At 45.1% G+C, this 57,671-nt stretch carries 54 protein-coding genes and 1 other RNA gene (1 of these 55 cut by a window edge); 44 read left to right on the top strand and 11 right to left on the bottom strand.

The genetic code is table 11. The features are described 5' to 3' along the window. The first annotated feature begins 82 nt into the window (after positions 1-82). Positions 83-382, top strand: a complete 300-nt coding sequence (locus IGJ12_RS15160; protein WP_008382014.1) for a DUF5960 family protein — start codon at positions 83-85, stop codon at positions 380-382. 72 nt (positions 383-454) lie between these two features. Here the strand turns inward: IGJ12_RS15160 and murE are convergent, their stop codons facing one another. Beyond that, positions 455-1,975: a UDP-N-acetylmuramyl-tripeptide synthetase gene (murE, locus tag IGJ12_RS15155; RefSeq protein ID WP_144331055.1), complete on the bottom strand. Its 1,521-nt coding sequence runs from the start codon at positions 1,973-1,975 to the stop codon at positions 455-457. 199 nt (positions 1,976-2,174) lie between these two features. Here murE and IGJ12_RS15150 point away from each other — a divergent pair, with 199 nt between their 5' ends. The 3 genes from IGJ12_RS15150 to IGJ12_RS15140 all read left to right on the top strand — a co-directional run bounded on the left by IGJ12_RS15150 (position 2,175) and on the right by IGJ12_RS15140 (position 5,828). Continuing rightward, positions 2,175-3,821: a putative polysaccharide biosynthesis protein gene (locus IGJ12_RS15150; protein WP_008382016.1), complete on the top strand. Its 1,647-nt coding sequence runs from the start codon at positions 2,175-2,177 to the stop codon at positions 3,819-3,821. Between the two features lie 69 nt (positions 3,822-3,890). Then, complete coding sequence (locus tag IGJ12_RS15145) at positions 3,891-4,610, top strand: pseudouridine synthase (protein WP_101699435.1); 720 nt, start codon at positions 3,891-3,893, stop codon at positions 4,608-4,610. 141 nt (positions 4,611-4,751) lie between these two features. After that, a complete protein-coding gene (locus IGJ12_RS15140) occupies positions 4,752-5,828 on the top strand; it encodes a M23 family metallopeptidase (protein WP_016620004.1) in 1,077 nt (358 codons plus the stop codon). A gap of 96 nt (positions 5,829-5,924) precedes the next feature. Here the strand turns inward: IGJ12_RS15140 and IGJ12_RS15135 are convergent, their stop codons facing one another. Continuing rightward, entirely contained in the window at positions 5,925-6,779 is an 855-nt protein-coding gene (locus IGJ12_RS15135) for an RluA family pseudouridine synthase (protein WP_016620005.1), read from the bottom strand. Positions 6,780-6,970: 191 nt separating this feature from the next. Between IGJ12_RS15135 and IGJ12_RS15130 the strand changes: the two genes are divergently transcribed. The 5 genes from IGJ12_RS15130 to IGJ12_RS15110 all read left to right on the top strand — a co-directional run bounded on the left by IGJ12_RS15130 (position 6,971) and on the right by IGJ12_RS15110 (position 14,562). After that, a complete protein-coding gene (locus IGJ12_RS15130) occupies positions 6,971-9,133 on the top strand; it encodes a PBP1A family penicillin-binding protein (RefSeq protein ID WP_008382020.1) in 2,163 nt (720 codons plus the stop codon). A 70-nt stretch (positions 9,134-9,203) separates the two neighbouring features. After that, positions 9,204-9,545, top strand: a complete 342-nt coding sequence (locus IGJ12_RS15125) for a YlbF family regulator (protein ID WP_005227708.1) — start codon at positions 9,204-9,206, stop codon at positions 9,543-9,545. Between the two features lie 193 nt (positions 9,546-9,738). Further along, positions 9,739-10,929 (top strand): metallophosphoesterase family protein, encoded by a 1,191-nt coding sequence (locus tag IGJ12_RS15120; protein ID WP_034878261.1) that lies wholly within the window; start codon positions 9,739-9,741, stop codon positions 10,927-10,929. After that, positions 10,926-13,601 carry an AAA family ATPase gene (locus IGJ12_RS15115; protein ID WP_176257010.1) on the top strand — a complete coding sequence of 892 codons (2,676 nt, stop codon included), beginning with the start codon at positions 10,926-10,928 and terminating at the stop codon, positions 13,599-13,601. The genes IGJ12_RS15120 and IGJ12_RS15115 overlap by 4 nt, the downstream gene beginning before the upstream one ends. A 16-nt stretch (positions 13,602-13,617) precedes the next feature. Further along, the gene (locus tag IGJ12_RS15110; RefSeq protein WP_034872173.1) at positions 13,618-14,562 is read left to right on the top strand and encodes a 3'-5' exoribonuclease YhaM family protein; all 945 of its coding nucleotides are present in this window, start codon (positions 13,618-13,620) and stop codon (positions 14,560-14,562) included. Between the two features lie 169 nt (positions 14,563-14,731). Here IGJ12_RS15110 and IGJ12_RS15105 read toward each other — a convergent pair whose 3' ends face one another. The 3 genes from IGJ12_RS15105 to IGJ12_RS15095 form a co-directional block, all read right to left on the bottom strand. After that, the gene (locus IGJ12_RS15105; RefSeq protein ID WP_430619166.1) at positions 14,732-15,766 is read right to left on the bottom strand and encodes a peptidylprolyl isomerase; all 1,035 of its coding nucleotides are present in this window, start codon (positions 15,764-15,766) and stop codon (positions 14,732-14,734) included. A gap of 115 nt (positions 15,767-15,881) precedes the next feature. Further along, positions 15,882-16,256, bottom strand: coding sequence for a YtxH domain-containing protein (locus IGJ12_RS15100; RefSeq protein ID WP_005227717.1), 375 nt, complete (start codon positions 16,254-16,256; stop codon positions 15,882-15,884). Further along, positions 16,257-16,682: an HIT family protein gene (locus IGJ12_RS15095; protein ID WP_430619165.1), complete on the bottom strand. Its 426-nt coding sequence runs from the start codon at positions 16,680-16,682 to the stop codon at positions 16,257-16,259. Between the two features lie 211 nt (positions 16,683-16,893). On the opposite strand from IGJ12_RS15095, the gene IGJ12_RS15090 reads away from it, so the two are divergent. The 15 genes from IGJ12_RS15090 (at position 16,894) to IGJ12_RS15020 (ending at position 29,024) form a co-directional block, all read left to right on the top strand. After that, positions 16,894-17,373: a hypothetical protein gene (locus IGJ12_RS15090; protein ID WP_005233404.1), complete on the top strand. Its 480-nt coding sequence runs from the start codon at positions 16,894-16,896 to the stop codon at positions 17,371-17,373. An 84-nt stretch (positions 17,374-17,457) separates the two neighbouring features. Continuing rightward, positions 17,458-18,192 (top strand): ABC transporter ATP-binding protein, encoded by a 735-nt coding sequence (locus IGJ12_RS15085; protein ID WP_005233406.1) that lies wholly within the window; start codon positions 17,458-17,460, stop codon positions 18,190-18,192. Beyond that, positions 18,189-19,400 carry an ABC transporter permease gene (locus tag IGJ12_RS15080; protein ID WP_087664548.1) on the top strand — a complete coding sequence of 404 codons (1,212 nt, stop codon included), beginning with the start codon at positions 18,189-18,191 and terminating at the stop codon, positions 19,398-19,400. The genes IGJ12_RS15085 and IGJ12_RS15080 overlap by 4 nt, the downstream gene beginning before the upstream one ends. Positions 19,401-19,504: 104 nt before the next feature. After that, positions 19,505-20,284: a phosphotransferase family protein gene (locus IGJ12_RS15075; protein ID WP_005233409.1), complete on the top strand. Its 780-nt coding sequence runs from the start codon at positions 19,505-19,507 to the stop codon at positions 20,282-20,284. A gap of 57 nt (positions 20,285-20,341) precedes the next feature. Then, positions 20,342-20,998, top strand: a complete 657-nt coding sequence (gene trmB / locus IGJ12_RS15070) for a tRNA (guanosine(46)-N7)-methyltransferase TrmB (RefSeq protein ID WP_005233410.1) — start codon at positions 20,342-20,344, stop codon at positions 20,996-20,998. An 88-nt stretch (positions 20,999-21,086) separates the two neighbouring features. Then, positions 21,087-22,049, top strand: a complete 963-nt coding sequence (gene comGA, locus IGJ12_RS15065) for a competence type IV pilus ATPase ComGA (protein ID WP_101699432.1) — start codon at positions 21,087-21,089, stop codon at positions 22,047-22,049. Continuing rightward, positions 22,003-23,031: a competence type IV pilus assembly protein ComGB gene (comGB, locus tag IGJ12_RS15060; RefSeq protein ID WP_016620014.1), complete on the top strand. Its 1,029-nt coding sequence runs from the start codon at positions 22,003-22,005 to the stop codon at positions 23,029-23,031. The genes comGA and comGB overlap by 47 nt, the downstream gene beginning before the upstream one ends. Beyond that, the gene (gene comGC / locus IGJ12_RS15055; RefSeq protein ID WP_005233413.1) at positions 23,028-23,333 is read left to right on the top strand and encodes a competence type IV pilus major pilin ComGC; all 306 of its coding nucleotides are present in this window, start codon (positions 23,028-23,030) and stop codon (positions 23,331-23,333) included. Before comGB ends, comGC begins: the two co-directional genes overlap by 4 nt. Continuing rightward, positions 23,317-23,781, top strand: a complete 465-nt coding sequence (gene comGD, locus IGJ12_RS15050) for a competence type IV pilus minor pilin ComGD (RefSeq protein WP_005233414.1) — start codon at positions 23,317-23,319, stop codon at positions 23,779-23,781. The genes comGC and comGD overlap by 17 nt, the downstream gene beginning before the upstream one ends. Then, positions 23,762-24,076 (top strand): hypothetical protein, encoded by a 315-nt coding sequence (locus IGJ12_RS15045; RefSeq protein ID WP_005233415.1) that lies wholly within the window; start codon positions 23,762-23,764, stop codon positions 24,074-24,076. The genes comGD and IGJ12_RS15045 overlap by 20 nt, the downstream gene beginning before the upstream one ends. Continuing rightward, positions 24,066-24,491: a competence type IV pilus minor pilin ComGF gene (comGF, locus tag IGJ12_RS15040; RefSeq protein WP_005233416.1), complete on the top strand. Its 426-nt coding sequence runs from the start codon at positions 24,066-24,068 to the stop codon at positions 24,489-24,491. The genes IGJ12_RS15045 and comGF overlap by 11 nt, the downstream gene beginning before the upstream one ends. Beyond that, the gene (gene comGG, locus IGJ12_RS15035) at positions 24,454-24,825 is read left to right on the top strand and encodes a competence type IV pilus minor pilin ComGG (protein WP_008382038.1); all 372 of its coding nucleotides are present in this window, start codon (positions 24,454-24,456) and stop codon (positions 24,823-24,825) included. The genes comGF and comGG overlap by 38 nt, the downstream gene beginning before the upstream one ends. A gap of 167 nt (positions 24,826-24,992) precedes the next feature. Further along, positions 24,993-25,997: a class I SAM-dependent methyltransferase gene (locus tag IGJ12_RS15030; protein ID WP_005233418.1), complete on the top strand. Its 1,005-nt coding sequence runs from the start codon at positions 24,993-24,995 to the stop codon at positions 25,995-25,997. Positions 25,998-26,021: 24 nt separating this feature from the next. Further along, entirely contained in the window at positions 26,022-27,206 is a 1,185-nt protein-coding gene (locus tag IGJ12_RS15025) for an acetate/propionate family kinase (protein ID WP_430619164.1), read from the top strand. Positions 27,207-27,563: 357 nt separating this feature from the next. Beyond that, positions 27,564-29,024, top strand: a complete 1,461-nt coding sequence (locus tag IGJ12_RS15020) for a peptide MFS transporter (RefSeq protein WP_005227746.1) — start codon at positions 27,564-27,566, stop codon at positions 29,022-29,024. Positions 29,025-29,120: 96 nt separating this feature from the next. Here IGJ12_RS15020 and abc-f read toward each other — a convergent pair whose 3' ends face one another. Both abc-f and IGJ12_RS15010 read right to left on the bottom strand, forming a co-directional pair. Then, positions 29,121-30,704, bottom strand: a complete 1,584-nt coding sequence (gene abc-f / locus IGJ12_RS15015; RefSeq protein ID WP_101699431.1) for a ribosomal protection-like ABC-F family protein — start codon at positions 30,702-30,704, stop codon at positions 29,121-29,123. Between the two features lie 313 nt (positions 30,705-31,017). Further along, positions 31,018-33,018: a KUP/HAK/KT family potassium transporter gene (locus IGJ12_RS15010; protein WP_008382045.1), complete on the bottom strand. Its 2,001-nt coding sequence runs from the start codon at positions 33,016-33,018 to the stop codon at positions 31,018-31,020. 270 nt (positions 33,019-33,288) lie between these two features. Between IGJ12_RS15010 and IGJ12_RS15005 the strand changes: the two genes are divergently transcribed. Together IGJ12_RS15005 and IGJ12_RS15000 are read left to right on the top strand one after the other, a co-directional pair. Further along, positions 33,289-34,044 (top strand): ABC transporter ATP-binding protein, encoded by a 756-nt coding sequence (locus IGJ12_RS15005; protein ID WP_008382046.1) that lies wholly within the window; start codon positions 33,289-33,291, stop codon positions 34,042-34,044. Then, positions 34,045-35,625 carry an ABC transporter gene (locus IGJ12_RS15000; RefSeq protein ID WP_086298415.1) on the top strand — a complete coding sequence of 527 codons (1,581 nt, stop codon included), beginning with the start codon at positions 34,045-34,047 and terminating at the stop codon, positions 35,623-35,625. A gap of 284 nt (positions 35,626-35,909) precedes the next feature. Here IGJ12_RS15000 and IGJ12_RS14995 read toward each other — a convergent pair whose 3' ends face one another. The 4 genes from IGJ12_RS14995 to IGJ12_RS14980 all read right to left on the bottom strand — a co-directional run bounded on the left by IGJ12_RS14995 (position 35,910) and on the right by IGJ12_RS14980 (position 38,470). Next, positions 35,910-36,389 (bottom strand): universal stress protein, encoded by a 480-nt coding sequence (locus IGJ12_RS14995; protein ID WP_005233432.1) that lies wholly within the window; start codon positions 36,387-36,389, stop codon positions 35,910-35,912. Between the two features lie 64 nt (positions 36,390-36,453). Then, positions 36,454-36,744 carry a hypothetical protein gene (locus IGJ12_RS14990; RefSeq protein WP_005233435.1) on the bottom strand — a complete coding sequence of 97 codons (291 nt, stop codon included), beginning with the start codon at positions 36,742-36,744 and terminating at the stop codon, positions 36,454-36,456. Between the two features lie 168 nt (positions 36,745-36,912). Next, positions 36,913-37,107: non-coding RNA, 6S RNA (gene ssrS / locus IGJ12_RS14985), on the bottom strand. Between the two features lie 85 nt (positions 37,108-37,192). Then, positions 37,193-38,470, bottom strand: a complete 1,278-nt coding sequence (locus IGJ12_RS14980; RefSeq protein ID WP_008382049.1) for a replication-associated recombination protein A — start codon at positions 38,468-38,470, stop codon at positions 37,193-37,195. 216 nt (positions 38,471-38,686) lie between these two features. On the opposite strand from IGJ12_RS14980, the gene IGJ12_RS14975 reads away from it, so the two are divergent. From IGJ12_RS14975 to IGJ12_RS14890, 18 genes are all read left to right on the top strand, one after another. Then, positions 38,687-39,385 (top strand): DNA-3-methyladenine glycosylase, encoded by a 699-nt coding sequence (locus IGJ12_RS14975; RefSeq protein WP_042890686.1) that lies wholly within the window; start codon positions 38,687-38,689, stop codon positions 39,383-39,385. Beyond that, the gene (locus IGJ12_RS14970; RefSeq protein ID WP_034872159.1) at positions 39,321-39,809 is read left to right on the top strand and encodes a DUF3013 family protein; all 489 of its coding nucleotides are present in this window, start codon (positions 39,321-39,323) and stop codon (positions 39,807-39,809) included. The genes IGJ12_RS14975 and IGJ12_RS14970 overlap by 65 nt, the downstream gene beginning before the upstream one ends. A gap of 11 nt (positions 39,810-39,820) precedes the next feature. Continuing rightward, a complete protein-coding gene (prmA, locus tag IGJ12_RS14965; protein WP_005233456.1) occupies positions 39,821-40,768 on the top strand; it encodes a 50S ribosomal protein L11 methyltransferase in 948 nt (315 codons plus the stop codon). A 1-nt stretch (position 40,769) separates the two neighbouring features. Next, entirely contained in the window at positions 40,770-41,525 is a 756-nt protein-coding gene (locus IGJ12_RS14960) for a 16S rRNA (uracil(1498)-N(3))-methyltransferase (protein WP_008382053.1), read from the top strand. 4 nt (positions 41,526-41,529) lie between these two features. Further along, complete coding sequence (locus IGJ12_RS14955; protein WP_016621954.1) at positions 41,530-42,195, top strand: deoxyribose-phosphate aldolase; 666 nt, start codon at positions 41,530-41,532, stop codon at positions 42,193-42,195. A gap of 187 nt (positions 42,196-42,382) precedes the next feature. Further along, positions 42,383-44,593 carry a RelA/SpoT family protein gene (locus tag IGJ12_RS14950; protein WP_005233463.1) on the top strand — a complete coding sequence of 737 codons (2,211 nt, stop codon included), beginning with the start codon at positions 42,383-42,385 and terminating at the stop codon, positions 44,591-44,593. A 6-nt stretch (positions 44,594-44,599) separates the two neighbouring features. Then, a complete protein-coding gene (dtd, locus tag IGJ12_RS14945; protein ID WP_008382058.1) occupies positions 44,600-45,046 on the top strand; it encodes a D-aminoacyl-tRNA deacylase in 447 nt (148 codons plus the stop codon). Positions 45,047-45,359: 313 nt separating this feature from the next. Beyond that, positions 45,360-46,910 carry an ABC transporter permease gene (locus IGJ12_RS14940; RefSeq protein WP_016621953.1) on the top strand — a complete coding sequence of 517 codons (1,551 nt, stop codon included), beginning with the start codon at positions 45,360-45,362 and terminating at the stop codon, positions 46,908-46,910. A gap of 12 nt (positions 46,911-46,922) precedes the next feature. After that, positions 46,923-47,597, top strand: a complete 675-nt coding sequence (locus IGJ12_RS14935; RefSeq protein ID WP_005227776.1) for an ABC transporter ATP-binding protein — start codon at positions 46,923-46,925, stop codon at positions 47,595-47,597. After that, on the top strand, positions 47,590-49,137 hold the full coding sequence (locus IGJ12_RS14930; RefSeq protein ID WP_005233477.1) for a PASTA domain-containing protein: 1,548 nt from the start codon (positions 47,590-47,592) through the stop codon (positions 49,135-49,137). The genes IGJ12_RS14935 and IGJ12_RS14930 overlap by 8 nt, the downstream gene beginning before the upstream one ends. Positions 49,138-49,323: 186 nt before the next feature. Further along, positions 49,324-51,063, top strand: a complete 1,740-nt coding sequence (locus IGJ12_RS14925) for an ABC transporter ATP-binding protein (RefSeq protein WP_008382065.1) — start codon at positions 49,324-49,326, stop codon at positions 51,061-51,063. Next, a complete protein-coding gene (locus IGJ12_RS14920; protein WP_228085046.1) occupies positions 51,002-52,924 on the top strand; it encodes an ABC transporter ATP-binding protein in 1,923 nt (640 codons plus the stop codon). Before IGJ12_RS14925 ends, IGJ12_RS14920 begins: the two co-directional genes overlap by 62 nt. Before the next feature lie 201 nt (positions 52,925-53,125). After that, positions 53,126-53,620: a methylated-DNA--[protein]-cysteine S-methyltransferase gene (locus tag IGJ12_RS14915; RefSeq protein WP_005233483.1), complete on the top strand. Its 495-nt coding sequence runs from the start codon at positions 53,126-53,128 to the stop codon at positions 53,618-53,620. 103 nt (positions 53,621-53,723) lie between these two features. Beyond that, the gene (locus IGJ12_RS14910) at positions 53,724-55,229 is read left to right on the top strand and encodes a phosphoglucomutase (RefSeq protein WP_005233485.1); all 1,506 of its coding nucleotides are present in this window, start codon (positions 53,724-53,726) and stop codon (positions 55,227-55,229) included. A 19-nt stretch (positions 55,230-55,248) separates the two neighbouring features. Beyond that, a complete protein-coding gene (locus IGJ12_RS14905) occupies positions 55,249-55,452 on the top strand; it encodes a hypothetical protein (RefSeq protein ID WP_005227790.1) in 204 nt (67 codons plus the stop codon). 159 nt (positions 55,453-55,611) lie between these two features. Further along, the gene (gene sapR, locus IGJ12_RS14900) at positions 55,612-56,286 is read left to right on the top strand and encodes a two-component system response regulator SapR (protein WP_005227794.1); all 675 of its coding nucleotides are present in this window, start codon (positions 55,612-55,614) and stop codon (positions 56,284-56,286) included. Then, positions 56,283-57,320: a two-component system sensor histidine kinase SapS gene (sapS, locus tag IGJ12_RS14895; RefSeq protein ID WP_016621950.1), complete on the top strand. Its 1,038-nt coding sequence runs from the start codon at positions 56,283-56,285 to the stop codon at positions 57,318-57,320. The genes sapR and sapS overlap by 4 nt, the downstream gene beginning before the upstream one ends. 115 nt (positions 57,321-57,435) lie before the next feature. Next, a protein-coding gene (locus tag IGJ12_RS14890) for a GRP family sugar transporter (RefSeq protein ID WP_430619163.1) crosses the window boundary here: on the top strand, positions 57,436-57,671 show its 5' portion. Its footprint extends 631 nt past the window's final position; 236 of the gene's 867 nt are visible here — the first part of the coding sequence; its start codon is at positions 57,436-57,438; its stop codon lies off the right edge, out of view.

The following is a 57,671-nucleotide window of genomic DNA, read 5'->3' as shown; positions in this document are numbered from 1 at the left end:
CCGCTTGTTAGCGATCATATTATTCGCTGATCCTCACAGACTCTCGTATAATAAAGAAAGAGAAAAGAAAGAGGGGACTTACATGGAGTATCAATCATTTGAAGGCCAAACGGCTTTTTTTGAAGATTATGCACGGATTGCCAAACCTGGCTATGAAGAAGAGGCAGTCACTGCCGATGTCTTGGAACAGTTGAATCAACAATTAACAGAAGAAGAGCTGTTTTACCGTTTAGCAGCCGAAGATGCCAAAGAAGGGCAAGTCTTTTTGTTTCCTTTCAGCAAGCGAATGTTTACCGAAGACCTTGACGCTGCCATTTCAACAGAATTCCGTTATGATGGCGCACCCTATGTCTATGAGACTTACGAAGATGAACAACCTTAATCACACAGGAAAAAAGCTTTCAGATGATTTAATGGATCATCTGAAAGCTTTTTTTGTTGAGACAACTTGTTGCTATTGGTGCTTGGCTTGCTGCTGCGCTAAGGTCAAGTCACCGATGTAAGGGACTTTTTTTCCAGCGACTTTCAAGTATTGTTCGGCGCCTTTGCCCGCAATAATCACGATATCACGACCGTCTGCTTCAGCGATCGCCAATTTGACGGCTTGAGCCCGATCCATCTCATGAATGATGGCAACTTCAGGATTGGTGATAGCATCTGCAATTTCTTTTGCGATCGCAGCTGCTTCTTCAAAATCAGGATCATCGCTGGTCAGGTAGACTTTGTCCGCATATTCTCCTAGCGCTCGTCCCATATCTGCTCGGCGAGATTGGGCTTTTCCGCCAGCACTGCCAGTGACAAAAAGCAGGCGGCCATCTGGGCGTAATTGACGGGCAAGTTCACTTAATGATTGGAAGCTCAGGTAATTGTGGGCATAGTCAACGATCATGACGGCGCCATTTTCTTTTTCTAAAACGATCATTCGTCCAGGGATGATCACTGTCGGCAGGACTTTCTGAGCGTCCTTACGAGAGGCACCCGCTAAGCAGGCAGCCAAAATCGCCGCTGCGGCATTCTCATGGTTGAAAGAACCTAAGATCCCCAGTTGATATTCACCAGAGACCTGCAAGACATCAGAAGCAGCTGTCAGGGCAAAACTCTTTAGGTCCATTCCTTCTTGGACGACATAATCGGCGTCTGAACGTCCGTAGGTGATATAAGGAACTTGATGGACTTCACAAGTTTCTCGCAGCAAGTGGTAGTGATCGCTTTGACGATTTAAAATCATTTGTTTGCTGTTGCGGATCAGTTCCCGTTTGCAGTAAAGGTAATCATCATAAGTCGGGTGTTCCACCGGTCCAATGTGATCAGGCGAAATATTCAAGAACGCGCCAATATCAAAGGTAATGCCGGCGACCCGTTTGGTTTTATACGCTTGAGAAGAAACTTCCATTACAAGATGGGTCATGCCGTTTGCAACAGCCTCAGCCATCATTTTATAAAGATCCAGTGTTTCGGGAGTCGTCAACACTGCTTCATTAAAGGTTTTTCCATCGACTGAGTTTTCCTCCGATGAAAAGAATGCTACTTTTTGACCCGTCGATTCTGCTAAAATCGCCCGAGCAAAATAGGCGCAGCTGGTTTTGCCTTTTGTGCCAGTGATGCCGATGGTCACTAGCTGTTCTTGCGGGTTACCATAAAACGCTTGAGCGATCACTGCCATCGTTTCTCGAATGTCCGTAACAATGATCCCGTAGGTTGCGAAGTTGTCATAAGGTGTTTCTGAAATGTAGCACTGAATGCCTTGATCAATGGCGGCGGCCAGGTAGCTTTCTTTAAAAGAAGCCCCTTTACAGAAAAAAAGCGTTGCCGCATTGGCCGTTCGCGAGTCGTAACTTAAGGAGGTAAAGGCAATATCAGTCATTTCTTGCGGCACGGTATAAACCCAATCAGTGGGGGTGATGATTTCTTTTAGTAGGTTTTCCTGCAATAAGAGTTTGCGGATCTGTGGCACGGTAATAAGTTCCTTTTGCATCGTTGTTCTCCTTCATTCCTCTAAAGATTTCTCTTATTATAGCATAACTCCTAAAAACCGCCGTTTAGGAGGGAAAAGTTTTCTTTTTTTTCTTCTTATTTTGAAGAAACTTTAAGATGTTGCAAAAATAGATTGCGACCAACTCTTTTTCGAATTAAAATGGAAGGGATATGTTTGTAGAAAGTTGGAGATAATGGCGATGGATAATCACATGCGTTCAGTGTCAAAAGAATTAACTACACAAGAAAAAATGGCTCAAGGATCTGCTTGGATGACAATGGGCAATATCGGTTCACGTTTGCTTGGCGCCATTTACATTTTACCTTGGTATTATTGGATGGGGGCAAATGCCGATAAAGCAAATGCGTTATTTGGGATGGGCTATAATGTTTACGCCTTATTTTTAATGATCTCAACTGCTGGGATCCCATCGGCAATTGCCAAGCAGATTTCTTTTTATAATTCTCGCCAAGAATACCGCACCAGCCAGAAGCTCTTTTTAAGGGCCTTCCAATTGATGGCAGGCTTTGGCGTGGTGACCGCCGGAATCATGTATTTGGCAGCCCCATGGTTGGCAACGGCTTCAGGTGGCGGGGAAGAATTGATTCCTGCAATGCGCTCATTGAGCATTGCACTATTGGTCTTTCCTTGTATGAGTGTTATGCGAGGATACTTCCAAGGAAACCAAGACATGAAACCTTTTGCGATCTCGCAAGTTGTCGAACAAATCGCCCGCGTCTGCTATATGCTTTTGGCGACCTTCATCATTATGCGGGTTATCGAAGGCGAATACACGGCGGCTGTGACGCAATCGACCTTTGCCGCCTTTATCGGTGTCTTAGCCAGTATTTTGGTTTTAGGCTATTACTTCCAAAAGCAACGGGTGCGGATGGACGTCTTAGTCGATATGAGCAAAGAAGAAACCGTGTTGCAAACCAAAGAATTGGTTTTAGCGACCATCAAAGAAGCGATCCCTTTTATTATCGTTGGTTCTGGGATCACGATTTTAAAATTGGTGGATCAATACACCTTTGTGCGGATCATGAGTAGTTTTACTGAATTTTCAAATGATCAGCTCTTAGAATTAATGGCGATTTTCGGTAGCAACCCTGATAAGTTGACGATGGTGGTTATCGGATTAGCTACTTCCATGGCTTCAACAGGCTTGCCTTTGATCAGTGAAGCAGTCGCCAAAAAAGACAAAAAGAACTTAGCTAAATTGATCAGCAACAACTTACAATTGTATTCCTTTGTAATGTTCCCAGCGACCTTCGGGATGATCGTGCTGTCTTATCCCTTATACACCTTGTTTTATCGTCCAGATGCGTTAGGAGCGAGCGTTTTAGTCGCTGCCTGTCTGTCTGGTCTGGTCTTGGGCTTGTTTATGCTTAGTTCTAGTATGCTGCAAGGAATGTACCACAACAAAGAAGCCGTTGTTTTCTTCTTTGTAGGATTGCTGGTGAAGTTGATCCTGCAGTATCCAGCGATTCGGTTGTTCCAAGTTTATGGCCCATTAGTTTCCACGACGATTGCTTTAGGGATCGTCTGCTGGCTGAACATTCGCAAGATGATTCGCAAAGGCCATTTCAATGTAAACTTAACGTTGCGACGGACGTTATTGATTGGCGCGATGACGATCATTATGGTGATCGCAGCGTTGATCGCCCGCCAACTCTTTGGTCTCATCTTTAGCTCGGAAAGAAAAGTCCAAGCCTTTATCTTGAGCTTGCTAGTAGCAGGAGTCGGTGGCAGTGTGTACATCTACATTGCGCTGAAATTGCGTTTAGCTGAAAAACTACTCGGCTCATCAATGGTTCGTTTACGCCAGAAATTACACATCAAATAAAACTAGAAGCAGCCGCTGAGCCTCCTTTGCGAGACCTTGGCGGCTGTTTTATATGAAAGGAAGAAACCGATGCGTTTAGACAAGTTTTTAGCGGATATGGGCTATGGCTCCCGCAAAGAAGTGAAACAGTTGATCAAAAAAGGTCTCGTGACCGTCAATGGACAAGTCATCAAGAGTGACAAAGCGCAAGTACTAGAAACACAAGATACCGTTTGTTTTGAGGGGGAACCCATCGTCTATCAAAGCCAGTTTTATTATTTGCTGAATAAACCCGCTGGAGTGATTTCGGCAACCGTCGATTCCTATGAAGAGACGGTCTTAGATTTGTTTTCTGAAGAAGCGTTTCGCGAAGATTTGTTTCCAGTAGGACGGTTGGATAAAGACACCGAAGGCTTTTTGCTGATTACGAACGATGGCGGATTGGCGCATCAATTATTGTCGCCTAAGAAGCATGTGGAAAAAGAATATTATGCCCAAGTCGAGGGAATCATGACAGCGGAGGATCAAAAAAACTTTGCCAAAGGCATCAAATTAGACGGCGAGTGGACCTTGCCGGCTGAACTGCAGATCCTCAACGTCGATGAAGACGAAACGCGCAGCGAAATCAAACTGATCCTCCATGAAGGCAAGTTTCATCAAGTCAAACGGATGGTCCATGCAGTAGGAAAAGAAGTCGTTTATTTGAAACGGATTCGCATGGGAGGCCTGTCCCTGCCAGATGATTTGGCATTAGGCGAGTATCGGGAATTGACTCCTGAGGAATTGGCGAAGCTGCAAGAGCGAGGATAAGACGATCGGCGAGCTAAAGAAATTCTTATGAAAGTTGTTATTCGGCTGCAATATTTGTAAAAAAAGCCCGTTTTATAGGTGATTTACATGAAAGTTTGCAACAATAGACTTTAAACTGTTGGAAAAACCCTCTTTTTTTTCATGAATAAGCATGTTAAAGTAGCCAAGCTACTAAAAAAAGAAGGAGTTACCTCATTGAAGAAAAAGATTTTTTTATTGCTCGCCCTTACGTTGCCTCTTTTCCAGCCAGCTATCAGTTATGCTGCTGAAACCAAGAGCAGCGAGGAACTGACGGTTTTGACCACAGAACTAGCCTCTTATGAAGACGAAGTCACCACCAGCCAACAGAAAGTCACAGCGTTGGAAAGTCAATTAGCGGATTATCAGGAAGAATTAAGCCAATTGGCAGAAGAAAGCAAGGAAGTTCAAACGCAGATCACTGCACTGAATGATCAAAAAGCCCAGCACCAAGGAAGCCAAGCGCAAAGCAGTCTGGTAGTCGATGGACCGCAAGCCACGATCCAGCAACTACGCAAGTTTAGTGAACAACAAGCGGCTTTACGGGAAGTGAACCAACAATTGGCGGAAAAAGAAGCCGAACAACAACGAATCACTTCGTACCAAACCTTGACGCAAGCCCAATTAGTACATAGCGAAGAACAATTAGCAACAGCCAAAAAAGAATTGCAGTCCCAACAAGAGCAGCTGCAGCAGACGCAAGCCCAAGTGCAAGACCTACAAGAAAAAGTGGAGCAAGAAGCAAAAGCAGCTGAAGAAGCGAAACAAAAAGCCAAAGAAGCAGCGGAGAAAGCGGCAGCCAGTGAATTTTCACTGCCAATCACTGGCTCCGTGTCGATCTCCAGCGGTTTTGGTACTCGAGCAGACCCGACTGGTTTTTCAGGGACGCAGCATGACGGGATCGACTTCACAGGTCAAGCGGGGGAGAAGATCGTCGCCGCTCGTGATGGACAGGTAGAAGATGCTGGCTATGGCCCAAGCACTGGAAATTACGTGATTTTGGCTCACGATAATGGCTTTTACTCGTATTATTTTCATTTAACAGCTGTCAGTGTCTCAAAGGGGGCGACCGTTGCAGTCGGCGACCAAGTCGGTACGATGGGGACGACTGGAAATTCGACAGGCGTCCATCTGCACTTTGGACTGAGTAAGACGTTGTGGTCAGATTTCGTTGATCCAGCAGCTTACTTACCGCTATAAACCAAAATACCAAGTAGAAGCATGGAGAAAATCATCTGAAACCAAAAAGCATGACTGACAAGAGGGATTCCTCAAGTCGTCATGCTTTTTGGTTGCTTACCACAAGCCCGGTTGAGCGATGATCACTAACTGTTCTTTGGTAAAAGGATGCTCTAGATGCAATTCGTAGCCATGCAGCAGCAAACGTGGCGCTGGTTTGTTTTGGTAAAGCGGGTCGCCAACGACTGGATGACCGATGCTGGCAAGGTGGACGCGAATTTGGTGGGTCCTACCAGTTTCTAACACACAATACACATTGGTTGTCTTTTGTTGGGCGTGGGCGATGGTTACATGGGTGACGGCTGACTGACCGTTGCGGGAGTCAATGATCCGCTTGCGACGATCGTGACGGTCACGACCGATTTTTTTGGCGATCGTTTGATCTTGCGTAAGTTTCCCCAAAACAGTGGCTTGATAGCGACGGAAAATCTGTTTGTTTTCCAGCATTCGGCCCAAGATCGGCAACACCAAAGGATTTTTTGCAAATAAAACCACACCGCTGGTTTCTTTGTCTAAACGATGGACCACATAAGGCTGCTGCTGTTTCGGCGCAAGGTAAGCAGCTGCATCATTCAACAGAGTATCGGCTTCTAATGGCTGATTTGGGTGCGTCTTGACCCCGGCAGGCTTGTTCAGCACCAATAAGTGTTCATCTTCAAAAAGTACGTCGACTTTGTCCGCTTGGCCTAACTGGATCGGCTGGTAGCTGTAATCACTGTCTTCAATGATCAAAGTGATTTGATCGCCGCCACGAACTTCTTGATGAAACATCGCGGGCTGCTGATTGACGGCCACATTTTTCCGTGTGCGCAGAAAATGGCGCACTTTTCGTGGAACGAGCCACTCCTGTTCCAACAAATCGCGAAGCGGCATGGGCGGGTGATTTTCGGGTAAAGTCATGGTGTATTCCATAATAACGTCCTTTCTTTGCTATTCGCTACCGACTATTATAGCATCTTTAAGCTTTTCTTATAAAAAAAACAATAAAAAACAGAGTATTCAATGCTAGAATAATAAAGCATTCTTTTCGAATGAAATTACGTCTAGAGCCGTATAACAAAGAAAGTCATTTATGCTACACTTAACCAAAGGAGCGTGAAGTAATGGATTGGAAACACATCCTTCACAAAATAAAGACCGGTTGGCTGACCTTTTGGCGCTGGTTAAAACCGTATTTGCAGCAATTTCATCAATGGCGCAAGCGGGTTTGGAAAAAATACCACGTAAATAAAATTTTTATTTTACTTAGTTTAGTTGCTATCTTAATCATGAGCGGGTATTTATTTTATATCGCCAAAAATACGAAAGTCAGTGAATTAGAGTCAGGTCTGAAAGAATCGACGGTGATTTTTGATGCCAATGGTGATGAAGCAGGGCAGTTGTACTCGCAAAAAGGCACGTACGTTTCTCTTGATGCCATCTCCAGTGATGTGGTCAACGCCTTGATCTCAACTGAAGACCGCAACTTCTATAATCACCACGGGTTTGATATCAAAGGGATCGCTCGGGCAGCCCTACGTATGCTGGTCAACCGCAGTGCCGAAGGCGGTGGGGGAAGTACCATCACCCAGCAGCTTGCTAAAAATGCCTATCTGTCCTTGGATCAAACCTTTAGTCGAAAAGCCAAGGAGCTTTTCTTAGCGATCGAGATCGAGAAGAAATATTCTAAAGATGAGATTTTAGAAATGTATTTGAACAGTTCCTATTTCGGTAACGGGGTTTGGGGCATTCAAGATGCCTCGCTAAAATATTTCGGTGTCAATGCTTCTGAACTAAGCGTGGGAGAAGCTGCGACGTTGGTGGGGATGCTCAAAGGTCCTTCGATCTATAACCCGATCGACAATCTGGAAAACGCCACGAACCGTCGCGACACCGTCTTGAGTTTGATGGTGGATAACGGCAAGTTGGACCAGTCCGTTGCTGACCAAGAATCACAAGTTGCCTTAGCCAATTTACTTTATGATGGATTTGGCAATTCAGAATCTGGCTATAAGTATCCTTATTATTTCGATGCGGTCATCGACGAAGCCGAATCCTATGGGTTGGACGCCGATGATGTCATGAATCGCGGCTACAAGATCTATACAGCCCTGGATCAAAACTACCAAGCACAAATGGAAGCTGCCTATAAAAACGATGCCTTGTTCCCTGAAAATGCCGCTGATGGCACGATGGTGCAATCTGGCTCTGTTGCACTTGATCCGAATACCGGTGGGGTGCAAGCGGTGGTGGGTCGTCGTGGTGAGCACGTCTTTAGAGGATTTAATTTTGCCACGCAAATGAAACGTTCACCAGGTTCCACGATCAAACCGATCAGCGTCTTCGCCCCTGCCCTAGAAGCTGGGTTTGAACCGGACAGTGTCCTGAAAGACGAGCCCCTTGATTTTTATGATGCTCAAAACTTTGACGGGACCTATGCTGGCGAAGCAGTCATGTACCAAGCCCTCGCCCAAAGTTTGAATCTGCCAGCAGTTTGGCTGCTGCATGAGATCGGCTTAGATCGCGGGTATAGCAAAGCACAAGAATTCGGTCTTTCCTTGACCGAATCCGACAAATATTATGGCTTAGCATTAGGTGGTTTGGAAAAAGGGGAATCTCCAATGACGATGGCAGCAGCGTATGGCGTTTTCGCTAATGGCGGGTATTACTACAAACCGCATTTGATCACCAAAATAGTTGATTCAACTGGTGCCGTGATCGTTGACAATACGTCTGTGCAAGGCAAACGCGTGATTTCTAAAGAGACCGCTGATAAAATGACGAGCATGATGCTAGGAACCTTCTCTAACGGGACGGGGGTTAGTGCTAGTCCGTACGGCTTTACGATCGCCGGTAAGACGGGTACGACAGAGACCAACTTTGATGCTTCTAAGGTCAATGACCAATGGATCGTCGGCTATACTCCTGATATGGTTCTGTCAACCTGGCTAGGATTTGAACATGTGAGTGAAGATCATTACTTAACGGGAACTAGCGGACAAGTTGTTGGGAAAATATTTAAAGCAGAGGCCGAAAGCTTACTGCCTTATAGTCAAGGCACCCAATTCCAAGTTGCAGACGCTTATTGGACAGGCGGAAAATTAATGGCAGCCGATGAGGTACCAGATCCTGATAGCAGTACGTCACAAAATAGCAATGATTGGCAACAAACCATCGATGACTTTGCCGAAAGCGCCAAAGAAGGTATGAAGGAATTCGGCAGCAAGATCAAAGAAGGAACGAAAGAATTGTTTGGCGGCTTGTGGAATTCCATTAGTGGAAATTAAAGGAATTAGGCAACTGCTAGTCTAGAACCTGAGAAGAATGGTATACTAGAAAAAAAGAGGAGGCGTCAAAATGGCAAATATTTATGATACAGCAAACCAATTAGAACGTGAATTACGGGAGTCAGAACAATTTCAAGATCTGAAAGGTTCTTTCGACCGTTTGAAAGCAAATGAAGAAGCGTACGCGTTATTCAAAGAGTTTCAAGAGTTGCAACAAAGCCTGCAACAAAAAATGATGGCTGGCGAAGAAATGACGGAAGAAGAAGCGCAAAAAGCCCAAGAATTATCGCAAAAAATTCAACAAGACGGCATCGTTTCTGACTTGATGCAAAAAGAGCAAGCCTTCAGTTTAGTGGCCAATGACTTGAACCGCATCATCATGGGTCCTGTAAGAGATCTATACGAAGCGTAATCGCCAACAAACAAAGACCAAAGAAGCAAGTGAAACTTCAGAGAAATCGGCTGCAACTGCAAGAGTCGTTTCCAAAGAAGTTTCAAAAGCGCTTCTTTGGTTTTTTTTATGAAAAAGGCGAACAAATTTTCGTATTTTGCTGACGGAATGACTGATAAATGTTATGATAGAAGCATTAAGGAGGGAGAAAGAAATGCGATTTTTACATAGTGCAGACCTGCATATCGACCGGTCATTTGAAGGGGTCCATCTGTTATCTGAAAAAGTGAAGACCCAACTCCCTGCTATCAATCAAAAAATCATCCGTAATTTGGTGGATGTTGCTTTAGAAAAAGCGGTCGATTTTGTTTTGCTGGCTGGGGATACATTCCATCAAGCACGGCCGAGTCTAAAAGTGCAGCATGACTTTTTTGCCCAACTGCAACGACTGGGAGAAGCAGAGATCCCAGTCTATATGATTTTCGGCAACCATGATTATTATGATCCGCAACGGTATTGGTTTGCTTTTCCAGAAAACGTCATTCTCTTTTCATCGGAAGAAGTTCAAACGGTACAAGGAACAACGAAAAACGGTGAAACCTATGCAATCAGTGGATTTAGCTACCAACATCTTTGGATCGCTGAAAATAAAGTAACAGAATTTCCCGCAAGAGCAGCGGTGGATTACCATATTGGGCTTTACCACGGGGATCAAGCCGGTGAACGGTATGCCCCCTTTTCAATCAGTGAAATGAAGCAAAAAGGCTATGATTATTGGGGCTTGGGGCACATCCATGTACCTAAGACGCTCTCAGAGCAACCACCGATCCTCTATCCCGGTACGCCTCAAGGAAAGACCAAGAAAGAGCAGGCGACTGGGGTGATTTTGGCAGAATTATCGCCACAAGGACCAACAATCGAGCGCTTGGAGATCGCGGAAATCGCTTGGCAAAAGCAAGTGGTCTCCTTAGCGGATGTGACCGCCTCGAATGCCGTATTGCCAGCGATCATCGAGCGCTTAAAAAGTCCTCGTTCGCGCTTGCTGCATCTGGTGTTGACCGATGTGCAGCAGCTGCCGCCAGATTGGTTTCCAGCTGCGGAAAAAAATGAATGGCTGACCTACCTCAATGAACGGTTGGCACAAACAGAGCCGCTGCAAGTAATCTATGCCCTTGAAGTCGAGCAAGCCAATGAAGACAAGATCGCATTGGCGGTACCACAAGACTATATGCTGCAGTTTTTAGCGATGTATGAGTCACCAGAGATCTTTGCGGACCGACTGTCCGATCTATTGCAGCATCCGCTGATCCAGCGGGGGATCACCCATGAATCATTTCAAGAAGAAGTCTTGCAGCAAGCCAAGCAATTGTTGAAAGACGACTTTCAATGGGAGGAGCAGTCATGAGAATTTTAAAAGCAGAGATTACCGGTTTTGGGAAATACCATGAACAAAGCTTTGCCTTTCATCCGCAAAATCAGCTGCTCTTTGGGCACAACGAGATCGGAAAATCGACGTTGTATCAATTTATTGCCGCCATCTTATTTGGCTTTCCGAAAAAGACAGCCAAGAAAAAAGACTATACCCCCAAAAACGGTGCAGCTTACGGTGGCAAGTTATGGTTGGCGCTGGAACCCTTCGGCGAAGTGATCGTGGAACGCTATCGGCATGTAGACCGCGGTCGTGCCAAAGTCCATGTCGCTGGTCAGACGGTCGATGAGCAATGGCTGGCACAACACCTGCAGCCCCTCAATCGAGCATTGTTCTTCGATGTCTTTACCTTTCAGCAAGAGCAATTGACCCAGATCGATAAGCTAGAAGAAAATGAGCTGCACCAAGCGTTGATTTCTCTGGGAATCAGCGGCAGTCAAAAAATGCTGCAGCAAGTGGCACAATATGAAACCATCAATCAGCAGCAATACAAGCCACGGGGGCAAAAGCTGCCTTTGAATCAGGCGTTAAAACAATTAGAAAAACTGCAAAAAACGATTGCGGAAAAAGAAAGCGAAGAAAGCCGCATCCAACAGCAGTATCAGCAGATCGCCCAGTTGCAAGAACAGATCCAAGACTTGCGACACCAGTTTCAAGCATTGAATGAAGCCTATCAGGAAAATCAGCAGCAGCTGAGTCATTGGGGGCTTTATGAAGAGTGGCAGCAAATGGCACCAGCAGATACGTTAGCCGATCCTCAGCAAGTCCAAGCCATCAAACAGTTTTATCAGCAGTATCAGCAGCTGACGGAAGAAATTCGCAAAAAAGAAGCTGAATTAGATCAGTTGGAGCAAGGAAAAGAATCAGATAAGTATTTCTTTTACCTTGATCACGAGCACCAAATCAATCACTTGCTGCAGCAGCAAGTGACGATGGCGCGTTTGGCAGATCGTGAAGCAGCGGCCAATCATCAAGAAGCCGTCGCCATCACGGAGCTGAATCGCTTGGTCGAAAAGCGCCAATGGAGCAGAGAATCGCCGCCGCTAGTAACGGCTTCGATCCATGAACAAACCACACGTTTACTACAAGAACGTGTGCAGTTAGAAGAGCTCGAAAAGCGCATGATGCGTTTAGAAGAAAAAGCGCAGCCTTTGCAAGCCACCGCAGCTCGCTTAGAACAGCAGCATCCTCAATTGATTGGCCGCAAGCCGGTTTCTCGCCCGCTATGGCCGCTAGGGATCGTCGGTGGGCTGCTAGTAGTGATCGGTATCTTTTTGCCGAGTCCGTGGCGCTGGCTTGCTCTAGGTGTAGGGATCGCAGCGATCATTGGCAGTGTTTTGCCGTTGATGAAAGCAGCGCCAAACAAACAGCAAGGCATCAAACAGGAATGGCAGACGGTTCTCATGCAGCTGGATCTGCTGGGAGAAGAGTTGGCGCAGCTGGGAAATGAACAGCAGCAAAAGCAGCAGCAGATCGATCGTGCCCACCAAGCCCTGACACCCTTTTTTGGTAATTTGCCGGTGGAAAGCTGGCAGTCGTATTTATTAGCCTATGATGAAGATGTTGCTAGCTATCAAGCCTACTCACAGCAGCGCAAACAAGCCTATCAAGAACGGCAAGCCGTCGCAGAAGAACTGGCACCCTTTGACGAGCAGTTCCGACCTTATGCTGAGTGGCTGCCGTTGCAAAACAAAACCTTGTTAGAAAAAGCAGCGATCTTGCAGAGGTTTAATGAAGAGATGCAAACAATCAAGCTTTCACGACTGCAACAACCTAGCACGCTGCTGGCCCAACAGTTGACCCGCACCCGCAATGAACGCGACCAGCTGCTTTCCCAGGCCAGTGATCTCTTACAGCAACAAGGCTTAGATCACCCTGCAGAAATCAGCCTCTGGTTGAAGCAATGGGAAGCGGCGCAACGCACGCAGCAGCGAGCAGAAGAATTGGCGGTGATGTTAACACCGATTTATCCTAAACCAGTGACGCAAGCAGAATTGCTGCAGCAAAAAGACCAGATCAAGCAGCAGCAAACACAGCTTCAGGCACAAATACAGCAGTTGACGGAGCAAAAACAGCGTTTGGAATTAGAAGCAGCAGCTAGTCAAAAAAATGGCACCTTGAATCAGCTTTATCAAGAAGAAAGTGAGCTAAAGGCGGTCATTGAAGAACTTGCTGTGGCATGGGGGAGTCGTCAGTTGGCGGCTTCGATTTTAACGGATGTCACGACCGAGTTGTCAGAACAGCAATTGCCGCAGCTATTGTCGGCTGCTTCAACCTATTTTGAACAGCTATCAAACGGACGTTATCAAAAGATTCTTTTGGAAAATGGCTTGTTGGTAGCGGCAAATGCCAGCGAGACGTTTTCGATCATCGACCTGTCCACAGGCACGAAGGATCAGTTAATCATGGCGTTACGCTTCGGTTATCTAGCACTGCAAAAAAATCACCCATTGTGTCCAATCATTATTGATGATGGTTGGCTGCATTATGATAGTGTTCGTAAGGAACGGTTTGCCGCACTGTTAAAAGAGTTTGGGCAAAGTTATCAAGTAATTTGTTTGTCTTCTGACCAAGAAATGGTAAGCTATTATCAGAAGTACCAGCAGCCTATCCAGGATCTGAGTAAAGGAAGTGAAAGATTTGGCTGATCGGCCAAATAAGCCCATGAAAAAAATTCGTGAATTAACTGTTGATGAAACGTTTCAACTTTTCTTGCTGATCAAGAATGCCGATGTGCGGATCGCGAAAAACGGCAAAAAATTTATTGCCTTCACCTTTCAAGATACATCCGGCACGATCGACGGAAAGTTCTGGGATGCATCAGATGAAGAAATCGCCCGTTTTGAACCCGGGAAAGTAGTACTGCTAGATGGAAAACGGGAGGTCTACCAAGGCAATCCGCAAGTCAAAATCATGCATTTGCGTTTAGCGAAACCGGAAGAGCCCCATGAACCAAGCCAATACATGGAAAAAGCACCCTTGCGAAAAGAAGAGATGGAAGAAGAAATCAGTCAAACCTTGTTTGAGATCACGAATCCTCACTGGAATCGAATCGTCCGTTTCTTACTGAACAAGTATAAAAAGGAATTCTTTGACTTTCCAGCTGCGAAGCGCAATCACCATGCCTTCGCCAGTGGATTGGCGTATCATACGACCACTATGCTGCGGTTAGGAAAAGCAATCGTCAAAGAGTACCCTGAATTGAATGCTTCACTACTGTATGCGGGTATCATTTTGCATGATTTAGGAAAAGTGATCGAGTTGACAGGTCCGATGACGACAGAGTATACCTTGGCGGGGAATCTAGTAGGGCATTTGGTCTTAGTGGATGAAGAAATCACGCAAGCCTGTATGGCTTTGAAATTTGATGACAAAGAAGAAGATATCGTTGTTTTGCGGCATATGGTTTTAGCCCACCATGGCTTATTAGAATATGGGTCACCTGTTCGCCCCCGCATAATGGAAGCGGAGATCCTCCATCAAATCGATAATTTGGATGCTTCCATGCAAATGATGCTGACGTCGATTCGTTTAACGGAACCTGGTCAATACACAGACCGAATTTTTGGCATGGACAATCGGAGTTTTTATGTACCGAAAGAAGTGTAGCGGTGACCTTGTAGCACGATCAACCAAAGTGAATGACGGAAAGAACAAAAACCACGCTAGGCTTGCTTAGCGTGGTTTTTCAGATGTTGGAAAAAGTAGCTGAATCGGCAATATTAACCTAATTAGCATAAAAAAAGAAGCGCCGCTACGACGGCACTTCTTTTTTCGTTTATTCAGCAGAAGAATCTGTAGCACTCTCACTCGTTGCAGTAGAATCATCGGTTGCATCAGTAGCAGAAGAATCTGCCGCTGAGCTGTCCGTTGCATCGGTAGCAGAAGAGTCAGCAGTTGAATCTTCTGTTTCGGCCGCTGTGATGTAATCAGAAAGCAAGTCTGCTAAGTCAGAGTCTTTCATTTTCACATTAGCTGCTTGCAATTCTTGACCGATCGTTGCTGCCATAAAGGTTGAATCATTCAACAAAGTGTTTTGAGCAATTTCAGTCAATTCATCTTTGTATTTATCCATATCATTGCCTTTGTCTTGGTTTTTCACCATTTTCACGATATAGTATTCCGTCGTGTAAGTTGACGTGTTGGTTGCAGAGATCACTTCAGAGATTTCACCATCTTTTAAATCAAAAGCGGCTGTTTTTACTTCACTTGGTACAGCTGATGAAGTAGAATCGAATTTGATCGTTCCGCCATCTTCTTTTGTTGCCGCATCCGTTGATTTTTCTTTAGCGATTTCGCCAAAGTCTGCATCATCTTTTTTCGCTTCTTCTAAGACGTCTTTGGCATCATCTTCACTTGCTACTTTGATGATTTGTGCTTCTACTTCAGGGTGGAAAGAATCCCAAGCAGTTTTCATGTCTTCATCAGTGATATCCATGTTGGCTTTTAAGCCTTCACGTAACGCAAGTTGTTGTTTCAATTCTGCACGGTAAGATTTCACCGTATAACCAGAGGCAGTCAATGTTGATTCAAAGGAATCACTGCCGCCATATTGTTCAGCCACATTATTGAATTGTTCGTCGATCATTTCTTCTGTTACGTCATCACCGTATTTTTCATCAAACACTTTTAAGACGATCATTTGACGCAACGCTTGTTGATTTTCTGAACTTGTTTTTGCTTTGTCATAAAAATCTTGAACAGTGATTTTACCGCCCTTCATTGTTGCGATTTCCTCACTTGAGTTACCACAAGCCGCTAATGCAAAAAGACTCATTGCACTGACTGCTACTAAAATTAATTTTTTCTTCATTCGTTTAAGCACTCCTAATTCTAAAAAGATTCATAATAATCACTGCACCTACTATACCACTTCTAGAAATGGTTGGAAAGAAAACAGCGGATGTTTCAAACAAAATTCATAAAAACTACAAATTTTCGATTTGTTTGTCATCCTCGGCGCTTTGGGCTTGAATCGTCGTGATGTGCTGATTCAATTGTTCCATTTGGGTTTTTATCCGAGCAAGGCGCGGTTGTGCTTGGAATTTGAAGGCTTCCAAATCTTTCGTGAAAGATTCGGTCACAACTGGGATCGTTTCGTCGATCGTTTTGCGGGTTACCATCACAGCATCTTTGAGCTGTTTGACACTGTCATTGAATTCTAAGGTCGCTTCTGTCGTGTCATCTAAATAGCGAATCAATTCTTCACGGGTTTCATTGCCGCTTTTTGGTGCAAAAAGCAAACCGCCTAAGCCGCCGGCGATGGAACCGAACAAAAGTCCTTTAAGAAAATTACCGATCATTTAGTTCACCTGCTTTCCAATTTTTTCGGCGATTGCCGCCAGCTCTTGCCCCGTGTAATTCTCTGCATGATTGCCAAAATGGATCTTGAAATCATCGTCTTTGCTGTAGCGAGGAATCAAATGGACATGGGAATGGAAGACGGATTGGTACGCCAATTCTTTATTGTTGTTGATGATATTTAAGCCTTCGATCTCAGGGAATGCTTTTTCGATCGCCCGAGCAATCTTAGGGATACGGGCAAAAACCGCTGCTGCCAACGTTTCATCGTACTCGAAAATATCCGTCACATGCGTTTTGGGAATGACCAATGTATGACCAGGGGTGACTTGGGAAATATCTAAAAAGGCATAGACTTGCTCATCCTCGTAGACTTTGTAGCTAGGAATCTCACGATTATTGATTTTACAAAAAATACAATTTTCCATTGTAAAAAACCTCCTTGATCTATTACCTCTACTTTACCATATTTTGCTTTTTTTCGTCTGGTTTCCTCTTTGAAAAAGTCGGAACAAGGCAACTGTTCCTTCAACAAAGGCGCTTTTTTAAAGAAATGCGAAAAGCAAGCGAGAAACGCTTGCATTTAGATTCCAACAACCCTAGACTTAATATCAGAAATCATTTGGAAAGAAGGAACCTATGAAACCGATCATTAAAGAAACCTTACAGAAAAAAACAACGACTTCAGCGAAGCTTCGCTACTTAGCCTATGCCTATAAAGAGTGGTTGATCGCGATCACGCTGTTTGTGGTGTTTGCTGGTTCAATCACTTATTCTCTGACACGTCCGCAAGAAGAAGTAGTCAATGCCGCCATTGTCACTGAAACAGCAATGGACCCTGCGGTGCAAAGTGAATTGGAAGCAGCCGTTGAAGCATGGGCAATAGATCAAGGGTATCAAAAAGAAGAGCTGCGGATCAGCCTGGTTTCTTATGCCGAACCAGCCGCTGTCCAAGCCTTTACCACCCGTCTTGCCGCTGGTGCCATCCAAATGGTCGTCTTTCCAGCCAGCGAAGCACAAACGTGGCAAGAGCGCTTTGGCAGCCAAGAACTAGCGCAAGAAATCATTACAGTGGGAGAAAATGAATTTATCCTGCAAGTCACGAATAAAGAAAAATAAACAACTGTTTTGCCAGCTGACTGAATTGAACAAAAAGAGCCTACGTTGACAAAGAGCCATAATCAGGCGAATCGGAGGGAAAAAATGACTTTACAAGTAGCAAACGTGACAGGCGGCTACAATCAGCTGCCAGTCTTAAAAAATATTGATTTTACGATCGGCGATGGGGAGCTCGTTGGCTTGATCGGCTTGAACGGGGCAGGGAAGAGTACGACGATCAAAGAAATCATCGGTTTACTGCAACCTCATAGCGGCACCATCACGATCGATGGCTTGACCCTTAAAGAAAACCCAGAGCAATACCGCAAACAAATCGGGTATATCCCCGAAACCCCTTCTTTATATGAAGAATTGACCTTAAGAGAGCACATTGAAGTGACGGCGATGGCCTACGATCTTCCACAAGAAGAAGCCATGAAGCGAGCAGAACGCCTGCTAAAAACCTTTCGCTTAGAAAACAAACTCGATTGGTTCCCGGCAAACTTTTCAAAAGGGATGAAACAAAAAGTTATGGTACTGTGTGCCTTTTTGATTGAGCCGAGTGTCTACATCATTGATGAACCCTTTCTAGGATTAGATCCTTTAGCGATCAATGCGTTATTGGAACTGATGAATGAGATGAAACAAACCGGGGCATCTATTTTGATGTCCACCCACATTTTAGCAACCGCAGAGAAGTATTGTGACAAATTCATCCTCTTGCATAACGGTGAGATCCGCGCACAAGGGACATTGGCGGAACTAAGAAGCCAATTTCAAGCACCAGAAGCCTCCCTTGATGATCTGTACCTCGCACTGACAAAGGAGAGTCAAGCATGAAGCAGTTTTTCTCGCAACGCTTACAGCGGCATCAAAAACAGATGACACGCTATTTGCGCTATGTCTTCAATGATCATTTTGCTTTGATCAGCACCTTCTTAGTCGGAGGTCTGGGGCTCTATTATTCTGAATTGCTAAAAACATTGCCGCGGCCGTTTCCATTAGGCGGCATCATCGTGGTCGCTGTTTGGCTCTTTGTTTTACCGCTGGGACGCTTAGCGACACTGACGAAACCGGCAGATTTGATTTTTCTGTTAGCCAAAGAAGGACAAATGACAAGTTATCTCAGCCAAGCGTTACGTTATTCCCTCTGGCTGCCCTTTGGGGTTTTATTTTTAACCGTAGGGGCAACGATGCCTTTGGTCGTGGTCACAGCAAACAGCACCTTTGCCTCATTCCCATACTTTTTAGGGATGATGTGGCTCTTAAAACTGGGGGATCTTTCACTACAACGGATTCGTTTGTATCAAGAAACTCAGCAGCAAGTCAAACAGCAGCGAGGCATCTGGTTCGCAAGTGCGTTAGCTGCCACACTTGCCAGTATTTATGTAGCACCTTGGCTAGGGTTGGGGATCAGCATCTTCCAAGCAATCTGGTTCCTCTTTGGACTGAAAGCCAATAGCCAGCTTTTGGATTGGGACTATATGATCCAAGCCGAACAGTCGCGCTTAATGCGTATCTATCGGTTTATCAACTTATTTACAGATGTTCCCCAAATCACGACGGAAGCCAAACGGCGCAAATACCTCGACTGGCTGCTGGCAAAGATCAAACCAGTGCACAGCAATACGTACCTCTATCTTTACTTGCGCCGAGTGATCCGTGGGGGGCAATATGGCGGGCTTTATGTCCGTTTGACTTTGATTGGTGGGTTCGTCTTATTCTTTGTCGATGAGCTTTGGATCAGTCTGCTGATCGGCTGCTTGTTTCTTTATCTGATCGGTTTCCAACTGATTCCTTTGATCAATGAGTTTCAATACATGGTTTTGACACATCTGTATCCCGTGCCAGAAAAACAAAAAGCCGCAGCGATCAAAAAAATTCTTGGGGCACTCTTACTGGTGACCGCAGTTCTTTTCGGCGTGATCTGTTGCTTGCGCTTGCCTTTTGTTTGGCAAGGCGGTATCGCGTTTCTTGGCTTCTTAGGGTTTGCGGGTCTTTTTTTAGGCATCTACTTGCCAGGGCGATTAAAGAAAATGCACGCCTGATCCACAAGTGGCCTCTCTTACAAAAAGCGAACGCATATGCGCTTGACGGCGACCCATTAGGAAGCTAGAATAAGAGGTACTGCGAAATAAGGAGAGAAGCTAGGATGGATATTCGCTTGGATCAAGATTGGCGTATGCGGCCAATCAAAGGCGACACCGGGAAAGCCTATATCGGGCTCAAGGACAACGACAAAGTCTTTATCAAACGAAATACGACCCCGATGCTTGCGGCACTCTCTAAAGAGGGCATTGCACCCAAACTCGTCTGGACGAAACGGACGGGAAATGGGGATACGCTCTCCGCACAAGAATGGCTGGATGGACGGGTCTTAGATCCCGATGAAATCGGCCAAAGAAATGATGTCATTGATGTGTTGTATCACTTGCATCATTCAAAAACGTTGGCACAGATGCTAAGCAAAATCGGCGGACAAGTCAGATCGCCTGAACAGATGCTGATGGATTATCAGGATCAGCTGCCTTCTGCGGTCGCCCAAAACCGTTTTATTCATTTGGTCACCGAGTATTTAAAAACCAATATTCCAGCTTTTGACGAGCAGAAAGCCGCGGTCGTCCATGGCGATGTCAATTATCGAAATTGGCTAGTTTGTCAAAACTATTTGTATTTAGTCGATTGGGATTCCGTGATGTTTGCAGATCCGGCAATCGATATCGGCACTATTTTAGGTCACTATGTGCCATTATCTGGCTGGTCTCATTGGCTCGTGCGCTATGGTATCCACAGCAGCAGCGAAGTGATCGAAAAGATTTATTGGTACGCATTGTTGAGTATGCTGCAAGAGGTCAAAAAATATTATCTGCGAGGCGATTACAAAGCCATGAATGCAGAGATTTTACAATTAAAACGAATTTATAGCGAATGAAGAGAAGATGGAGCGAGGCAATTTGGTTCCATCTTGTTTTTTCGGAAAGGAAGAAACATGAGAGTAAGAAAACGTGCAGGTGCAAAAGAGCTGATTGACGCTCATCCAGAATACGTTGTGGCAGAGCCTACTGAATGGAAAGGGCGTTGGCATGAACGCTTTGGCAATGATCACCCGCTGCATATCGAAATTGGAATGGGAAAAGGCCAATTTATTACGGAAATGGCGAAAGCTCATCCCGAGATCAATTATATTGGTGTGGAAATGCAGATTAGTGTCGTTTCGATCGCATTAGATAAAATGATCGAGCAGGAGATCCCGAACTTGCAACTGCTGCATGTCGATGGTTCCGCATTGACCAACTATTTTGCAGACAATGAAGTAGACCAGATCTATTTGAATTTTTCTGATCCATGGCCTAAGAAGAAGCATGAGAAGCGCCGTTTGACTTCCAAAGCCTTTTTAGCAGTCGACGAGCAGATTTTACGTCCCAACGGCGAGATCCATTTCAAAACGGATAACCAAGGATTGTTTGAGTATTCCTTAGCGAGCTTTTCTCAATACGGCATGATTATCAAACAAGTTTGGTTGGACTTGCATAACAGTTCCTTTGAGAACAATATCATGACGGAATATGAAGAAAAATTCTCAAGCCGCGGGCAGCGGATCTATCGGGTGGAAGCCCAATTTGTGGCAAAAGAACCACAGAAATAAACGAATGATGAAAGATGAAGCAAATTTGCTTCATCTTTTTTTTCTATTCTCAAAGCGTTTGCGTATTTCTTTTTAGGAGGGATAAGTCGTGGATATTCAAGCATTCTCAGACGAGTTGATTCATTATGGGAGACAAGAACACATGCAGGATCTGACCATTTTGCCTAGCGGTACACAGATGGAGGTGATTTTCAGTAAAAGCTATCTCAGAAAGACCTATCAAGTACTGACCAACGAAGAAGCTCAGCAGCTGATCACCCGCTTCAAATTTTTAGGAGGAATGGAGGTGGGAGAACGGCGCAAAGCTCAGTTAGGCGCAGTCAGCTATCTGTTAGGCGATCAGCTACAGCGGTTGCGCGTCTCAACGGTGGGTGATTATCAAGGGCGTGAAAGTCTCGTGATGCGGTTTCTTTATCCTTTGAACAAGGAGCATCTGCGCTATTTTTTTGCAGAAGACGTCCAGCAGATCCAACAGACAACCAAACAAAGAGGCCTATATTTATTTTCTGGTCCCACTGGCTCAGGAAAATCGACCCTCATGTATCAATTAGCACGGGCAACCAAGGGACAAGTCATTACCATCGAAGATCCTGTGGAGATTGAAGAGCCGCATTTTTTGCAGCTACAGACCAATTTGAAAATCGGACAAGACTATGATGAATTGATTCGCTTGTCTTTACGGCATCGTCCGGACCTGCTTTTGATTGGTGAGATCCGTAACAAAGAGACGGCGCAAGCCGCTGTACGAGCCGCTCTGACAGGTCATCGAGTATTTGCCACGATCCATGCACGAGGCGTAGCAGAAACCAAGACACGGCTGCTGGAATTGCTAGGGGCAGACGATCTTCTGGCGCACGCGTTGCAAGGGATCATTTATCAGCGATTGTTGCCGAATGAAGTCAACGAACCCCATGGATTGCTGGCGTATCACTTTTATGAGGGGCAAGTGGAAAAACAGTGGCAGCACGTATTAAAACGAGTGAAAGAAAGTGGGTGGATCACCGATGAAGTTTATGAAAAAGAAGCCCCAGCTACCACGCCGTGCAACTGAAGCCCTCTTGGTCACCTTCACGGTGTTATTGGAGAGTGGCTTTTCCCTACAAGAAAGCCTCCAAGTGTTGCTGCGCAGTCGCCAGTTTTCTGAACCTGTGATCGAACAGCTGATTGCCCATCTTGCCCAAGGGCAAAGCTTGGCAGCAGCAGTAGCGCCGTTGTCTTTATCGGCTACCGAAAAAAGTCAGCTTTATTTAGCAGAAAGTCATGGGAATCTCACGACGACCTTGCGGCGGATGGTCGACTACCACAAATTGGTCAACAAGCAAAAACAGCTGCTGTACAAAGTAGCGGCCTATCCGCTTTTGCTACTGGTCTTTTTAGTGGCGGCTCTCTTTGGCATGCATCGCTTTTTAATGCCTCAATTGTTAGCCTCTGGCATGATCGACGAAGGTCATTGGGGCATTCGCGCCATCACTTGGGCACCAGCAGTACTTATCCTCTTCTTGTTGGTAAGTGTGCTGCTTTTTGTGATCAGCCGCTGGGTATTTGCCCGCCGCACTGCCTTGCAAAAAGCTGTATTCTTCAGCCACCTGCCATTGTTCGGAGCATTGTACACGAGTTATCACACGAGTTTTTTCGCATTGGAATGGGGCAAGTTGTTTCAGCAAGGGTTAGATATCCAACAGATCATTGAGTGTATGGAGCACACCAATAAAGCTACCTTGATCCAAGAATTAGCGCGAGAGTTGCGAGTGACCTTGACACTTGGCGGAGAACTCCCAGAAAAACTTCGTCATTTCTCGTTTCTCACACCAGAATTTTCTTTGATCGTCTTTCAAGGAGAAGTACGGGGAAAGTTAGGAGAAGAGCTTTTTTTATACAGTCAATTATTGATGGATCGCTTGTTTCAACGAATCGAAAAAGCTATTCACTGGGTTCAGCCTCTGATTTTTTTGTTGGTTGCTTTAATGATCGTTGGGATCTATGCCGCTATGTTTTTACCAATCTATGGAAATATCCAAGGAGTGATCGAATGATAGAAAAGAAAGTCGCATCTTCTCGCAAGCAGGGGATTTGGCGTGTCAAAAAAGGCTTTACATTGGTTGAAATGTTGGTTGTTTTATTAGTGATCAGTATTTTGGTTTTGTTGTTTGTCCCAAATCTTGCCAAGCAAAGAGGAATCATTGATGAGAAAGGAAATGCGGCCATCGTGAAAGTGGTGGAAACCCAGATCGAACTCTTTCGTCTGAATGAAAATCGGGAGCCCTCGAGAGAAGAATTGATCGCTGAAGGGTATGTATCTGAGGAGCAATATGCGATTTATGAGCAAGGGGACTAAGGGCTGTCGACGTTGCTCTTTTGCTGGTTTTACTTTAATAGAAAGCCTTTTGGTCCTCATGGTCAGTAGTATGTTTCTCTTTTTTCCCGTCGTGGCCATCGAGTACTATCAACGATCTGCTGAAGTCTTAGGCTTTTGTGCACGCTTAGAAAAAGGCCTCTATACCATACAGCAATCGGCCATCATCGATAACACACAAACCCGAGCCGTTTATCAAGCAGCGCCAACGCCAACTGTTTCATTTTATGGCGCTGCAACTGAGCCGGTCACCAAGATCGAAGTCCCTCCTCAACTAGCGATGCAGGCGTTTCCCGATATTCTTTTTAGTAGTCAGTCCGGCAACAATAGCAGTCTGCGAAGGATCGTTTTCTATTGGCAGGAGAAAAAGCAAACCATCAGCTATAAGTTTTTATTTGGGAGCGGACGCTATGAAAAAATCGTTGAATAGCGGGTTCATCTTAGCAGAAAGCCTGATTGGCTTTGGGGTGTTGGCAACCTGTGTGTTATTGTTTTTAGCGATGCAGACCGCTTCACTGACGCAAAGTGCGGCATTGCAGGAAAAAGCCCAAATGCTGCGGGTGCTGTATGAAGAAGTCCAGAACCACTCCTTTGATGCGTCAACCATTACCTACACGACGCAGCGTCAGACGGTCTATCAAGTTCGCTTTTGGCAAGCAGCGCAGCATCAACAGGCACGCATCCAAAGTGGCGAACAGCTCTGGGAGATTGTGTATGAAGAGTAAAGGCTTTACTTTGTTGGAGTGTCTGTTGTCTTTATGGGTATTGGCGATCTGCTTATTGATGATCAGCGGGATCGTCAAGCACCTCGCACCGGTCAATCAGCAGATCATGGCTCGCAAAGATCAAGAATGGCATGTTTTTTTGTTTCAGTTGGAACGGGAATTAAGTACCTGTGTCTATCTATCAGTCAGCGAGAACACGCTATATTTGCGAAGCAGTCAAAACAATTCGGTAACGATCGATCGCATCAACCGCGTGTTGCGGAAACGGGACAACAATGGCTATCAACCGTTGTTGACAGAAGTGGCAGATGTGTCTTTTGAGAAAATTGGCGCAGCGATCCGCTTTACCGTTTCCTTTGAGAATGGAGACCAGAAAATTGGACAATGGAAAATACACTCACAAGAGGCGGCATAAAGGCGGTATTTTACTCACAGCATTGTTGTTTGTGCAGCTGTTGAGCTTGATGTTATTGCTGGTGTTAGAAAACAGCCGCACAACAGCCCTTTTTTATACAAAAACCATTGAAACCTATGAAGCCCGTATTATGAGTGAACTTTTCCATGCGGAATTCTTGCAAAACGAGTTGGAAGATCGAGGGACACGGTTTTATAATGTAGGAAAGTTGACTTATGAACGGCAAGGACAGAGCTTACAGATCGAATGCTATGTCAAAAGTCGGCGATTTACTTTTACCTTTTTGTTGCCTGAAGAGCAGCCTGAAATAGACACAGATGACCAAGAAGAATAGTACAGGAAAAGGATGGTTGTTTCGACCATCCTTTTTCATACAGAAATAGAAAAAGAATGTTTACAGCTTCACAAATTATTCTAAACGAAAGCGATTGATTATTTTGGATGAATCGGCTAAAATTAAACAGGTATATATGTTGTTATAGTTTTGAAAAGAGGTGCAAGATGTCCGCAGAAAAAATGGAAACGTCTTTTCATTTGACCGTTGAAGCGATCCAACTGCTTCAAAACGCATTGGAAACGTCTTTTTTTGATGCTTACGTAGAGACGATCGAAAATTTTGTTGATCAATACCAAGTTCGCGTGATCGATGGGGTACCAGATGAAGCAACTGCTGCTCGTTTAGAAACCATCTATCAAGAAATTCGAGCAATGGAACTATCGGCAGAAGAAAAACGCAAGCTTGCGCAGTTGGTTTTGTTGAAAGGCAGCCAAACGGAGCGCCTGCAGGCCAATCACCAACTGACACCAGATAGTCTTGGGTTTTTATTCGTCTATTTGATCGAGCAGTTGAGTAGTGCCGATCAACCAGTGAAACTTCTTGATTTATCGGTAGGCATGGGGAATCTCTTATTGACAGTCTTGCTGAATCTGCAATTAGCCAAGCGTCCAGTAGAAGGAACCGGTGTGGATATTGACGAAACCTTGTTGGCGATCGCAGCTGCAACTGGCGAATGGACCAAAGCGCCCTTGCATTTGTTCCATCAAGATGGCTTGCAAGAGCTTTTGATCGAACCGATGGATCTGGCGATCAGCGATCTACCGGTGGGCTATTACCCACAAGATGACAAAGCCCGCAGCTTTATTACGGCGGCTCCAGAAGGACACAGTTACGCCCATCATTTGTTGATGGAACAAGCGATGAACTATGTCAAAGCTGGCGGTTACGGTTTGTTCTTACTACCAAGCAATTTCTTGGAAACGGAACAGAGTGAATTTTTGAAAAAATGGCTGAAAGAAAAGGTTTATTTGCAAGGAATGATTCAGCTTCCTGAAGAACTCTTTAAAAATGAACATTCACGTAAAAGTATATTGCTTTTACAAAACCACGGAGGGACAAGCAAACAAGCAGAAGAAGTCTTGCTGGTCAAGCTAGCCTCACTGAAAGAACCAAAGAACATCACAAAACTTTTTGAACAATTTGCGGCTTGGAAAGCAGCAAATCTGTAATATAATTCGGATAAGGAGATCATCATGTCAAAAACAATCGCAATCAATGCTGGAAGTTCAAGTTTAAAATGGCAATTATATCAAATGCCAGAGGAAACAGTTGTCGCTAAAGGAATCGTTGAACGAATCGGTTTGAAAGATTCTATCTTTACCATCAAATATGGGGAAGATCAAAAATTCGAACAAATCATCGATATCAACGATCACGAAGTAGCTGTAAAAATGTTATTGGATCAACTGATCGAATTAAACATTTTAGGTGCTTATGATGAAATCACTGGCGTCGGTCACCGCGTCGTTCACGGCGGAGAAGATTTCCCTGATTCAGTTGTGATCACAGACGAAGTGATGGAACGCATCCAAGCATTGGCTGAATTTGCGCCATTACACAACCCAGCAAACTTGATGGGGATCACTGCTTTCAAAAAAATCTTGCCTGAAATCATCAGTGTCGCTGTTTTTGATACTTCTTTCCATGCAACGATGCCAAAACACAATTACCTATACAGCTTGCCATTAGAGTACTATAACGAGTTTAAAGTACGTAAATACGGCTTCCACGGTACAAGCCACCGTTATGTTTCTGAGCGTGCGGCAGAAATGTTAGGCAAACCAATCGAAGAATTAAAAATCATCACTTGCCATCTAGGGAACGGTGCGTCGATCACTGCGGTTGACGGCGGAAAATCAGTAGATACATCAATGGGCTTCACGCCGTTAGCTGGTGTAACGATGGGAACACGTTCTGGTGACATCGATCCTGCTGTTTTGCCTTACTTAATGGAAAAATTAGATTTGAACATCGATGAAATGGTGGATGTTTTAAACAAAAAATCTGGTTTATTAGGCTTAACTGGTATTTCCAGCGACATGCGCGATCTAGAAGCAAACTACGACAAAGAAGAAGTCAAAGTTGCTTATGACGTCTTTACTGACCGCATCCGTAAATACATCGGTGGCTATGTAACGACCATGAACGGTGTCGATGCGATCGTCTTTACTGCTGGTATCGGTGAAAATGATGCCCACGTCCGCAGCGAAGTTATCAAAGGCATGACTTGGTTTGGTTGCGAATTAGATGCCGATCAAAATGCAAAACGCGGCGAAGAATTAGTGATCTCAACTGAAGAGTCAAAAGTCAAAGTACTTTTGATCCCAACAGATGAAGAATTAATAATCGCTCGTGATGTGGAACGTTTACGCGGCTAAGCGAAAACATTTCTTAGAATAGAAGCTGAAACACATGCAAGAGAAATGCTTGCATGTGTTTTTTTGTAGGAAAGTCCGCAAAACGGGACTAGAGAGAAAAATTGGTGAAGACCATTTTCTAATTTTTTAAACAGAAAATTTAATAATTATACATATGAAAATTGGCTCATACTGCACCTAGGTGGATGGCTTCTCATTTTGCTTTCATTTGAATTTAAATTTCCTTCCTTTTTTACAAGATGTTCTCAGGGAAATACCCTTGTAAAAGTTGCCAAATGGGAATAAACTGGCATTTGTGAATTTTCAGAAAAATTCCGCTATTTTATTTTCATTAATTTTTATAAGGGGCCATTACATATGGAAAAAGAAAAAACATTCTTAGGTCAGCCGCGAGGGCTGTCGACGTTATTCTTCACGGAAATGTGGGAACGATTCAGTTATTATGGTATGCGGGCGATTTTGGTGTACTTCATGTACGATGCAGTTGCCAACGGCGGCTTAGGGTTGCCAAAAGGAACGGCTGTGGCGATCATGTCGATTTACGGTTCCTTAGTGTATATGTCAAGTATTGTTGGCGGTTGGATCTCGGACCGTCTTTTAGGATCAAATAAATCCGTCTTTTATGGTGGAATCTTGATCATGTTAGGACACATCGTCTTGGCAACACCTTTAGGGATTCCAGCGTTGTTTGTGTCCATGATGCTGATCGTCATCGGAACCGGACTCTTGAAATCCAACGTGTCGGGTATGGTGGGGCATTTGTACAGCAAAGACGATATCCGTCGGGATGCTGGTTTCTCAATTTTCTACATGGGGATCAATATCGGTGGCTTGTTAGCACCGATCATCGTCGGGATCTTAGGACAAGAGGTCAACTACCACTTAGGCTTTTCGATTGCTGCTATCGGGATGTTTATCGGTTTGGTGCAGTATTATGTGCAAGGAAAAACCACGTTGAAAAGTGTAGCGATCGCGCCAACGAATCCCTTATCGGCAGCCGAAAAGAAAACCTTCTTCCGAGCAGTCGTTCTAGTTCTTCTCGCATTGGCAGTGTTATTTGGCGCAGCTGCTGCAACAGGCCATCTGACGGTTGATTTCTTCATCAACTTCATCAGTGTTTTAGGTATTTTCTTGCCGATCTACTACTTTACCAAAATGCTGCGTTCGAAAGATGTCACACCAGATGAAAAGAAAAAAGTGTTGGCCTACATTCCGCTGTTCTTGTCAGCGATCGTCTTTTGGTCCTTAGAAGAACAAGGCTCATCGATCTTGGCATTGTTTGCTGCTGACCGTACGCAATCAACGTTATTCGGCATCAATATTCCAGCAAGTTTGTATCAAACCTTAAATCCACTTTTTGTCGTCTTACTGACACCTGTCTTTGTCTGGTTGTGGACCAAACTAGGTTCTCGTCAACCCCGGACAGAAGTGAAGTTTGCCATTGGTTTGGTCTTAGCCGGTTTGTCCTTTCTATTGCTAATGCTGCCAAGCCTCTTGTTTGGAGTAGAAGAACGGGTCAGCCCATTATGGTTGGTATTGAGCTTCTTCATTATGATTGCGGGGGAAATGTGTCTTTCACCTGTGGGCTTGTCGGTGACGACCAAACTAGCGCCGAAAGCTTTCGAAGCACAAACCTTGGCGATTTGGTTGTTAGCAGACGCTTCTTCACAAGCCATCAATGCGCAAATCGCTCGGTTCTATACACCACAAACAGAAGGGATGTACTATGGCATCGTCGGCGGAGTAGCCGTTGTTGTCGGCATCATCTTGTATTTAGCTAGAAAACCGATCCGCAACTTGATCGGCAACATTCATTGATCAAAAAATAAAAACTTGATTTTCCGCCTATGCATGGATTGAACAACCCATGCTTACTGTAGGAAAATCAAGTTTTTTTTGTTGCGAATCAATGTCTTAGTCAATCAATGGGCTTAGTGGCTGGCGTGTGATCTGCTGCTGTGCAATGACCAGGGCTTCTTGGAAGTGCTGCTGCAAAAAGTAGCGGTCATGGCTGACTGCCAGCAGGGTCCCTTGATAATCTTGCAGCATTTCTTCAATTTCTTCTCGGGCATAGCTGTCGAGGTGATTGGTTGGTTCATCCAAAATCAGGACGTTGATTTTTTCTAAAAAGAGTTTCAGTAACGCCAAACGGATTTTTTCACCACCAGATAAATCTTTGATTCGTTTGGCCACATCACTTTGATAAAACCCACTTTTGGCCAATTGCCGACGAGCAGCCTCTTCGTTTCCTGTCAACGTCTGTACGTAGGCCAACAAGCGGCTCTCAGTATCGGCAAACTGTAGCTGTTGGGGCAAATAGCCGATTTGTAAGCTGCTGCCGCGCTTGATAGTGCCGCCGCTAGGAAGCTCCTCACCGAGAAGTAATGTGAGTAAGGTTGATTTTCCGGTACCATTGTCGCCGATGATGGCTAGATGCTCCCCACGGTAGATTGCAAAACTGCTGTCTTTGAATAGGAGCTGATCGGCATATTGCTGGTGCAAGTCGCGAACGATGAACACCTCTTTACCTGATTTTCCGCCATTTGCCAAGCCTTGCAGCCGATTTTTCGGGGGCGCTGGCGGTTTGACCAGTGTAAGTTTCGCTAGGCGGCGTTCCAATTCTTTGGCTTTTTTGAAGAAGGATTCATTGTCTCCTTCATGGCCCCACTGACGAAATCGACGAATCATGACTTTCAGTCGCTGGACTTCTTTTTGCTGCAGTTCGTAATTTTTGGTCAGCTCCGCCAAGCGAGCTTCTTTCAAGACACGAAATCGGCTATAGTTCCCAGGATACTCAATCAGGGCGCCTTCTTCCAGTTCCCAGGTCTTGGTGGTGACTTGATCGAGAAAGTGTCGATCGTGAGAAACGACTAGAACCGCTTTTTTCGTATTCTGTAAATAATTTTCCAACCAGCGGATACTTGAAAGATCCAAGTGATTGGTTGGTTCATCCAGTAACAGCAAGTCAGCATCGGTGACTAACACTTTGGCTAAAGCGACTTTGACCCGTTCACCCCCGCTAAGGTCTGTTAACCGTGCGTCCTGCCGATGGGGAATTCCTAACCCTTGTAAGATCGCGGAAATTCGGTCTTCTAATCCATAACCGCCCAGCTCTTCAAAGCGCTGCTGCAGCTCGCCATAACGGATCAGACACTTCTCTAAATCAGTATCGGGTTCTGCCATCAAGGCTTCGTAATGGCTCATTTGCTGTTTGAGTTCTTGAATGTTAGCTGCAGAATGGAGCAGGTAGTGGGTAACGGTTGCTTCAGAAACTGTCAGCTCTTGCTCGACCGTCCCGATCCTCAAGCCTTTTTGGCGGCTGATAACGCCGCTATCGACACCTTCACTGCCAGTCAAGATTTGTAAAAAGGTTGATTTGCCCGTTCCGTTGATGCCGACTAGGGCAATTTTTTCCCCAGCTTCGATTTGGCAGGATAACTCCTCAAATAACGGATTCCCGCCGATGGTTTTTTTAATAGCAATTGCTTGTATGATCATGATCTCTCTCCTTGAGACCACTCAAAAAGGCCATGGATATCCATGGCCAGTGTTATTTAAACTCAGATTTTTTTGAGAAAAATACCTTGAGATGGCCATTGATTTTACGTAAATTTAACTGTTTTGGACAGACTCGTCCCGTCAACAGCAACTGTAAAACCAATTGCATGGCTAAATGCGATATGGTATCGTTGGTAATTTTCATTACTTGTTATTTTAGTCATGCGCATCATGGTCGTTTTCCCTCCTTTGTGTCTTTGTCTTTTCAGTGTACCTGAAAGTATCAGAAAGTTCAACCAGTACTGGCGGTTTCTTAGCGTTCCTCGATGCGTAATTCTGTCAGAGAGCTTTCTTTCATCTGACCGATGACCAAAGGAACGGTCTCATGAACCACATCGCTGTATTCTAAGCCGAACCAGCGTTCAGGTGAAATAGTATGGCGTTTGATAAAAAGCTTCGTCTGCATGACTTGCTTCTGCCATTTGCTTAATGCAGTTGCATTCGACAGCTCTTCTTCGATCATCACGAATTGGAAATCACCCACATTGCGTCCAGGCGTTAAGGAATAGCGTTGCGGCTGCAGCGGCAAGCGACCATCTTTCATCAATTCTTGAATGATTTGGCGAATGTAGAGATTGACTTCTTGCGGCACCCGAAAGCCGAGATAAAGCTTTAGTTTAACGATAAAATCGGTATCTGCCATCGAAACTTCATATTTTTTCGTATAAGGTTCATCGGTGACTTCCACATTGACGAACCAATACACTTTGGCACGCTTCGGCCGTTTGTCTAAAATGGAATAGATGAACTGCTGACCGATCTGATCGTCTTGCAGTTTAGGAACCATGAAGACGACGTTCGTCTGAGATAATGGCAAAGAATCATCTTCCCGCAACTGTTTCAATTGAGGGATGTAGGTAGAAAGTGCAACTTCTTCGGCAGCATTTTCTTGAATACGATTGCCCCATTCCCAAATCAGCATCACACCGATGATCACGCTGGCTAATAAGATGGCAACGTAACCGCCATGGAAAAATTTCGTCGCACTAGAGATAAAGAAAATGCCTTCGATCGCTGCAAAAAAGAGCGTGATGAACGGTGCCAAGAAACGGGTCTTCTTGTTTTGGTGCAAGTAGAAATACAGCAAAATAGTGGTCATCAACATCGTTACCGTAATGGCCAATCCATAAGCGGCTTCCATCCGAGTAGAGGTCTGGAAGAATAAGACCACGCCGGAACAGGCGATCCACAGCAAGGTGTTCAAGGCAGGAATATACATTTGCCCGATAGACGCCCCCGGATAGATGATTTGCATCCGCGGCAATAGTTTCAACTTGATGGCTTCAGAAACCAAGGTAAAGGAGCCAGACAGCAGAGCTTGCGAAGCAATGATGGCAGCGAGTGTGGCGAAGCTGACACCAAAGACTGTCCACCCTTGCGGCAATGCTTGGAAAAATGGGTTCAAGTTTTCGATTTCTTGATAAGTCGGGTTTTGATAGACTTGCAGCAGCCACGCCGCTTGACCAAAGTAATTCAGCATCAAGCAGATTTTGATATAGGGCCAGCTGGCATAAATGTTTTTTTTGCCCACATGACCTAAGTCCGAGTAGAGGGCTTCCGCACCAGTAGTCGCCAAAAAGATATTGCCGAGAATAAAGAGACCAGCGCTGTTATCGGGACTAAAGAGCAGATTGATCGCATACCGGGGATCAAGGGCCCGAATCACCGAAAGGTCACCGGCAAAGTTCATCACACCGACGATGCCCAAGAAGGTGAACCAGCCTAGCATGATCGGTCCGAAGGCTTTGCCGACAAACTCAGTCCCAAAGCGCTGCAGGGCAAAGAGGACCAATAAGATTGCTAAGGTGATGCCGACGATGATCGATTGGTCATTGCCGAAGCGATCAAAAAAGGCTGGAATTCCCCGTAATCCTTCGATGGCAGTGGTTACGGTCACGGCAGGCGTCAATACCCCATCTGCTAGCAGGGCTGCGCCCCCGATGATCGCTGGAATAATCAAGTAGCGGCTGTTTTTACGAACTAAGGTATAAAGGGAAAAAATCCCGCCTTCTCCATGGTTATCCGCGTTTAATGCGATCAAGACGTACTTGATCGTCGTTAACAAGGTCAGCGTCCAAAAGACGAGCGAGACGCTGCCTAAGATAAAGTCGGGCGTTAAGGTGCGTAGTCCGCCATTGTCCTCCACCAGGGCTTTCATTACGTAAAGTGGGCTCGTACCGATATCACCGTAGACCACCCCCATGGCGACTAAAAGTCCGCCGGCGGTCACTTTTTTCATTTTACTTGAACTCATTGACTGTTTTCCCTCCATTTTAAACTGCAAAAAGACCTAAGCGGCCCCTTGCCACTTAGGTCTTGCAAGAAACATCTTAAACCAGCGGATTCCCGCTTGCTGTTGATCTAAGATCATGGAACGATCCATGTGCTACTCCCCTAAAGTGCTCTTATTATCTTTGTTTTTGCAGCTCCTGTCAATTGATTTGATAAAAATGGCAATAAACATTTTTCTTTTACTACGTTTCAGCGTAAGATAACAATAGGTATGGAATAAGGAGGCAGGAAAATGATTGAGATCAAGAATCTGACGAAACAATATGGACCAAAAAAAGCATTGTCTGATCTTTCCCTGACGATTCGTCAAGGGGAGATCTTTGGCTTTCTGGGACACAACGGGGCAGGGAAGTCGACAACGATCAAAAGCTTAGTTAGTATTTTACAACCGACGAGTGGGGAAATCTTTTTTGACGGTCAATCCCTCGTGGAACATCGGGAAGCGATAAAAAAACAAATTGCCTATGTGCCGGACACGCCAGATTTGTTTTTACAGCTAACGGCAGGGGAGTATTGGGACTTGATTGCCGCAGCGTATGAGGTGCCAGCAGCGGAAAAGGCCGAGCGTTTGCAAAAATTAGGGCGCTTGTTTGATATGCTGTCTCATGAAGAAGAGACCATCGCTAGCTTTTCCCATGGAATGCGGCAAAAAACGCTGCTGATTGGGGCATTGATCCCCGATCCGGACATTTGGATCTTGGACGAACCATTGCAAGGCTTAGATCCCCAAGCAGCGTATGATTTAAAAGAAATGATGAAACAGCATGCTGCCAAGGGCAAGACCGTGATTTTTTCTACCCACGTCTTAGACACCGCCCAGCAGTTGTGTGATCAATTAGCGATTTTGAAAAAAGGTGAGCTGCTGTACAATGGCTCAGTGGCAGATTTGCTGGCACAGCATCCGTCGCTTTCTTTGGAAACGATCTATCTGCAAATGACTGGGAGAAGTCAAGAAGAAGCGATTCTTGCAGAAGCGGAGGAAGCGTAGATGCGAAAACAACAATTTCTGACGCTGACCTCCGTTAATTTGCGGTATGCCAATCCCCAACTAACAGACAAAGCCCGCAAAAAAGGCAAGGCTGGTTCGACCTTGACCAGTTATCTGTTGTTTCAATATGCGCTTTCTGGGGTAGTGTTTCTCCTAATCTATGGCTTGACGATGATCACATTGGATTTTAGTCAGATGCCGGGCTTTTTTACCTATTATGTCGCTTTGTTCGGAATCTTAGGCTTTTCCCAAGGGATTTCGTCCATTTACAATGTCTTCTTCGAAAGTCAAGATCTGCCAGCGTATTTGCCGCTGCCCTTTCGACAGAGTGAAATTTTTCTGGCAAAGATCGTGGTGGTATTTCTTACCGTTGCGCCGTTTATTTTTCCTTTGTTGGTCTTATTTCTCCTGACAGGGATTCGGGCAAACGTCTTTTTCTTGCTGACGATCTTATGGGCGTTCTTGCTGTTCGGCTTGTTTTTAGTCTTGATCTTCAGCATTTGCAGCTTGATCGTCTTCAGCCTGACCCGCACCAAGTTTTTCTTGAAGCATAAAAAATTGGTCACTAGTTTATTGCTAGGCGTGACGATGCTGGTTGTTGTGATCGGGGTCTTAATGATGAATCAGGTGAATACTTATGAGACAGACGTGGTAGACCGGGGAGCGATCAGCTTTTTATTGCCTTTTTATTATGTGATGGTGGCACCGTTTCAAACGACCGGTTTGCTTAGCTTGCTAGGGATCATCGCCACAGCAGGCGTGCTGCTTTTTGCCCTCTATCGATTGATCTTGCCGAAGTTTTATGAGCAAGTGGCAGCCGCGGCGCCTAACCAAGGGAGTGTTCGTCGGAAACATAAGCCCAATCAAGGCTTGGGCCAGCTGTTGTTTAATTACAATTCGCAGTTGATCCGTGATCCGAATTTGATCATGCAAGTCTTTTCTTCTTCGTTGCTGATGCCCATCATTTTCTTAGTGTCTTTTGTGTTTACAGGAGCGATTCAGTTAAGTGAATTGGATGAGCGGTTTATCGGTGTTGTTTTCGTGGCGGGGATCGCCTTGGCGGCACTGATGGTCAACCCGACTTCTTTTATCAGTAATTTGATTTCATTGGATCAGGAGAATTTCTTGTTTGTCCGCTCCTTGCCGCTATCGATGAAGCGCTACTTGCGGGAAAAATTCCGCTTTGGCGTCGTTTTGCAGCTGAGCTTAACGGCAGTCATCGTGCTGGCAGCAGTGCTTTTATTCAAAATGCCGCTGATTTTGGCTATCTCTTTCCTAGTAGGAGCACTTTGGAGCAGTTTTCTTTTGTGCTTGAAATATTTTGCTCGGGATTATCGATTGCTGCTTTTGGATTGGACCAATATCAGTCAATTGTTTACGAGAGGGGCGGGGAGTCTTGGGTTAGCCATTGGAACAGTCGCAACGCTATTTCTTTCCGTCATTGTTATCATCCTTTATGGCTTTGCTGCGACTTCGGTTGATTTTTGGTTATTGAATGGTCCGGTTTTCTTTGTGATCCTCTTGACCAGCGTCCTTTGGATAGCCCATTATCACCATAGATTTTGGCGTCGTTTTTCCTAAGGGAAGCGACGCTTTGCTTTTTTTATTTAAGGATGGGTAAATTAACTATTTATTCAGAAAATTCAGAAAAACTATTTACAATCAAAAGGAAACATGGTTAGATAGGAGTACCTATTACTTTGCTTTCATTTTTTGCTGTACAAGTTTGGATAACCGACTTGTCAAAGAGCTGTGACCAAAGGCAAAAAGACCAATGAGACCTAAGTGCTCGTTAACTCTTTTGCTTTTGTCACGGTTTTTTTTGCACAAAAAAACCTGCCAAGCAGCGACAGGTCGTCTCACTATTAAGCTTTCGTGTGGTCTTTTGCTGGGACTTTGTTTTCTAGGTCTGTCCGCACAACTAACACATCACAGCCAGCATGGCGAATGACATACTCAGACACGGAACCGATAAAGATTCGTTCCACGGCATTTAAACCAGTGGCACCGATCATAATCAAATCGATGTTGTGATCTTCGGGCAATTGTTTGGCAATGATTGGTTTTGGCGAGCCGTATTCAATCACTGTTTTGACTGCAGTTACTTGGTGTTTGCGGGCATAATCCTCATAGTCTTTCAAAGTTTGTTTGGCCATTTCGGTTGCTTGCTCAGCAAGCATGCCGTCAAAAGAAGAAACGGTTTGAAAGGCCCGAGTGTCGATCACATGTGCTAAAACTAATTCAGAATCATTCCGCTGTGCCACATTCACGGCTTTTTTGAAGGCTAATTCTGACTCGCTAGACCCATCGACGGCTACCATGATTCGTTGATATTGTTGTAACATAAGAAACACTCCCATCTGTTATCTTCTACTTTTATTGTAATGCTTTTTTCTGGAAAAAGAAAACCTAATCTTCCTTTTTTTTCATTTTTTGTGCCAGCAAGATGCTGAATGAAGCGGAAGAGAGCAGCAACAACGCCAAATAAAACAAGGCAATCAGCTCTCTATCGACAAAGCCCACAACCAATGCCACTACGCCTAAAAGGAAATGAATGAGGCTATAGGTTTTTAAGAAGACTTTATTCGCCTCAGTAGTAGGGATCAAAGTGAAAAAAATCGCTTGTTTGGCATAAAGCAAATAACTGGTGCCGAATAATACGAGTGCCACGATCGTAAATAATAGAAGAATCATAAACATACGCCATCCTATTCTAAGTTGATAGATTTAGTATAGCGAACCCTAGAAAGAATAGCAAAAGCCACCCTTACTTTGATATCAGATGGAGGACGTTGCACGGTTTCTAACGGCTAGAAAACGCAAAAAAGCCATCTGTTAAAAACAGATGGCACATTCTAAAAAGAATGGGTAATATCCGTTGATGCCGTTCTTTTTCCCATAGTATTGATCCCGCAAATTCTAGCAGGTGGGTTCCACGGTCTAAGCTTCGAACTACCAAAGGAAAAGGCATGTTACCAGCATTGACACAAGACGGATCCCAAGATATCAATAAAAATGTTCGGTCAACACACAAAAGGGACAACTCGTACATCACAGAATTTCCACCCTTATAGTAGCATAGGAATGACGAAGGTGCAATAAAGTTGTTTGAAAACGATGCCAAAAAGTCACTATTTTTTCTAAGCACCTAGTTTTTTTTCTTTCGTTGCTGCAATTGTTGGTACCGTTGGCCCAACGCTTGCTCATATTTACCGGTGGCTTTCGGTTGATAATAGTGGGTACCTTTTAGCTTATCAGGTAAATATTGCTGATCGACCCATGCATCATCAAAATTATGTGGGTATTGATAGCCAACTCCTCGATTCAAACTTTCGGCGCCTTTGTAATGACTGTCTCGTAAATGATCCGGGACATCTCCAGCTTTACCGCTACGAATATCTGCGATCGCTGCATCCAATGCCATGTAGGCCGAGTTGGATTTTGGTGACAAACATAGATCGACCACCGTATCGGCCAAAGGGATCCGAGCTTCCGGCAAGCCCAAACGTTCAGCGGCTAACACAGCATTGACGGTTCGAGCAGCGGCTGCTGGGTTAGCTAAACCGATGTCTTCATAACCGATGACCATCAAGCGCCGACAAATGATCGCCAAATCGCCTGCCTCTACTAAACGACCTAAGTAATGCAGCGCACCATCCACATCGCTGCCGCGAATCGATTTTTGAAAAGCAGAGATCACATCATAGTGCGCATCCCCATCTTTATCATGGGTCAATGCTTTGCGCTGTACGCACTCTTCGATGATCGCTAAGGTCAAATGAATAATGCCGTCTGGTCCTTTTGGTGTGGAACGGGCAGCGAGTTCTAAGCCATTGAGGGCGCTTCGTAAATCACCGTTGGTCGCTCGCGAGAGATGCAAGCGGGCATCATCGGTCAATACGATGGTTTCTGATCCAAGTCCGCGAGTTTCATCTGCTAAAGCTTGATCAATGGCGGTCAAAATATCTTCTTCTTGGAGCGGTTTGACTTCAAAAATCTGTGTCCGACTGCGAATCGCTGGATTGATCGTAATGTAGGGATTTTCCGTCGTGGCACCGATCATAATAATCTTGCCGCTTTCTAAATGGGGCAGTAAAAAGTCTTGTTTTGTCTTGTCTAGTCGATGGACTTCATCAAGCAATAAAATGACAGTACCGCTCATTTTGGCTTCCTCTGCCACGATTTGCAGGTCTTTTTTTGTATCTGTGGCGGCGTTCAGCATGCGAAACGCATAGCGTGTCGAGCCGGCAATCGCACTGGCAATGCTGGTTTTTCCGGTTCCCGGCGGTCCGTATAGGATCATCGAAGAAAGCATTTTGGCTTCGACCATTCGGCGAATGATTTTCCCCGGGCCAACCAAATGCTGCTGTCCGACGACTTCATCTAAGTTCCGTGGCCGCATTCGATAAGCAAGTGGCTGCTGCATAAAACGATCCTCTCCTTTTCCTGTAAGTATAACATAAGAACGTACATTCTCATAAACAAGCTGATTTGCGTCCTTACGAAAACAAAAGGGCGCGTATTTTCCACTCAGTCAGCAAAAAACAGGTTCGTTGAAAAGAAATCGTTGAGATCACCGCAACTCTGTAGTCAAAGATAGTAAGTTGACCGAGAATTGTGTAGAATAAAGAGGGTGATGAGAATGGATGAATTAATGGCACTATTTGCGACACAGCCGACAACGACCATCGCACGTGCCTTATTAGGAATGTATTTGGAACATGAGATCCCAGAAGGAACATTAGGTGGGTATATCGTGGATTGTGAAGCGTATCTAGGTCCCGATGATCTGGCGGCTCATAGTGTGGGCATGCGAAACACACCAAGGGTTCGGGCGATGTATCAGGAACCCGGCACGATTTATTTATATACGATGCATACGCATCGAATTGTCAACTTTATTACGCAACCAAAAGGCATCCCACAAGGAATCATGATTCGCGGGCTAGAACCGGTGGATGGGATTGACTTGATGGAACAACAGCGACAAAAAACGGGACCGGATGTAGCCAATGGCCCCGGGAAACTAGTACAGGCACTACAGATTCCAGCTGAGCTTTACGGCGAATCGATTTTTACGAGTCCGCTGCATTTGGTTCCTGAGCGCCGACGTACCCCAAAAGAAATTTTGGCATTGCCTCGAATTGGTATCCCGAACAAAGGGGAGTGGACTCAGATGCCGCTTCGATTTGCGGTAGCTGGTAATCCTTATTTAACAAATATACGAAAAGCCGCTGTTCAGCAAGATCATGGCTGGCTAGAAAGAAGGAATAGTGATGGCGAAAGAAACGATATTGACTTACTTAGATCAGCGATTAACGAAAAAAATCTCCGATTATGATGTGGCGATCGATTGGGATGCCAAAAATCATACCATCGAATTGGTGTTGCGCTTGTTTGCCGAAAATCCTCAACAAGTCCAAATCGACGATGCGCAAGGTGTGGCATCAGAGGAAGCGATCATTGAATTTGAAGATGGGATTTTGTTGTATGATCCACAAAAATCAACGTTTGATGAAGAAGATTATTTAGCGACGATTCCTTATGCAGGAAAAAAAGGGATCCAAAAAGCGTTGTTAGACGGATTGGTTGATTACATTCAAGAAATTTTAGAAGAAGGCCAAAGCGATCTGCTTGATTTCTTGAACGATGACAGTGAAGAAGCGATCTTTGAATTGCGATTCAACGAAGAAGCATTTGTGGAGAAAATGACGAACTATCAAGCCGGGGCTGGGGAAACCATGATCCCGTACCCTAGTTACTAAGGAGAACGAACATGAAATGGAATGAAGTAACCGTAGCGACAGCTAGCGAAGCAGTGGAAGCAGTCGCCAATATTTTAATGGAACACGGAGCAAGTGGGGTAGCGATCGAGGACGTTTTAGATGTCGAAAATTTTAAAAGCGATGCGTATGGCGAAATTTTGGATAAAGAAACCTATACGACCTTAGAAGAAGGTGCGCAAGTCAGTGCCTATTTCCCAGAGACGATTTTTTTGCCAGAAGTGCTGCCGACGATCAAAGCAGCCATCGACCGTCTGCCGGAGTATGGTTTGGCAATCGGCAAAAACACCATCACAACGAGCGAGGTCGTGGAAGAAGCATGGGCAACGGCCTGGAAAAAATATTACCATCCAGTCCGTATCTCCCGCTATCTGACGATCGTGCCGAGCTGGGAAAACTATCAACCGCTGCAAGAAGATGAAAAGATCATCACCCTTGATCCGGGAATGGCCTTTGGGACCGGCACGCATCCTACGACACGCTTGACATTACAAGCCCTAGAAGTCTACTTGCGGGGCGGTGAAACCGTCTTAGATGTCGGGACGGGCTCAGGGGTGTTAAGTATCGCCAGCAAATATTTAGGTGCCAAAGACGTGTTTGCTTATGATCTAGATGAAGTCGCTGTGAGGTCCGCCCAAGAAAATATGGCGATGAACCCCATTGCTCACGATGTGACCGTGCAAGCCAATGACCTTTTGCAAGGGGTGACGGTCCCTGCTGATCTTATCGTTGCCAATATTTTAGCGGATATCATTTTATTGATGATCCCTGATGCATGGCGTTTATTGAAGCAAGAGGGCACCTTGATCGTTTCTGGGATCATTGAGACGAAAAAACAATTAGTGATCGATGCCATGATCGCACAAGGCTTTGAGATCGATCAATTGTTCAATCAAAAAGACTGGTATGCGATCGCCTTTAAAAAACCAGAGGTAGAGTAAGATGCAGCGATATTTTTTACAGGAGCCTTATGAAGCAAAAGCGGTGTTTGCCGTTTCGGGAGAACCCTTCCACCATATGATCCGAGTGATGCGCATGACTCCCGGCACGAAAGTCGGTTTAGTTTTTGAGGATCATTTGGCGATCATCGCCAAGATCAAAGAGGCCGATGAAGAAACGGTTTACTTAGAGGAAGTCGAAAAAGAACAGCAGGACAAGGAATTGCCGCTGCAGGTCACGATCGCTAGCGGCTACCCGAAAGGCGACAAGCTGGACTTGATCGTTCAAAAAGGCACGGAACTTGGGGCGGCAGCATTTATCGGTTTTCCTGCGCAAACTTCGGTCGTGAAATGGGATCAAAAGAAGTTACAGAAAAAGCAGCAGCGGCTGCAAAAAATCGCCCAAGAAGCGGCGGAGCAATCCCAACGGCAGATCGCACCAGCCATCACACTACTGGATAACGCCAAAGCATTTTGGCAAAGCCTCAGTCAGTACGATGCGGTCCTAGTGGCTTATGAAGAATCAGCCAAGCAAGGAGAAGTAGCGATGCTGCTGCAAGTGATCACCGAATTGCCCGTTGGTAGCAAAGTTTTAGCGATCTTTGGCCCAGAAGGCGGTCTGACCCCCTCCGAAATCGAAGGAGCCCAGGAAAACAACGCTAAATTATGCGGGTTAGGCCCTCGGATTTTACGAACAGAAACAGCACCGTTTTATTTTTTAAGTGCTGTCAGTGTGCTAACGGAATTAAAGAGGATGTGAGTTGATGAATAAGAACCAAGAAGCAATCAGTGTCCGTTTGTTGACGGCCGATATGACCGACTGGGTCTTGAAGGATTTTATCAATCAATATAAAACGGCTTTAAAGGAAGTCGTCGTTTTGCCTAGTGCCATTCGGCGGGCGAAAATCTTGGCACAAGGCTCTTCCTTACAAATCGGCGCAGTGATCGATTACCCCCTTGCCCAAGGAACACTGGCAAAGGTAGCGTTTGAAATCGGTCGGGCGTTTATGGAAGGTGCCGATTTTTTGGAAGTCTGGCTACCGGCTTCTTCCTTCATGGAAAATGATCGTGGCTTTGCGGAATTGACCGAAACGATTCGCTCCTTGACCTTGACAGGAGGGGAGATCCGCTTAGCTGTGCAAACCGAGATCATGAATGAATTGACGAAGATCCAAGTGGCACAACGCTTGAAAGAAGAAGCATGGCCAAAGATCGTGTTAGGACAAAAACAACCACTAGCAGAAGCATTGCACGACGTGAGCTTGTTTTCCTTAGATGGTGGCAGTCAACTATCGATCCAGATCAATCCTGACACAATAGATGAACAAGCTATGCAATCACTACAGGCTGCCGGCGCCGAGAAAATCGGGCTCTCGTATCATGTTTTTGAAGAATTGCTTAAGGACAAGCCGGCACCCGATGTGCTTTGAACAACAGCGATTGAAAAATAGCTGAAAAATTTGTATAATAATACTACTAAATAAGAACTGCAGGTTAGACAGGAGTCCCATGCTTAGAACGTTTGTCCGCAAGGCTTTGGGTGCGTGACGAAACGTTAACAGCGACTTCTGTCTGCCTTTTTGATAGCACAAAAAAGAAAAGCAGGAGGCGGAATGAATGGCAAAAGAAGTTATATTGACCGGGCCCAATGTCATCAAATTGGTCGCTCATTATATGAGTGAAGAACATGTTGCCTTTGTCCAAAAAGCATTAGATTACGCGACAGAAGCCCATAAAGAACAATTCCGTAAATCCGGCGAGCCTTACATTATTCATCCAATCCAAGTTGCGGGGATCTTGGCAGAATTGCAGATGGACCCTCATACCGTTGCAACTGGTTTTTTGCATGATGTCGTCGAAGATACCGATGTGACGTTAGCCGATCTGAAAGAAGAATTCGGTGCCGATGTAGCGATGCTAGTGGATGGCGTGACCAAGCTGGGTAAGATCAAGTACAAATCTCATGAAGAACAATTAGCAGAAAATCATCGGAAAATGTTGATCGCCATGGCGCAAGATTTACGGGTCATCATGGTCAAACTGGCTGACCGTTTACATAATATGCGTACGTTGAAACATCTGCGGGAAGACAAACAACGCCGCATCGCCCAAGAAACGATGGAAATCTATGCCCCATTGGCTCATCGTTTAGGGATCAGCCGAATCAAATGGGAACTAGAAGATATTTCTTTGCGTTACTTGAATCCACAGCAATATTACCGAATCGTGCATTTGATGCAGACCAAACGAGAAGAACGGGAATCCTACGTTTCCGAAACCGTGGAAGAGATTCGGATCGCTACGGAGGAACTAGATATCTATGCTGAGATCTATGGTCGACCAAAGCATATTTACTCGATCTATCGCAAAATGAAAGACCAAAAGAAACAGTTCAATGAAATTTATGATTTGTTGGCGATCCGAGTGATCGTTGACTCCATCAAAGATTGTTACGCGGTTTTGGGAACGATCCATACAAAATGGAAACCAATGCCTGGGCGGTTCAAGGACTATATCGCTATGCCAAAAGCCAACATGTACCAATCGCTGCATACGACGGTCATTGGTCCCAAAGGCAATCCTGTCGAGATCCAAATTCGGACCCATGAAATGCATGAGATCGCTGAATTTGGGGTTGCTGCGCACTGGGCCTATAAAGAAGGCAAGACCGAAAAAGTCCGAGCCGACAAGATGACCCAACAAGTTGGCTGGTTCCGTGAAATCTTGGAACTGCAAGATGAAAGCTATGATGCTTCTGAATTTATGGAAGGTGTCAAAGGCGATATTTTCAGCGACAAAGTCTATGTATTTACGCCAAAAGGTGATGTGACGGAGTTGCCTCAAGGCTCCAGTCCACTGGATTTTGCCTATAGCATCCATACCGACATCGGCAACAAAACTACTGGTGCCAAGGTCAACGGCAAAATGGTCCAATTAGACTATAAGCTGAAAAATGGCGACATTATTGAGATTCTGACATCACCGAATTCCTTTGGGCCAAGCCGCGACTGGGTCAAACTAGTGGCTACCAGCAAAGCGAAGAACAAAATCAAACGATTTTTTAAAGCCCAAGATCGTGATGAGAATATCATCAAAGGACATGAGGCAGTGGTTCGTACCTTACAAGATATGGGCTTTGTGCCAAAAGAATTCTTGACGAAAAGCAAAATGGCGGAAGCTTGCGAACGATTCAATTATCAAACAGAAGATGACCTGTTTGCCTCTGTCGGCTATGGGGAAGTCAGTCCCACGACCTTAGCCAACCGTTTGACCGAAGAAGAACGGCGCGAGAAACAAATCGAGAAGCAAAAGCAGCAAGTCCAAGAGATGATCAATCAACCGGCGAAAAAAGAACCAGAAAAAATGAAGGTTCGTCACGAAGGCGGCATTGTCATTGAAGGGGTCGATAACTTGTTGATCCGCATCTCCCGCTGCTGCAATCCGGTTCCTGGGGATTCGATCGTCGGCTATATTACTAAAGGGCGGGGAATCTCGATCCACCGCAGCGATTGCCCCAATGTTCAAAACAAAGAGGCAGCGAACCGTTTGATCGATGTTGAGTGGGAAGATGCCACCGACATCAACAAAGAATACGATGCCGATCTTGAGATCTACGGCTATGATCGGTCTGGGTTGCTCAACGATGTCTTGCAGACGGTCAATAGCGTCACGAAACGCTTAGTGAGTGTCGAAGCCAAAACCAATAAAGACAAAATGGCAACGATCCGTATCACGGTGGCGATTCAGAATTTGACTCATTTGAAATCGATCGTTGATAAAATCAAGCAGATTCCAGATGTTTACAGCGTCAGACGTACGAAGGGGTGAGAAAGAATGCGGGCAGTGATCCAGCGAGTCAGTCAAGCAAGCGTGTCGATTGAGGACAATATCGTCGGTGCGATCCAACAAGGGTTCATGGTTTTGTTGGGGATCACCCATGAGGATACAGGCGACGATGTGGCTTATCTCGTAAGAAAAATCAAAAATCTGCGGGTTTTTGAAGACGAAGAGGGCAAAATGAATCGGTCACTGGAAAGCATAAACGGCGCGGTCTTGAGTATTTCACAGTTCACCCTTTATGGGGAGACCAAGAAAGGCAATCGCCCTAGTTTCATTCAAGCGGCACCGCCAAGTATTGCGACCCCGCTTTACGAAGCCTTTAATGAAGGTTTACAAGCCGAAGGCATCACTGTTGCTACTGGAAAATTTGGCGCAGATATGCAAGTCGCCTTGGTCAATGATGGCCCGGTGACGATCGTGATCGATACGAAAGAAAAATAGGGAATACAAAACGAAGGATTTTCTCGCTGGAAAAGAGTCGGAGAATTCCTTCGTTTTTTTTATACTCTCGAAAGCGCTAAGCATTTTTGATGGAATCCAAGTGAAATCTAAGTTGAAATCGGGAAATCTTACAAAACTGTTAGCAAAAATTCCATTCTTTTATTTGTTATTTAACATCTTTTTCTTGTTCTTTTATAAGGGTTATTAAATGGAAATATCTTTTTCATCCGTTTTTTAATATTTTAAATTCGAAAAACGATCCTTTATTGCGATTGTTCTTGAGGGAGAAGTATGGAATAATTGTTAAAAAATAATGTCACTGGAGGAAATAACAATGAACTTTTGGCAGCGTGCAATAAAGAGTATCACCAGAAGAAAAGGGAAATCATTTATTTTATTTTTAGTTCTATTTATTTTAGGCAATGTGATCGCTGGTGCTGTAGCAATTCAACAATCCACTGCCAACGTGGAGCGAGAGACGAAACGCAAAATGGGGAACGTAGCTACGGTGGAAATGGATTGGGAAGGTTTTGAAAAAGACCATGCGGATGCTTCGGAGGAAGAGCAGTCACAAGAAGATTTTTATCCGAAACCACCAGCGCTGGATCTTTATGAGCAAATCGGTCAATTAAGCTATGTGAAATATTTTGATTACCAAAATCAAGCTTGGTTAGAAACAACAAAATTGAAAGCCTATACGCCGGAGGATGGATCGGTCGGCATGGGTGGCAACTACTTCTCTTTGAAGGGCGGAAATTTGGTTGAGCCATTAGACATGCAAGAAGGCTTGATTCGCTTGGAGGAAGGCGAGGGATTGACAGAAAAAGATGTCAGTGAATTGACGAACGCGGTATTGATCAGTAAAGAGATCGCAGAATTGAATAACCTGAGTGTCGGTGATCAATTGGTATGGGATACACGGGCAGAAGTCATGATGGAAGGTGGTTCAAGCGAGGGAGTAAGTGATGATAGTGAGGATGCGACGGACGAAACGGCTGAGAGTGGCAATCGTGTCGCGACCTTTGATTATCCCGTGACCATTGCAGGGATCTTTTCTGTAATTAAAAAGGATCAAAGCAATCAAAGTAGTTCATCAGATCAAAGTGATTCACAAAATAGTGATCAGGTATGGCAAGTGATGGAACAAATCAATACCTTTTATGCTAGCAATAATTTAGTGCAAGATTTTAACAAATTGCAGTCTGAAAAACTTTGGGGTCAAGAAGTGATCGAAGAAGAGTCAGACGCCTATTATCAACCGATCTTTGTCCTAAATTCAACGGATGACGTCGAAGCCTTTAAACAAGAAGCCGGTGCGTTATTGCCCCAATATTATCGTATCATTGCTAATACGGATCAATACGAGCAGATCGCCGGTGGCTTTACTCGGTTAGGGGTGATCGCAAATTACATCGTGATCATTGCGTCGATCGCAACCATCTTTATTATTTCCTTAGTGGTCTTGCTTTTCTTACGAGATCGGAAACAAGAATTGGGCATCTATCTCTCCTTAGGGGAAAGCCGTGGGAAAGTCATTGGACAGATCGTGATTGAAGTCTTGCTGGTTAGTTTAGCCGCACTGCTATTGTCCTTAGTGACCGGGAACTTATTAGGTGGTGCCGTTTCAAATACCTTGATGCAAAACGATTGGATGAGCAATCAAAATGATATGGGCGGTGTTTATTCTGGCGGTTTGATGGCAGCTGATATTGATTACATGGATATCAAGAATGCCTATCAAGTGTCCTTCTCAGCAGGCTACATCATTACGTATCTGCTGTTAGGTTTAGGAACCGTCTTGTTCTCAGCTATTTTACCGCTGTTGTATATTTTACGCTTGAATCCAAAGAAAATCATGATGTAGGAGGAACCAACGATGACTTTATTAGAAACCAAAGCAGTCGATTACTATTACCAAGACGGCGATCAGCGCCGCTATATACTGAAAGAGACCTCTGTTTCTTTTGAAAAAGGGACTTTCTATGCCATCTTAGGGCAATCTGGTTCGGGAAAAACGACGTTTTTATCCTTGATCAGTGCGTTGGATAGTCCGAAAAGCGGTCAAGTACTTTATGAAGGCACCGATATCGAAAAAATTGGGCATGAAAATTATCGCCGCGACGACATCAGTATCATTTTCCAAAGCTATAATCTGATTCCCTATTTAAGTGCAGTTGAAAATGTCTTAGTGCCGATGGCGATCACGAAAAATCAGCTGCCAGACAATCAGCGAGAAGTGGCATACAATTTACTGGATTATATAGGCATCACCAAAGAAAAAGCCGATCGGCTCGTCAATCAATTATCTGGTGGAGAACAACAGCGGGTAGCGATCGCCCGGGCGTTAGCCACCAATGTCGATATCATTTTAGCGGACGAACCAACGGGGAATTTGGATGAAGAAATGGAACAAGAGATCATCGATATCTTTAAGGAGCTGGCACACGTCCACAACAAATGTGTGATCGTCGTGACCCACGCTAACGAGATCGCTCAACAAGCGGATGAAGTCTTGTATTTACGTAAAGGTGTGTTGAGTAAACATGAGTGATTTTTTATCAAATTTTAGCCCGGACAACTATGATGGCAAAAAGAAATCCGCTGGCAATAGCGAGAAAAAAACTAGCGAACCTGTCGGAGATCAAAATGCAAGAGGCGCGGAGCAAGCGAGCAAACCAGCGGAGCCAACGACGGTTCACCAATCAGAAGAGCCGACAGCTAGTGAGCCGATGAGTCGCTCGGCAGCCCGTCAACAAACACAGACGACTGAAGCAAAAGCGGCGAGTTCTGGGACTGAGAAGGTAGCATCAAAGGAACCAGTCAGCCGTTTTGGTAAAGAAGAAACGGAATTTGATCCGACCTACAAAAAGCGTCAGCAGAAAAAAATCTTGCTGATTGCTTTACTGACCGCCTTGGCGGTTGCCGTGATCGGGATCGTCTATTATCAGATGACCCATGTGAAGGTGCCGGATTTCACTGCCCAAGATCTGTCAGAAGCGCGGACGTGGGGCATGGAAGAAGGCGTCGCTATCAAAGTGGAGCAAGAATATGACTTTGACAAAGACGTCAACCAAGTAATCGACCAAAGTGTCGACCCTGAGAAAAAAATCAAGAAGGGTGCCACACTGACACTGACGGCGAGTCTCGGGCCTGATCCTGAAGAACGCTTAGAGCTACCGGATTTTTCAGCGATGCAAGTGACCGAAGCAAAAGATTGGATCGCTAGCAATAAAGCCGAAAACCTCTCTTTGATCGAACAATTTGACGACAATGTAGCAGCAGAAGCTTTTATCAAACAAGAGGCGGCCAACAAAGAGCTTGATTTAGCCGAATACAAACGCAAAGACCGTTTGAGTGTCTACTATTCAAAGGGCAAAGAAGTCTTTGAAAAAAATATTGAAGTACCTGATTTTACAGGCAAAGCCAAAAGTGAAGCTTCTGAATGGGCGAAAAAGAATGACTTGAAATACAAAGAAGAAACCGTCTTTTCTGACAGTGTCGCCCTGGATCTGGTCGTTTCACAAGAACCAGTCAAAGGCAGCAAACTTGCGAAAAAAGAAGAATTTGTGGTGAAGGTCTCAAAAGGCCAAGCTTTGACCGTTCCAGATTTTTCACAATACACGATCGAAGAAGCCCAAGGACTAGAATCAAAAATCCCGCTGCAAGTCAGCACGGTCTATTCCGATCAAGTGGCGTATGGTAGTTTCTTGAGTCAGTCGGAGGAAGCGGGCAAAGAGTACAGCGAAAGCGATACTTTGCCAACTGTCAAAGTCGTCTACTCATTAGGCAGACCGTATTTGAAAGACATTCGTTTCCAAGCAACGGAAGGCGACTTGCCAAAACTATTCTTTGATGAATACAAATCAAAAGGCGCCAATGTCTATTACGAAATCTACTATGTCGATTCGGCGGAACCAAAAGGAACCGTCGTTGAAATGAGCCGCTACGGCGAGTTCATTCCCCTAGAAACGTGGATCACCATCGGTATCAGCCGCGGCAATCTGCAAGGCAGTACCCAAACACCGCCGGCAGAGGATGGCGGGGAGGCGGATGAACCGGTCAGTACCGCTAGTTCATCTGCTGCCGAATAATCTCGCAACCGACACTTTTTCACACAGCATCAAAAGGTAAGCACCCTTCCTTGGAAGGGTGTTTTTACTTACTAATTGTAAAAAAAACACGAGCGAGCCGCTTGAAATCGCTGGATCGATAAAGTAAACTTGATGGTAACGAGAAAAAATGGCTCCGCAGTGCCATCTATAGAAGGGACGAAACAAATGATAAAAAAATTACTCGCGAATGTTGGCAGCTATAAGAAGGACAGCTTGCTGACCCCTGTGTATGTAGCAGGAGAGGTTGCCTTAGATGTCATTATGCCCCTGATCATGGCCATGATGATCGACCAAGGGATCGAAAAAGGAGACGCCGGTGTGATTCTAAGAGATGGCGGCTTGCTTTTTTTATGTTCCTTGATCGCATTACTTTTAGGAACGCTTGGTGGACGAACGGCAGCGATCGCTTCGGCTGGTTTTGCCCGCAACCTGCGGCACAATCTGTTTCGCCGAATCCAAGATTTTTCCTTTTCAAACATTGACCGCTTTTCTTCCTCCAGTTTGATCACCCGCTTGACCACTGACGTGACCAACGTCCAAAATGCGTATCAAATGATTATTCGTATTCTGGTCCGCAGTCCGTTAGTTCTGATTTTCTCACTTGCAATGGTTAGCACCATCAGCCCAGAACTTATGACGATCTACTTAGTTGTTTTACCGATCTTAGCGATTGGCCTTGCCTTAGTGATTCGTTTTGCCCATCCGCTATTTCTAAAAGTATTCCGCATTTATGACCGCTTGAATAATGTGGTGCAAGAGAATCTACAAGGGGTTCGCGTCGTGAAATCGTATGTCCGGGAAGAACAACAAGAAGAACTGTTTGGCGAAGTGTCCACCGATGTTTATCGGAATTTCACTCTTGCGCAACGAATCGTCTCTTTTAACATGCCATTGATGCAATTTGCAGTCTATACATGTATGTTGCTCTTGTCATGGTTTGGTGCCCAGTTGATCGTGGAACAAAGTAGCCTGACGACTGGTGAATTAGTCAGCATGTTCAACTACACGATGCAGATTTTGATGAGCTTGATGATGATGTCGATGGCTTTCGTGCAGATTTTGATCGCACGAACGTCGGCAGAACGGGTCGTGGAAGTATTAGATGAAGAAAGTGACTTGAAAAATCCCGACGAGCCAGTCAAAGAAATCAAAGACGGCTCCATCATTTTTGAAAATGTCGGCTTTAGTTACGCCAATGACAAAAACAAGTTGGCGCTGACCGATGCGAATCTACGCATCGAATCCGGTGAAGTCATTGGGATCATTGGTGGAACCGGGAGCGGGAAATCCACCCTCGTCCAGCTGATCCCGCGCTTATATGATGTGATTGAAGGGCGTGTCATCGTCGGCGGTCATGATGTTCGCGACTATGATTTAGAAGCATTGCGGGACCAAGTAAGTATGGTCTTGCAAAACAATGTACTCTTTAGCGGCACCATCAACGACAATTTACGTTGGGGCAATGAAGAGGCGTCGGATGAAGAGATCCAGCGCGTGGCGACGATTGCACAAGCCGATCCCTTCATTCAAGAGTTTCCTGATAAATATGAAACGCAGATCTCACAAGGAGGGAACAATGTTTCCGGTGGGCAAAAACAACGGTTGACGATTGCTCGCGCCTTATTAAAGAAACCGAAAATCTTGATTCTCGATGATTCTACTAGTGCCGTCGACACCAAAACCGATCGCAGTATCCGCGAAGGCTTGAAACGAGAAATTCCGGGAACGACGACGATCATTATTTCCCAACGGATCAATTCGATCGAAGACGCCGACCGGATCATCGTAATGGATGATGGCAAAATCAATGGCATCGGTACCCACGAAGAATTGTTGGCAAACAATGCCATCTATCAAGAAGTGTACCATTCGCAGCAGAAAGGATTTGGTGAAGGTGAAGAATAGACAAGCAGCAAATCCCAAGCGCACATTAAAACGTTTATTGCGAACGATGTTTGGCGACTACAAAGGACAACTCCTATTCGTCGTTGTTATGATCTTGTTAAGTGCTTTTGCCAACGTTCGTGGTTCGTTGTTTTTACAAGTCGTGATCGACGATCATATCACACCGCTTTTAGGGCAAGCCAATCCTGATTTTGGCGGCTTGTTTCGGGCGATCGTCCAAATGGCGATCATCTACCTGATTGGGATCTTGGCCGCACTGATCTATAACTTTATGATGGTCAAGATCAGTGAGGGCACGCAGAAAAAAATCCGTGACCAAATGTTTACACATATGCAGTCTCTACCAGTCGGCTACTTTGATGCCCGCTCAGATGGCGACATCATGAGTCACTTTACCAACGATACGGACACGTTGCGTCAAATGATCTCCCAAAGTATTCCAAACTTGATGATGGCGGCGGTAACCTTTTGTTCTGTCTTTATCGCCATGTTCTCCATCAGTGTTCCATTGACTCTGTTCGTGATGCTGTCGGTTATTTTGATGCTGAATGTGATCCGCATCATTTCTCGCCGCAGCGGCCGCTTCTTTGGCGCACAGCAACGAGATTTAGGCGCTGTCAACGGGTATATCGAAGAAATGATGCACGGACAAAAAGTCGTCAAAATCTTCAATCATGAAAAAATCGTCATGGAAGAATTTGATGCCTTAAATGATCAACTGCAAGAAAGTGCCACTAAAGCCAATGTCAATGCCAATACCTTGATGCCGATCATGATGAACTTACTAAATGTCCAATATGTCTTGATCGCCATCATTGGTGGCCTGTTTGCCATCAATGGTGTTTCTGGACTGACGGTCGGGATGATCGCTTCTTTCTTGCAACTGAGCCGTTCATTGAATGGCCCTATCAGCCAAGTATCACAACAAATCAACTTTGTGATCATGGCATTAGCCGGTGCTGAGCGAATTTTCAACCTATTAGATGAAACGCCAGAAATCGATCATGGCTACGTCACACTGGTCAATGCCAAATGGTCGCAAGGTCAACTAGTTGAAACCAAAGAACGAACAGGCACGTGGGCGTGGAAACATCCCCACGAGGATGGAACCATTACCTATACGGAAGTGACGGGAGACGTGCGATTTGAAGATGTTGATTTCGGCTATGTCGATAATCAACTGGTCTTACATGAGATCAATCTGTATGCAGAGCCTGGGCAAAAAGTTGCCTTTGTTGGTGCAACAGGTGCTGGTAAGACAACGATCACCAATCTGATCAATCGATTCTACAACATCCAAGACGGGAAGATTCGCTATGATGGTATCAATATTGAAAAAATCCATCTGGAATCCCTCCGTCGCTCATTAGGAATCGTTTTGCAAGACACCCATTTGTTTACTGGAACGATTCGCGAGAATATTCGCTTCGGAAAACTGGATGCTAGTGATGAAGAAGTGCTGGCAGCAGCGAAACTAGCCAATGCCGACATGTTTATCAATCATTTGCCAGAAAAATACGACACCGTGATCACGGGCGATGGCGAAGGGCTTTCCCAAGGTCAACGGCAGCTGTTGGCAATTGCTCGCGCAGCGATCGCTGATCCGCCAGTGATGATCTTAGACGAAGCCACCTCAAGCATCGATACCCGTACAGAGCGGATCGTCCAATCAGGGATGGATCGTTTGATGTCTGGACGGACCGTGTTTGTGATCGCCCATCGATTGTCTACAATCCAAAACTCCGATGCCATCATGGTGATGGATCATGGCCGTATCATTGAGCGGGGGACCCATGAAACGCTGTTGGCAGAAAAAGGCACCTATTATCAGCTATATACTGGGAAAATCGAATTGGATTGATTCTGCCATTGCTACGGCTTGAAGCTGCAGCGACTGGCGATCTGCCTATTTTCCCCTTGTTTGCAACGACCGATTGGCAGTAAGCCAGTCGGTTTTTTTGCGCAGCTCGAAAAAATGGTATACTGTCACTGAGACAGCCGTAGAACGGCGGCAGCACGTAAGCAGTTGTGCTGCGGAAAATGGATTCCACGAGGTGAAAATATGAAACTAGCATTGGCAAAGATCGTTTTAGACGAAGAATGGTATGAGGTGGTCCAATCGGAAAAAGGGCTAGTGTATTTTGGTCGGCAGCAGGATCATCATGAATTACTCAAATTCTTTCCATTGGCTGAAATCAGTAGTATAGCTGACCTTGATCCAGTAATTGAAACGCAGCTGCAAGCTTATTTTGCAGGGGAACCAGTGACGTTTACTTTTGCGTTTGATTTTGTAGGGACACCGTTTCAACAAACCGTTTGGCAAGCACTGACCCAAATTCCTTATGGTGAAACCACTACGTACAGTGACTTGGCGCTGCGCATTCAACGTCCGACCGCTGTCCGAGCTGTCGCCAACGCAGTGGGGCGTAACCCAATGATGATCGTGGTTCCTTGTCATCGGGTGTTAGGAAAAAACGGCCGCTTGACGGGGTATCGGGGCGGGTTAGCAACCAAACGCCGACTACTGCAACTGGAAGGGATTCCGTTTAAAGAATAAGGAAAGCAAACTATTTATAGTAAAAAATACTAAAAAGCAATTTCATTTCCTTTTTTCTCTGGTATAATAAAATTGATTCCGGTTACAAGAAGGGGTGGAGGAAATGAACATCGTTGATTTGCAAAATGGTTCTGATATTCGAGGGATTGCGATCGCAACAGAAAAAGAACAGGTGACGCTGACGGAGCAAGCGGTTCGGCAAGTTGCTTCGGGCTTGCGCAACTGGTTGGAAACAAAGGGCAGCGGACCTTTTCGCGTGGCAGTCGGTCGTGACAGTCGCTTGAGTGGCGAAGCACTGCAAGAAGTGTTGATGGCACAGCTGCAGCAAGAAGGCGTGGCAGTGATCGATTGTGGCTTGGCAACGACACCAGCCATGTTTATGAGCACACAGTTTGCGGATTTCGACTGTGATGCTGGTGTGATGCTGACAGCGAGTCATTTGCCTTATTACTTTAATGGAATAAAAATTTTCAGCCGCCAAGGCGGTGCCGAAAAAATGGATATCCACTATATTTTGACCCACACTACCGTTCATGAGGCAGCGGAAAAAGGAAGCTATCAGCAAAAAGACCTGCTGACGCCCTATGCCCAAGATCTACTGCAAAAAATTCGCCAAGGGATGGGAACCAATGAGGAAAAACCTTTGGCTGGATTAAAGATCATTGTTGATGCAGGCAATGGTGCCGGCGGCTTTTTTGCTGAAAAAGTGTTGCTGCCGCTAGGGGCAGATACGAATGGCTCGCAATTTTTAGAACCGGATGGGCATTTTCCCAATCATATCCCTAATCCAGACAATAAAGAGGCGATGGCAAGTATTCGTGAAGCCGTCTTACGAGAACAAGCCGATCTAGGCATTATTTTCGATACCGATGTCGACCGCTCGGCTGTCGTGACCAAAAGCGGTGAGCCCTTGAACCGCAACAATATGATTGCTGTATTAAGCAAGATCATCTTAGCGGAACACCCAGGCACGCGCATCGTCACCAATTCGCCAACCTCCAATCATTTAAAAACTTTTATCGAAGCACTGGGAGGACAGCAAGTACGCTATATTTCTGGCTACCGCAATGTGATCAACAAAGCGATTGAATTGAATGAAGCAGGACTGGACACACAGTTAGCCATCGAAACCAGCGGGCATGCCGCGTTTAAAGAAAATTTCTTTTTAGATGACGGGGCGTACGTGATCGCCAAGCTCTTGATGATGCTGCCACAATTGCAACAGCAAGGCACGACACTGGATGAGCTGATCGCGGCGTTGCAACAACCCGCCGAGACCCAAGAATTGCGCTTTGCGATCCAAAAAGCCGACTATCAAGACTATGGTCGCCAAGTGATCGCGGATTTAGCCGATCATTTGCTGCCAGGCTGGCAGATCGATCCAGAAAATGAGGAAGGCATTCGCATCAACTTGACAGCGCCCTATGGCCAAGGCTGGTTCTTGCTGCGAATGAGCTTGCACGAACCACTGCTGGTGCTGCAGATCGAAAATGATGAAGCGGGTCATCTACCGGCAGTCGTTCAAGCAATCGGTCGCTTCCTATCGCAGTATGAAGCCATCGATCAAAGCAAACTGACACAGTTTTTAGCACAGCAACCAAAAATTTGAAGAAAAGCAGGGAACTAAAATGGTGATCTTGATGCTGCTGATCATGGCAGTGACGTATGGTGTGAATTTTTTCTTGTTTCGTTATTTGAACAAACGACCAAAAATCGATGTCGTTGAACGGTTATCAATGCTATTAGGTGTCAACATGAGTGTGCTTTTTTTCGATGGGATTTTATTGTTTATCGGAAAACTACTAATTGAGACTGTTGAGATCATCGAGTAACCTAGTCGTCCGTTTTTTGTTTGCCTCTTCACTGATTCCTCAGGACAGTGAAGAGGTTTTTTAGGGTTTGCTAAAAACGGCGATTAATGTTCGCATTCGTTTTTGATATTTGATAAAGTAAAGAGGAGAAAATTACGCAAAGTGAGGGAATTCACGGATATGGCAAAAATAATGGTAGTAGAAGATGAAGCGGTGATTCGCCAACTGATTATCGAAGAACTAGAAAAATGGCAGTTTGAGACCTTTGGCACGACGGATTTCCATCAAGTGTTGACTGACTTTGAAGAACAAGAGCCCCAACTGATTTTACTGGATATTAATTTGCCGGTTTTTGATGGCTACTATTGGTGTCAAAAAATCCGCGAAGCTTCCAAAGTACCAATCATTTTTATTTCCAGTCGCAATACCAATATGGATATGATCATGGCCATGAATATGGGGGCGGACGATTTTGTGACAAAACCTTTTGAGATCGACGTTCTGATTGCAAAAATCAATGCCTTATTGCGCCGTTCCTACAACTATGTAGAAAGCAGCAGCGAGACGTTAGTGCATAACGGTTTGACCCTCAATATCGACAACAGCAGCATGTATATCAATGGCGAAAGCATCGATCTTAGCAAAAACGAATACCGCCTGCTGTATATTTTGATGAAAAATCACGGCAAGATTTTAAGTCGTGAAAAACTCTTGCGGGCCTTATGGGATGACGAGCGTTTTGTAGATGACAATACCTTGACGGTCAATATCAATCGTTTGCGACGAAAAATCGAACAAGCGGGGATGAATGGCTACATTGAAACCAAGGTTGGTCAAGGGTATATCGTACCATGACAAAGTGGCGGGTTTTGCGCAGTTTTTTGAAAGATCGTTGGCTGCTGTTTATTGGCTGGCTGGTCTTTTTCGTGTTGACGGTCTTAGTTTTTTGGCTGACTCCTCATTCCCCGATGGATTGGGGTACAGTCGGCTATCTCTTTTTGATGCAAAGTGTCTTGATGGTGTTCTTTTTGGCAATCAGCTACTTATCTAAGCGGCGTTTTTGGCAAAAAATCACCCCCAAGCCCGGAGACAGCTTGCTGCAAAACTACTTGCAAGGAGCACGCTCGGCGGAAGAAGAACGGATCGAATCTTACATCAATCAGTTGATCCGAGAGCACCAAGAATTGATGCAGCAAGTCGTCAGCAATCAAGAAGAACAAAAGGAATACATCGATTCGTGGGTCCATGAAATCAAAGTACCTTTAGCCGCATCACGATTGCTTTTGCATTCGATCGAATTTGATATTCCAGATGAAAAATTCATCTTACTAGAAAATGAATTGAACCGCATGAACGAATACGTCGAGCAAGTCTTGTACGTCGCCCGTTTGGACAGCTTTTCAAAAGATTATCTGGTCCAAGAAATTTCATTGAAAGCCGTCATCCAGCCGGTTTTACGCAGTCAGGCAAATTATTTTATCCAAAAGAACCTGCACTATGCCGTTGAAGGTGAGGATCAGCAAGTGTTGACCGATGAAAAATGGCTCGGCTTTATCTTTCGACAATTGGTCAGCAATGCCGTTAAGTACACACCACAAAATGGGCAGCTGACAATTCGGATCGAAAAAGATGCCCAAGGAACCTATCTCCACTTGCAAGATAGTGGGATCGGCATTCCTAAAGAAGACATGCGTCGCATCTTTGATAAAGGCTTTACGGGCGAAAATGGGCGCCAAACGGACACCCACTCGACGGGATTAGGGCTCTTTTTAGCGAAAAGTTTAGCGAAGGAATTAGGCATCGAGCTAACGGCTTCGTCGACAGTTGGAAAAGGAACCACCATGACGCTGTTCTTTCCCTTGTTGAGTTATTATGAGGAAAAACGCTAATCTGCTTTTTTTCGAGTATCTTTTTGTGTTTTTTGACAAAAATCACTTGTCCCTAGAACGTTTTCACTGATACACTAAAGCCTGTGTTTAAAATTGAATGGTAAGGATGAATGAAATGGAGATACTCGTTGCATTAGTACCAATGTTTGCGTGGGGCAGCATTGGTTTAGTAAGTGCCAAACTTGGCGGGGATGCGAACCAGCAAACGCTAGGAATGACGATTGGTGCCTTTTTCTTTTCTCTGGTCGTATATTTTGTGACGATGCCAGTGATTGATGGAAAGGTGATTTTGATCGGTCTTTTGTCTGGTCTCTTTTGGTCCGTCGGTCAAAACGGTCAATTCCATGGCAT

This window comes from Enterococcus sp. DIV0802b (genome assembly GCF_050543535.1).
Classification (GTDB): Bacteria; Bacillota; Bacilli; order Lactobacillales; family Enterococcaceae; genus Enterococcus_D; species Enterococcus_D entomosocium.
The sequence above is the reverse complement of the archived record's forward strand: the minus strand, read 5'-3'. Positions and strand labels throughout refer to the sequence as shown.

Excerpts from the sequence above, each read along its gene's own strand:
- IGJ12_RS14940 (WP_016621953.1), top strand. The coding sequence starts at position 45,360 with ATGTCACTGGAGGAAATAACAATGAACTTTTGGCAGCGTGCAATAAAG.
- comGD (WP_005233414.1), top strand. The coding sequence starts at position 23,317 with ATGAGCAAGGGGACTAAGGGCTGTCGACGTTGCTCTTTTGCTGGTTTT.
- sapR (WP_005227794.1), top strand. The coding sequence starts at position 55,612 with ATGGCAAAAATAATGGTAGTAGAAGATGAAGCGGTGATTCGCCAACTG.
- IGJ12_RS14975 (WP_042890686.1), top strand. The coding sequence starts at position 38,687 with ATGGATGAATTAATGGCACTATTTGCGACACAGCCGACAACGACCATC.
- IGJ12_RS15030 (WP_005233418.1), top strand. The coding sequence starts at position 24,993 with ATGTCCGCAGAAAAAATGGAAACGTCTTTTCATTTGACCGTTGAAGCG.
- IGJ12_RS15075 (WP_005233409.1), top strand. The coding sequence starts at position 19,505 with ATGGATATTCGCTTGGATCAAGATTGGCGTATGCGGCCAATCAAAGGC.
- IGJ12_RS15095 (WP_430619165.1), bottom strand. The coding sequence starts at position 16,682 with ATGGAAAATTGTATTTTTTGTAAAATCAATAATCGTGAGATTCCTAGC.
- abc-f (WP_101699431.1), bottom strand. The coding sequence starts at position 30,704 with ATGATCATACAAGCAATTGCTATTAAAAAAACCATCGGCGGGAATCCG.
- IGJ12_RS15005 (WP_008382046.1), top strand. The coding sequence starts at position 33,289 with ATGATTGAGATCAAGAATCTGACGAAACAATATGGACCAAAAAAAGCA.
- IGJ12_RS15135 (WP_016620005.1), bottom strand. The coding sequence starts at position 6,779 with ATGGAATACACCATGACTTTACCCGAAAATCACCCGCCCATGCCGCTT.
- IGJ12_RS14925 (WP_008382065.1), top strand. The coding sequence starts at position 49,324 with ATGATAAAAAAATTACTCGCGAATGTTGGCAGCTATAAGAAGGACAGC.
- IGJ12_RS14905 (WP_005227790.1), top strand. The coding sequence starts at position 55,249 with ATGGTGATCTTGATGCTGCTGATCATGGCAGTGACGTATGGTGTGAAT.
- IGJ12_RS14955 (WP_016621954.1), top strand. The coding sequence starts at position 41,530 with ATGAATAAGAACCAAGAAGCAATCAGTGTCCGTTTGTTGACGGCCGAT.
- IGJ12_RS14995 (WP_005233432.1), bottom strand. The coding sequence starts at position 36,389 with ATGTTACAACAATATCAACGAATCATGGTAGCCGTCGATGGGTCTAGC.
- IGJ12_RS14990 (WP_005233435.1), bottom strand. The coding sequence starts at position 36,744 with ATGTTTATGATTCTTCTATTATTTACGATCGTGGCACTCGTATTATTC.
- IGJ12_RS14950 (WP_005233463.1), top strand. The coding sequence starts at position 42,383 with ATGGCAAAAGAAGTTATATTGACCGGGCCCAATGTCATCAAATTGGTC.
- IGJ12_RS15105 (WP_430619166.1), bottom strand. The coding sequence starts at position 15,766 with ATGAAGAAAAAATTAATTTTAGTAGCAGTCAGTGCAATGAGTCTTTTT.
- IGJ12_RS15150 (WP_008382016.1), top strand. The coding sequence starts at position 2,175 with ATGGATAATCACATGCGTTCAGTGTCAAAAGAATTAACTACACAAGAA.
- IGJ12_RS14970 (WP_034872159.1), top strand. The coding sequence starts at position 39,321 with ATGGCGAAAGAAACGATATTGACTTACTTAGATCAGCGATTAACGAAA.
- IGJ12_RS15085 (WP_005233406.1), top strand. The coding sequence starts at position 17,458 with ATGACTTTACAAGTAGCAAACGTGACAGGCGGCTACAATCAGCTGCCA.
- trmB (WP_005233410.1), top strand. The coding sequence starts at position 20,342 with ATGAGAGTAAGAAAACGTGCAGGTGCAAAAGAGCTGATTGACGCTCAT.
- IGJ12_RS15145 (WP_101699435.1), top strand. The coding sequence starts at position 3,891 with ATGCGTTTAGACAAGTTTTTAGCGGATATGGGCTATGGCTCCCGCAAA.
- IGJ12_RS14910 (WP_005233485.1), top strand. The coding sequence starts at position 53,724 with ATGAACATCGTTGATTTGCAAAATGGTTCTGATATTCGAGGGATTGCG.
- IGJ12_RS15080 (WP_087664548.1), top strand. The coding sequence starts at position 18,189 with ATGAAGCAGTTTTTCTCGCAACGCTTACAGCGGCATCAAAAACAGATG.
- comGF (WP_005233416.1), top strand. The coding sequence starts at position 24,066 with ATGAAGAGTAAAGGCTTTACTTTGTTGGAGTGTCTGTTGTCTTTATGG.
- IGJ12_RS15100 (WP_005227717.1), bottom strand. The coding sequence starts at position 16,256 with ATGATCGGTAATTTTCTTAAAGGACTTTTGTTCGGTTCCATCGCCGGC.
- IGJ12_RS14980 (WP_008382049.1), bottom strand. The coding sequence starts at position 38,470 with ATGCAGCAGCCACTTGCTTATCGAATGCGGCCACGGAACTTAGATGAA.
- IGJ12_RS15090 (WP_005233404.1), top strand. The coding sequence starts at position 16,894 with ATGAAACCGATCATTAAAGAAACCTTACAGAAAAAAACAACGACTTCA.
- IGJ12_RS15125 (WP_005227708.1), top strand. The coding sequence starts at position 9,204 with ATGGCAAATATTTATGATACAGCAAACCAATTAGAACGTGAATTACGG.
- IGJ12_RS15045 (WP_005233415.1), top strand. The coding sequence starts at position 23,762 with ATGAAAAAATCGTTGAATAGCGGGTTCATCTTAGCAGAAAGCCTGATT.
- IGJ12_RS15110 (WP_034872173.1), top strand. The coding sequence starts at position 13,618 with ATGAAAAAAATTCGTGAATTAACTGTTGATGAAACGTTTCAACTTTTC.
- IGJ12_RS15115 (WP_176257010.1), top strand. The coding sequence starts at position 10,926 with ATGAGAATTTTAAAAGCAGAGATTACCGGTTTTGGGAAATACCATGAA.
- IGJ12_RS15160 (WP_008382014.1), top strand. The coding sequence starts at position 83 with ATGGAGTATCAATCATTTGAAGGCCAAACGGCTTTTTTTGAAGATTAT.
- comGC (WP_005233413.1), top strand. The coding sequence starts at position 23,028 with ATGATAGAAAAGAAAGTCGCATCTTCTCGCAAGCAGGGGATTTGGCGT.
- dtd (WP_008382058.1), top strand. The coding sequence starts at position 44,600 with ATGCGGGCAGTGATCCAGCGAGTCAGTCAAGCAAGCGTGTCGATTGAG.
- IGJ12_RS15000 (WP_086298415.1), top strand. The coding sequence starts at position 34,045 with ATGCGAAAACAACAATTTCTGACGCTGACCTCCGTTAATTTGCGGTAT.
- IGJ12_RS14960 (WP_008382053.1), top strand. The coding sequence starts at position 40,770 with ATGCAGCGATATTTTTTACAGGAGCCTTATGAAGCAAAAGCGGTGTTT.
- IGJ12_RS15130 (WP_008382020.1), top strand. The coding sequence starts at position 6,971 with ATGGATTGGAAACACATCCTTCACAAAATAAAGACCGGTTGGCTGACC.
- IGJ12_RS14915 (WP_005233483.1), top strand. The coding sequence starts at position 53,126 with ATGAAACTAGCATTGGCAAAGATCGTTTTAGACGAAGAATGGTATGAG.
- IGJ12_RS15120 (WP_034878261.1), top strand. The coding sequence starts at position 9,739 with ATGCGATTTTTACATAGTGCAGACCTGCATATCGACCGGTCATTTGAA.
- sapS (WP_016621950.1), top strand. The coding sequence starts at position 56,283 with ATGACAAAGTGGCGGGTTTTGCGCAGTTTTTTGAAAGATCGTTGGCTG.
- prmA (WP_005233456.1), top strand. The coding sequence starts at position 39,821 with ATGAAATGGAATGAAGTAACCGTAGCGACAGCTAGCGAAGCAGTGGAA.
- IGJ12_RS14930 (WP_005233477.1), top strand. The coding sequence starts at position 47,590 with ATGAGTGATTTTTTATCAAATTTTAGCCCGGACAACTATGATGGCAAA.
- comGB (WP_016620014.1), top strand. The coding sequence starts at position 22,003 with ATGAAGTTTATGAAAAAGAAGCCCCAGCTACCACGCCGTGCAACTGAA.
- IGJ12_RS15140 (WP_016620004.1), top strand. The coding sequence starts at position 4,752 with ATGAATAAGCATGTTAAAGTAGCCAAGCTACTAAAAAAAGAAGGAGTT.
- IGJ12_RS15020 (WP_005227746.1), top strand. The coding sequence starts at position 27,564 with ATGGAAAAAGAAAAAACATTCTTAGGTCAGCCGCGAGGGCTGTCGACG.
- murE (WP_144331055.1), bottom strand. The coding sequence starts at position 1,975 with ATGCAAAAGGAACTTATTACCGTGCCACAGATCCGCAAACTCTTATTG.
- IGJ12_RS15025 (WP_430619164.1), top strand. The coding sequence starts at position 26,022 with ATGTCAAAAACAATCGCAATCAATGCTGGAAGTTCAAGTTTAAAATGG.
- IGJ12_RS14935 (WP_005227776.1), top strand. The coding sequence starts at position 46,923 with ATGACTTTATTAGAAACCAAAGCAGTCGATTACTATTACCAAGACGGC.
- IGJ12_RS15010 (WP_008382045.1), bottom strand. The coding sequence starts at position 33,018 with ATGAGTTCAAGTAAAATGAAAAAAGTGACCGCCGGCGGACTTTTAGTC.
- IGJ12_RS14920 (WP_228085046.1), top strand. The coding sequence starts at position 51,002 with ATGCCATCTATCAAGAAGTGTACCATTCGCAGCAGAAAGGATTTGGTG.